General features: G+C 38.9%; 49 protein-coding genes and 2 pseudogenes (2 of these 51 only partly in view). 29 read left to right on the top strand and 22 right to left on the bottom strand.

Annotated elements, in window-relative coordinates:
- The 5 genes from ACZ5QH_RS11350 to ACZ5QH_RS11330 form a co-directional block, all read right to left on the bottom strand.
- Window positions 1-1,330, bottom strand: partial view of an aldehyde dehydrogenase gene (locus ACZ5QH_RS11350; RefSeq protein ID WP_303576054.1) — the 5' portion only. 152 nt of this gene lie to the left of the window's left edge; 1,330 of the gene's 1,482 nt are visible here — the first part of the coding sequence; the start codon lies at window positions 1,328-1,330; the stop codon falls past the left edge of the window.
- 302 nt (window positions 1,331-1,632) lie between these two features.
- Window positions 1,633-2,775: an acetylornithine deacetylase gene (gene argE, locus ACZ5QH_RS11345; RefSeq protein WP_303576055.1), complete on the bottom strand. Its 1,143-nt coding sequence runs from the start codon at window positions 2,773-2,775 to the stop codon at window positions 1,633-1,635.
- Window positions 2,768-3,754, bottom strand: coding sequence for a LysR family transcriptional regulator (locus tag ACZ5QH_RS11340; RefSeq protein WP_224963512.1), 987 nt, complete (start codon window positions 3,752-3,754; stop codon window positions 2,768-2,770). The genes argE and ACZ5QH_RS11340 overlap by 8 nt, the downstream gene beginning before the upstream one ends.
- 35 nt (window positions 3,755-3,789) lie before the next feature.
- The gene (locus ACZ5QH_RS11335; RefSeq protein ID WP_303576056.1) at window positions 3,790-4,461 is read right to left on the bottom strand and encodes a DUF1028 domain-containing protein; all 672 of its coding nucleotides are present in this window, start codon (window positions 4,459-4,461) and stop codon (window positions 3,790-3,792) included.
- A 24-nt stretch (window positions 4,462-4,485) separates the two neighbouring features.
- Window positions 4,486-4,899 carry a RidA family protein gene (locus ACZ5QH_RS11330; protein ID WP_004821640.1) on the bottom strand — a complete coding sequence of 138 codons (414 nt, stop codon included), beginning with the start codon at window positions 4,897-4,899 and terminating at the stop codon, window positions 4,486-4,488.
- Window positions 4,900-5,290: 391 nt separating this feature from the next.
- On the opposite strand from ACZ5QH_RS11330, the gene ACZ5QH_RS11325 reads away from it, so the two are divergent.
- Genes ACZ5QH_RS11325 through ACZ5QH_RS11315 form a run of 3 tightly spaced genes read left to right on the top strand, consistent with a single transcriptional unit; the run spans window position 5,291 to window position 9,464 of the window.
- Complete coding sequence (locus ACZ5QH_RS11325; RefSeq protein ID WP_303576057.1) at window positions 5,291-6,580, top strand: flavin-containing monooxygenase; 1,290 nt, start codon at window positions 5,291-5,293, stop codon at window positions 6,578-6,580.
- A gap of 51 nt (window positions 6,581-6,631) precedes the next feature.
- Window positions 6,632-8,035 (top strand): APC family permease, encoded by a 1,404-nt coding sequence (locus tag ACZ5QH_RS11320; RefSeq protein WP_303576058.1) that lies wholly within the window; start codon window positions 6,632-6,634, stop codon window positions 8,033-8,035.
- A 28-nt stretch (window positions 8,036-8,063) separates the two neighbouring features.
- The gene (locus ACZ5QH_RS11315) at window positions 8,064-9,464 is read left to right on the top strand and encodes an aminotransferase (protein ID WP_303576059.1); all 1,401 of its coding nucleotides are present in this window, start codon (window positions 8,064-8,066) and stop codon (window positions 9,462-9,464) included.
- A gap of 174 nt (window positions 9,465-9,638) precedes the next feature.
- On the opposite strand, the gene yddG is transcribed toward ACZ5QH_RS11315, so the two are convergent.
- A complete protein-coding gene (gene yddG / locus ACZ5QH_RS11310; protein ID WP_303576060.1) occupies window positions 9,639-10,565 on the bottom strand; it encodes an aromatic amino acid DMT transporter YddG in 927 nt (308 codons plus the stop codon).
- 276 nt (window positions 10,566-10,841) lie between these two features.
- Here yddG and ACZ5QH_RS11305 point away from each other — a divergent pair, with 276 nt between their 5' ends.
- From ACZ5QH_RS11305 to ACZ5QH_RS11280, 6 genes are all read left to right on the top strand, one after another.
- On the top strand, window positions 10,842-11,480 hold the full coding sequence (locus tag ACZ5QH_RS11305; RefSeq protein ID WP_034613146.1) for a vWA domain-containing protein: 639 nt from the start codon (window positions 10,842-10,844) through the stop codon (window positions 11,478-11,480).
- A 17-nt stretch (window positions 11,481-11,497) separates the two neighbouring features.
- Window positions 11,498-12,142: a TerD family protein gene (locus ACZ5QH_RS11300; RefSeq protein ID WP_151801410.1), complete on the top strand. Its 645-nt coding sequence runs from the start codon at window positions 11,498-11,500 to the stop codon at window positions 12,140-12,142.
- 14 nt (window positions 12,143-12,156) lie between these two features.
- The gene (locus tag ACZ5QH_RS11295) at window positions 12,157-12,792 is read left to right on the top strand and encodes a vWA domain-containing protein (RefSeq protein WP_303576061.1); all 636 of its coding nucleotides are present in this window, start codon (window positions 12,157-12,159) and stop codon (window positions 12,790-12,792) included.
- A 103-nt stretch (window positions 12,793-12,895) separates the two neighbouring features.
- Complete coding sequence (locus ACZ5QH_RS11290) at window positions 12,896-13,948, top strand: TerY-C metal binding domain-containing protein (RefSeq protein ID WP_034613144.1); 1,053 nt, start codon at window positions 12,896-12,898, stop codon at window positions 13,946-13,948.
- Window positions 13,949-14,106: 158 nt separating this feature from the next.
- On the top strand, window positions 14,107-15,984 hold the full coding sequence (locus ACZ5QH_RS11285) for a PP2C family serine/threonine-protein phosphatase (RefSeq protein WP_303576062.1): 1,878 nt from the start codon (window positions 14,107-14,109) through the stop codon (window positions 15,982-15,984).
- Between the two features lie 43 nt (window positions 15,985-16,027).
- Window positions 16,028-17,557, top strand: a complete 1,530-nt coding sequence (locus ACZ5QH_RS11280) for a helix-hairpin-helix domain-containing protein (RefSeq protein WP_151801412.1) — start codon at window positions 16,028-16,030, stop codon at window positions 17,555-17,557.
- 27 nt (window positions 17,558-17,584) lie between these two features.
- On the opposite strand, the gene ACZ5QH_RS11275 is transcribed toward ACZ5QH_RS11280, so the two are convergent.
- From ACZ5QH_RS11275 to ACZ5QH_RS11255, 5 genes are read right to left on the bottom strand one after another with little or no spacing between them, the layout of a single operon-like run.
- Window positions 17,585-18,511 carry an HpcH/HpaI aldolase/citrate lyase family protein gene (locus tag ACZ5QH_RS11275; RefSeq protein WP_303576063.1) on the bottom strand — a complete coding sequence of 309 codons (927 nt, stop codon included), beginning with the start codon at window positions 18,509-18,511 and terminating at the stop codon, window positions 17,585-17,587.
- Window positions 18,508-19,674, bottom strand: a complete 1,167-nt coding sequence (locus tag ACZ5QH_RS11270) for a cysteine protease StiP domain-containing protein (RefSeq protein ID WP_303576064.1) — start codon at window positions 19,672-19,674, stop codon at window positions 18,508-18,510. The genes ACZ5QH_RS11275 and ACZ5QH_RS11270 overlap by 4 nt, the downstream gene beginning before the upstream one ends.
- Window positions 19,667-20,446 (bottom strand): HAD family hydrolase, encoded by a 780-nt coding sequence (locus tag ACZ5QH_RS11265; RefSeq protein WP_303576065.1) that lies wholly within the window; start codon window positions 20,444-20,446, stop codon window positions 19,667-19,669. Before ACZ5QH_RS11265 ends, ACZ5QH_RS11270 begins: the two co-directional genes overlap by 8 nt.
- Window positions 20,436-21,557: a phosphoribosyltransferase domain-containing protein gene (locus ACZ5QH_RS11260; protein ID WP_303576066.1), complete on the bottom strand. Its 1,122-nt coding sequence runs from the start codon at window positions 21,555-21,557 to the stop codon at window positions 20,436-20,438. The genes ACZ5QH_RS11265 and ACZ5QH_RS11260 overlap by 11 nt, the downstream gene beginning before the upstream one ends.
- 5 nt (window positions 21,558-21,562) lie before the next feature.
- On the bottom strand, window positions 21,563-22,519 hold the full coding sequence (locus tag ACZ5QH_RS11255) for an ATP-grasp domain-containing protein (RefSeq protein ID WP_228128950.1): 957 nt from the start codon (window positions 22,517-22,519) through the stop codon (window positions 21,563-21,565).
- A 364-nt stretch (window positions 22,520-22,883) separates the two neighbouring features.
- Between ACZ5QH_RS11255 and ACZ5QH_RS11250 the strand changes: the two genes are divergently transcribed.
- From ACZ5QH_RS11250 to ACZ5QH_RS11200, 11 genes and pseudogenes are all read left to right on the top strand, one after another.
- Window positions 22,884-24,080 carry a TerD family protein gene (locus tag ACZ5QH_RS11250; RefSeq protein ID WP_303576067.1) on the top strand — a complete coding sequence of 399 codons (1,197 nt, stop codon included), beginning with the start codon at window positions 22,884-22,886 and terminating at the stop codon, window positions 24,078-24,080.
- Window positions 24,081-24,137: 57 nt separating this feature from the next.
- Window positions 24,138-24,713, top strand: coding sequence for a TerD family protein (locus tag ACZ5QH_RS11245; protein WP_004821599.1), 576 nt, complete (start codon window positions 24,138-24,140; stop codon window positions 24,711-24,713).
- A gap of 16 nt (window positions 24,714-24,729) precedes the next feature.
- Window positions 24,730-25,842 carry a DUF475 domain-containing protein gene (locus tag ACZ5QH_RS11240; RefSeq protein ID WP_004821597.1) on the top strand — a complete coding sequence of 371 codons (1,113 nt, stop codon included), beginning with the start codon at window positions 24,730-24,732 and terminating at the stop codon, window positions 25,840-25,842.
- Window positions 25,843-25,844: 2 nt separating this feature from the next.
- Window positions 25,845-26,423: a TerD family protein gene (locus ACZ5QH_RS11235; protein WP_004821595.1), complete on the top strand. Its 579-nt coding sequence runs from the start codon at window positions 25,845-25,847 to the stop codon at window positions 26,421-26,423.
- A gap of 116 nt (window positions 26,424-26,539) precedes the next feature.
- Window positions 26,540-27,847 carry a vWA domain-containing protein gene (locus ACZ5QH_RS11230; RefSeq protein WP_303576068.1) on the top strand — a complete coding sequence of 436 codons (1,308 nt, stop codon included), beginning with the start codon at window positions 26,540-26,542 and terminating at the stop codon, window positions 27,845-27,847.
- Between the two features lie 14 nt (window positions 27,848-27,861).
- Entirely contained in the window at window positions 27,862-28,578 is a 717-nt protein-coding gene (locus ACZ5QH_RS11225) for a TIGR00266 family protein (protein WP_004720370.1), read from the top strand.
- Window positions 28,579-28,595: 17 nt separating this feature from the next.
- Window positions 28,596-29,186, top strand: coding sequence for a TerD family protein (locus ACZ5QH_RS11220; RefSeq protein ID WP_004720371.1), 591 nt, complete (start codon window positions 28,596-28,598; stop codon window positions 29,184-29,186).
- 246 nt (window positions 29,187-29,432) lie between these two features.
- On the top strand, window positions 29,433-31,637 hold the full coding sequence (locus ACZ5QH_RS11215; RefSeq protein WP_303576069.1) for an OsmC domain/YcaO domain-containing protein: 2,205 nt from the start codon (window positions 29,433-29,435) through the stop codon (window positions 31,635-31,637).
- Between the two features lie 339 nt (window positions 31,638-31,976).
- Window positions 31,977-34,421 (top strand): annotated as a pseudogene (locus tag ACZ5QH_RS11210) (type VI secretion system Vgr family protein); the annotation flags it as partial.
- Window positions 34,422-34,462: 41 nt separating this feature from the next.
- A pseudogene (locus tag ACZ5QH_RS11205) lies at window positions 34,463-35,167 on the top strand (T6SS immunity protein Tli4 family protein); the annotation flags it as partial.
- Between the two features lie 8 nt (window positions 35,168-35,175).
- Window positions 35,176-37,080, top strand: a complete 1,905-nt coding sequence (locus tag ACZ5QH_RS11200) for a lipase family alpha/beta hydrolase (protein WP_303576071.1) — start codon at window positions 35,176-35,178, stop codon at window positions 37,078-37,080.
- A 183-nt stretch (window positions 37,081-37,263) separates the two neighbouring features.
- Here ACZ5QH_RS11200 and ACZ5QH_RS11195 read toward each other — a convergent pair whose 3' ends face one another.
- Entirely contained in the window at window positions 37,264-38,145 is an 882-nt protein-coding gene (locus tag ACZ5QH_RS11195) for a LysR family transcriptional regulator (RefSeq protein ID WP_234623508.1), read from the bottom strand.
- Window positions 38,146-38,310: 165 nt separating this feature from the next.
- Here ACZ5QH_RS11195 and ACZ5QH_RS11190 point away from each other — a divergent pair, with 165 nt between their 5' ends.
- The 6 genes from ACZ5QH_RS11190 to ACZ5QH_RS11165 all read left to right on the top strand — a co-directional run bounded on the left by ACZ5QH_RS11190 (window position 38,311) and on the right by ACZ5QH_RS11165 (window position 45,561).
- On the top strand, window positions 38,311-39,828 hold the full coding sequence (locus ACZ5QH_RS11190) for a CoA-acylating methylmalonate-semialdehyde dehydrogenase (RefSeq protein ID WP_303576072.1): 1,518 nt from the start codon (window positions 38,311-38,313) through the stop codon (window positions 39,826-39,828).
- 15 nt (window positions 39,829-39,843) lie between these two features.
- Window positions 39,844-40,734 (top strand): 3-hydroxyisobutyrate dehydrogenase, encoded by an 891-nt coding sequence (gene mmsB / locus ACZ5QH_RS11185; protein WP_004720378.1) that lies wholly within the window; start codon window positions 39,844-39,846, stop codon window positions 40,732-40,734.
- A gap of 103 nt (window positions 40,735-40,837) precedes the next feature.
- A complete protein-coding gene (locus tag ACZ5QH_RS11180) occupies window positions 40,838-42,490 on the top strand; it encodes an AMP-binding protein (RefSeq protein WP_303576073.1) in 1,653 nt (550 codons plus the stop codon).
- Window positions 42,491-42,563: 73 nt separating this feature from the next.
- Window positions 42,564-43,691 carry an acyl-CoA dehydrogenase family protein gene (locus ACZ5QH_RS11175; RefSeq protein WP_303576074.1) on the top strand — a complete coding sequence of 376 codons (1,128 nt, stop codon included), beginning with the start codon at window positions 42,564-42,566 and terminating at the stop codon, window positions 43,689-43,691.
- Between the two features lie 55 nt (window positions 43,692-43,746).
- Complete coding sequence (locus ACZ5QH_RS11170) at window positions 43,747-44,520, top strand: enoyl-CoA hydratase (RefSeq protein ID WP_303576075.1); 774 nt, start codon at window positions 43,747-43,749, stop codon at window positions 44,518-44,520.
- Between the two features lie 15 nt (window positions 44,521-44,535).
- Window positions 44,536-45,561 (top strand): enoyl-CoA hydratase/isomerase family protein, encoded by a 1,026-nt coding sequence (locus ACZ5QH_RS11165; RefSeq protein ID WP_303576076.1) that lies wholly within the window; start codon window positions 44,536-44,538, stop codon window positions 45,559-45,561.
- A 114-nt stretch (window positions 45,562-45,675) separates the two neighbouring features.
- Here the strand turns inward: ACZ5QH_RS11165 and ACZ5QH_RS11160 are convergent, their stop codons facing one another.
- From ACZ5QH_RS11160 to ACZ5QH_RS11150, 3 genes are read right to left on the bottom strand one after another with little or no spacing between them, the layout of a single operon-like run.
- Entirely contained in the window at window positions 45,676-46,587 is a 912-nt protein-coding gene (locus ACZ5QH_RS11160; RefSeq protein WP_303576077.1) for an alpha/beta hydrolase, read from the bottom strand.
- A gap of 1 nt (window position 46,588) precedes the next feature.
- Entirely contained in the window at window positions 46,589-47,470 is an 882-nt protein-coding gene (locus ACZ5QH_RS11155) for an alpha/beta fold hydrolase (RefSeq protein ID WP_303576078.1), read from the bottom strand.
- Window positions 47,471-47,490: 20 nt separating this feature from the next.
- On the bottom strand, window positions 47,491-48,543 hold the full coding sequence (locus ACZ5QH_RS11150) for a sugar phosphate isomerase/epimerase family protein (RefSeq protein ID WP_303576079.1): 1,053 nt from the start codon (window positions 48,541-48,543) through the stop codon (window positions 47,491-47,493).
- A 179-nt stretch (window positions 48,544-48,722) separates the two neighbouring features.
- On the opposite strand from ACZ5QH_RS11150, the gene ACZ5QH_RS11145 reads away from it, so the two are divergent.
- The 3 genes from ACZ5QH_RS11145 to ACZ5QH_RS11135 all read left to right on the top strand — a co-directional run bounded on the left by ACZ5QH_RS11145 (window position 48,723) and on the right by ACZ5QH_RS11135 (window position 50,652).
- Window positions 48,723-49,331: a TetR/AcrR family transcriptional regulator gene (locus ACZ5QH_RS11145; protein ID WP_004821566.1), complete on the top strand. Its 609-nt coding sequence runs from the start codon at window positions 48,723-48,725 to the stop codon at window positions 49,329-49,331.
- Between the two features lie 422 nt (window positions 49,332-49,753).
- The gene (locus ACZ5QH_RS11140; RefSeq protein WP_034612977.1) at window positions 49,754-50,248 is read left to right on the top strand and encodes a MarR family winged helix-turn-helix transcriptional regulator; all 495 of its coding nucleotides are present in this window, start codon (window positions 49,754-49,756) and stop codon (window positions 50,246-50,248) included.
- Between the two features lie 65 nt (window positions 50,249-50,313).
- The gene (locus ACZ5QH_RS11135; protein ID WP_034612980.1) at window positions 50,314-50,652 is read left to right on the top strand and encodes a DUF6616 family protein; all 339 of its coding nucleotides are present in this window, start codon (window positions 50,314-50,316) and stop codon (window positions 50,650-50,652) included.
- A gap of 135 nt (window positions 50,653-50,787) precedes the next feature.
- Here the strand turns inward: ACZ5QH_RS11135 and ACZ5QH_RS11130 are convergent, their stop codons facing one another.
- From ACZ5QH_RS11130 to ACZ5QH_RS11100, 7 genes are all read right to left on the bottom strand, one after another.
- Window positions 50,788-51,681, bottom strand: coding sequence for a SphA family protein (locus ACZ5QH_RS11130; protein ID WP_303576080.1), 894 nt, complete (start codon window positions 51,679-51,681; stop codon window positions 50,788-50,790).
- Window positions 51,682-51,834: 153 nt separating this feature from the next.
- Window positions 51,835-52,857, bottom strand: coding sequence for a 4-hydroxy-2-oxovalerate aldolase (dmpG, locus tag ACZ5QH_RS11125; protein ID WP_303576081.1), 1,023 nt, complete (start codon window positions 52,855-52,857; stop codon window positions 51,835-51,837).
- Window positions 52,854-53,792: an acetaldehyde dehydrogenase (acetylating) gene (locus tag ACZ5QH_RS11120; protein WP_171077759.1), complete on the bottom strand. Its 939-nt coding sequence runs from the start codon at window positions 53,790-53,792 to the stop codon at window positions 52,854-52,856. The genes dmpG and ACZ5QH_RS11120 overlap by 4 nt, the downstream gene beginning before the upstream one ends.
- A gap of 129 nt (window positions 53,793-53,921) precedes the next feature.
- Complete coding sequence (locus tag ACZ5QH_RS11115; RefSeq protein ID WP_034612991.1) at window positions 53,922-54,704, bottom strand: 2-keto-4-pentenoate hydratase; 783 nt, start codon at window positions 54,702-54,704, stop codon at window positions 53,922-53,924.
- 207 nt (window positions 54,705-54,911) lie between these two features.
- Window positions 54,912-56,684, bottom strand: a complete 1,773-nt coding sequence (locus ACZ5QH_RS11110; RefSeq protein ID WP_303576082.1) for an FAD-dependent oxidoreductase — start codon at window positions 56,682-56,684, stop codon at window positions 54,912-54,914.
- 32 nt (window positions 56,685-56,716) lie between these two features.
- On the bottom strand, window positions 56,717-57,553 hold the full coding sequence (locus ACZ5QH_RS11105) for an alpha/beta fold hydrolase (protein WP_004821550.1): 837 nt from the start codon (window positions 57,551-57,553) through the stop codon (window positions 56,717-56,719).
- Window positions 57,554-57,573: 20 nt separating this feature from the next.
- A protein-coding gene (locus ACZ5QH_RS11100; RefSeq protein WP_004821545.1) for a VOC family protein crosses the window boundary here: on the bottom strand, window positions 57,574-57,671 show its 3' portion. Its footprint extends 790 nt past the window's final position; only the last 98 of its 888 coding nucleotides appear in the window; its start codon lies off the right edge, out of view — the gene reads right to left on this strand; its stop codon occupies window positions 57,574-57,576.

Genomic DNA, 57,671 nt, shown 5'->3' with positions numbered 1-57,671 from the left:
GCTGTTTAGACAGAAGAATTGCTTTCTGAATATCTTGGGTCCAAATTGAGGCAGCTAATCCATAAATGGAGTGATTGGCAAGTTCAATTGCTTCTTCTTGGGTTTCAAAAGTTGTGATTGAAACCACAGGACCAAAAACTTCGTCATGGAAGATTTTAAAATCAGGATTGACACCCGTTAAAATGGTTGGTGCCACATAGGTGGCTGGATCTAAAGCAGCATCTAAATCAAACGGAATAATATGAGATTGCGCACCTTGAGCCTTGGCTTGATCAATAGCAGCTCTGACATTATCTGCATGTTGACGATCAATTAAACAGCCCATCGTGGTATTGGGATCTAGAGGATCTCCAATCTTAAGTGTTTTGGCTTTGGCTATAAATTTCTCTATAAATTGTTGTGAAATGCTTTTTTCTAATAAAATCCGTGAATTTGCCGAGCATACTTCACCTTGATTATAAAATGCACCAAAAATCGCCTTATCGACCGCTTTATCTAAATCAGCGTCAGCAAAAATGATATTGGCACTTTTCCCACCGGTTTCTGGCCAAACAGGTTTCATATTGGATTCAGCAGAATAAGCCAAAAACTTTTTTGCCGTTTCGGTCGATCCGGTAAAGACTAAACAATCGACATCTGGATGGCGTCCAAGTGCTTGACCTGTGATATGTCCTAAGCCAGTAACTACTTGTAATCCACCATCTGGAATGCCAGCTTGTTTTGCAAGTTCAGCGAGTTTTAATGCAGTAAAGGGTGATTGTTCTGCGGGTTTTAATACAACACAATTTCCTGTCGCTAAGGCAGGTGCAAGTTTCCAACTTGCCAAATCAAGCGGAAAGTTCCACGGGACCACAGCAGCGACAACGCCTATGGGTTCACGACTGACCATCGCCAGTTGGTCTACACTTGTAGGGGCAATTTCATCATAAATTTTATCAATACTTTCTGCATACCATTCAAAGCAAGATGCTGCACCTGGAATATCAACATGCAGTGAATCCTGAATCGGTTTACCCACATTGAGGGTTTCAAGTAAGGCAAGCTCTTCAGCATTTTCACGAATAAGTTCAGCAAGCTTTTTGAGTATTTGCTTACGTTCACGCGGCGCCAACCGAGACCAGACACCACTGTTAAAGGTCTTTCTCGCATGTTGAACAGCTTGATCAACGTCATTGGCATCACATGCTGACATATCGACTAAAAACTCAGCAGTGGCTGGATTTGATACTTTATAGGTCTGCGTGGTATTTATAAATTGTCCGGCGATAAAGGCACAACTTGGCAGTGTTATCTGCGCGTGTTGTTCTAGCCAATCCTGTTTTAGTTTCATTCATCTTCCTTAAAATTTTAGCGATAGAGTAGGTTTAACCGTATTATTTTTCGCCAATTTTGTGAATTTGTTTTATACAAGCCTTGGGTTTAGAAAAAACAAATTAAATAGACTTCTTTCACCAGTCCTTTTTAAAAGCATAAATCATCTTAAAAGCGCCCTCATCCTCGCCTTCTCCCAGCGGGAGAAGGAACTTTCACAATACCAATATGATTCACTGCACATGATCATTTTTTATTTATGAAAGATCTTCAAGGTATTGCTTATTTTTTAAACTAACTTTTTAAATTAATAGCCGCATCTTAACGCTTAATATGACTGAGCAGGCGTTCAAAAAATGCATCACATTGTTGCATCTGTGAGATTTCAATATATTCGTCTGGTTTATGCGCAACTTGAATAGAACCAGGTCCACAAACGAGTACTGCAGAATTTAATTGTTGATGAAATAATCCACCCTCTGTACCAAATGAAATCTTCTGTAATGCAGTTGCTGGATCAAGGAGGTTTTGTAAAAATTTGACCGCTTGAATAGTAGTTGAGGTATTTAGTCCGGGGTATTGGTTAATTTCCTGAAAACTGACAAATTTTGCATAAGGGCTTTGCTCGATATATTCAAAAATTTTCGCTTGAACTGACTCCGTATCTTGTTCTGCAACATTACGAATCTCATAATCTAAAACACATTCATTGGGAACGATATTTAAAGCTTTACCGCCTTGTATTTTCCCGACATGTACAGTGGTATAAGGCACATCGTAGTCCATATCGACAATTAGACCTTCTGCAATCTGTTTTTGTGTCGTAGTAATTGCCTCAACAACATTTTGAGCACAATAAATCGCATTGACATATAACGGGGCTAAAGCGGAGTGACCTTCTTGTCCACGACAAATTGCTTTAAATACTGCTTTACCTTTATGGCCTGTGGCAATATTCATACTGGTAGGTTCACCAATCACACAAAGCTCTGGTTGAATAATTAATTCAGAGAGTAGGCCAAGAATTCCGCGTACACCAATACAGCCAATTTCCTCATCATAGGAAAGACACAGGTGCAGTGGTTTAGCCAATTCTGGCATTTGTGCTGCTTTTAACATGGCCTGTATCGCGCAGGCGATAAAGCCTTTCATATCAGCTGTACCACGACCAAAAATTTTATCGTCTTTGATTACAGCATGGAAAGGTTCGGTGCTCCACGCTTGTCCTTCAACTGGAACCACATCGGTATGTCCAGAGAGCAATATACCAGCTTGGTCTTTAGGACCAATACTTGCCAATAAGTTGGCTTTGGTCTGTTCTGGATTAAAATTTAAAGTGATACTGATTCCCGCAGGTTCAAGTAAGTTTTTGACGAACATAATCAGTTCTAAATTACTTTTGTAGGACGTTGTATCAAATGCAACAAGTTTTTTAAGTAATTGAATACTCGACAGATTAGACATCTGAGGAATCCTTTTGTGTTTGGACTTTTATATAGGGATCGTAGAAATGCGGCGAGCTCATGCCCGAAATAAAGTGATCAGAGATAAAGCTTTTACAACGACTAATGAACGCTTCGACAACAATATTTTTGGGTACATTTTTCGGTGTTGCAATGCCGATATACATCGGGCGATGTTCATGCGCAATACGAATACGGACCAGACGTTTACCATCAAGGCTATAGGTGTTTTTCGGGCGAACATTCAAAATCGTGTAGCCAATATTATTGGCAACCATTGAACGAACGACATCGATATTTTTTGAAGAACGCACAACATTGGGCGTAAGATTTTGAGCTCTAAATAATGATAAGAAATATTCATTGCTAAAGGGCATGTCTAAAAGAATCATCGGGTACTGTGAAAGTTCTTCTAAGCTTACAACAGGCAATATTGCTAAAGGGTGCTCCTCACTGACCAATACATGAGGCGGCAATTTCGTTAAAGCTTCAAAATGAATAATATTTTCATCAATATTGAGATCGTAAGTTAAAGCAAGATCAATATCATTACGTATAAGCGCATTTAGAAGTGCTTGTTGATCATCTTCGTAAAGGTCTAAAGAAACTTGCTTATATAAGTTGGAAAATCCATTGATGATATCGGCATAGATCATCGGGGTAAAAGCAGGGAAGCAACCTACTTTTAACGGCCCACGTATGGAGCCTGAAAATTCTGCCGCAAGAGAATATAAACTTGAAGCTTGGTTTAAGATCTTCTTACATTCCAACATCACACTTTTACCAACAGTGTTGAGGATTAAGCCTTTGGCATGTTGGCGAATAAATAATTGGGTTTGTAATTCTGATTCAATATGTGCGATTGCGGCAGAAATAGACGGAGAGGATACATGTATCTTCTCCGAAGCGATAATGATGCTGCCACATTCAGCTGTTGCAACAAAGTATTCCATTTGTCTTAAAGAAATTCGATTTAACACTTTGGATACACCTCCATTGTATACCCTCGAAAAATTTATTCATTTCCTGGAACACCATAGCTGCGAGCATTGATCGGGTTTAAAGCTCTTAAAACATAATCATCAATTTGCGGTTCATATATCTGCCATAGTGCGATAAGGTCGGAAATGGGTTGATCTGACCAGTCCACGCGTAAGTCAACAATCGGCCATTCCAATTTGTCAACAACCAAAAGACCAGCAGAATGTACTGCTCCTGCTTCTCCACCAGCCTGTTTTCCAGCGTCTAATGCATAAAGTAAACGCTCAGCTAACGTGCCTTTACTTTGTTCGAAGTGTTTGAGCATAACATGAGTAACATTCTCATTTGCAAGTAAATTACCCGCACATACGGCATGTTTCCCTATATGTTGTGTATAAATCCCTAAGCTATTTGCTCCACTATAGGCAAAAGGCTCATTCACGGCGTCAAGTAAAGTTAATTGGCGGTATTCAATAAAATCGGTATTTTTAGTTAATTCTGTAATCGCATTTTTAGGCGATATATTATATTTGGTCATTTCAAGTAAAATGCTGGCCAATTGAGGATCAGTTATATTTTGACTTGCTGCAACACCAATCCCAGCTTTGGCACGTATACATCTTGATGCAACGGCTGGAGAGGAGGAACTAATTGCTGCACCGAACTGTCCTGTTTCACTACATCTCGCAATAATTGAAAATGTCATATTTCCCTCACATCTTGATGGTTTTTAGTCTGGAATAACGGCAATTGCATCAACTTCGACAAGCCATTCTGGACGTGCCAAAGCGGAGACAACGATACCCGTTGAGACAGGGTAAACCCCTTTGAGCCATTTACCGACAACACCATAGACATCTTCACGGAAGCGTGGATCAACGATATATATGGTAATTTTACAAATATCTGCCAATTCTCCCCCAGCTTCTTTGAGTAGCATGTCAATGTTGTACATCGCCTGTTCGGTTTGACCCTTGACATCACCTATCGCAACACTTTCTGATGTATCCAGATTTTGTCCAATTTGACCGCGAAGAAAAACAGTTTGTCCACGTGCAACCACAGCTTGGCAAAGATCATTGTCTAAATTCTGCTCTGGATAAGTTTTCTTGGTATTAAATGTACGAATACGGGTATGCTTCACAGCTCAATCCTCAGTTAATTATGATGTTTCTCTAGTATGCTTACTTCGTGAGCACTCACAATTTGTGTTTTCCTTTCTAGTAATTTACTTTTTCCGTAGTAATAAGAATAATTTAAAAAGAATTATAGCTTGGTATATATTTCCTATTAATTTCATATATTTAGCATATGGCTTCAGATTTTTTGATGCACTTGTTTTGGATATTCTATTTTCGCTTTGCTGCTGGGCTCCCTATATTTTTCTTAAATCATGTTTTGTGCAGCTTTGATATTTCATTTTTTGAACAAGAAATCTGCAGCAAACACATGTGATTAGCTGTAGTTGGTAAATGTCTATTCAGCAAAAGAGTTGTTGTTGCAAGGACGTTCCTCGATCTGACAAGGGAAAAAAGATGAGTTTAGATAAATTAGAAATAGATACCGTTGTGGTTGGTGCTGGTCAAGCTGGAGTCGCGATGAGTGAGCACCTGACAGAGCTTAAAATTCCACATGTAGTACTAGAAAAAAACCGTATTGCAGAAGCTTGGCGTACACGCCGTTGGGATTCTTTGGTAGCGAATGGACCTTGTTGGCACGATCGCTTTCCCAATATGGAATTTGATCTTGATCCAGATAGTTTTGTACATCATGACCAAGTTGCTGAATACTTTGAAAAATATGCCAAGCGCTTTAATGCACCGATTTATAGCAATGTTGAAGTTAAAAAGGTCCAAGCAAATGCGCAAGCTGCGGGTTTTGTTGTTGAAACCTCTAAAGGCACTTTAATAGCACAACGTGTCGTTGTAGCAACAGGGCCTTTTCAAAAAGCCATTATTCCTTCGATTGCGCCTCAGCAAACGGGTTTATACCAAATCCATTCAGACCAATATAAAAATCCACAACAAATCCCTGAGGGTGCTGTTTTAGTAGTGGGTGCTGGTTCTTCAGGTATTCAAATCGCAGATGAATTAAATCGTGCTGGTAAAAAAGTCTATTTGTCTGTGGGAGCGCATGAACGTCCACCACGTGTTTATCGTCAACGCGATAATGTTTGGTGGCTCGGGGTGTTGGGTGGATGGGATAGTGTTAAAAACGATACAGGACCGTTGAAAGGTTTGGCTGTGAGCGGTGCACATGGTGGGCATTCCATTGATTTTAGACGTCTCGCACAACAAGGCATCACTTTACTGGGGATGACGATGCAATTTGAAGCTGAGCGGGTTCGTTTTCAAAATGATTTGCAACAGTCATTAGCCGATGGTGATAAAGCGTATTTTGAGTTTTTAGATGCTGCGGATGCCTATGTTCAGCGTACAGGTATAGATTTACCTGAGGAACCAGAAGCTCGGATTATTTTAGATGATGCTGAATGCATTCAACAGCCTATTTTAGAGCTTAATTTAGCCCAAGCAGGGATCACTTCAACTATTTGGGCCTCTGGCTTTGGTTTTGATCATAGTTGGTTAGAAGTCAATGCTTTTGATGCAAATGGGCGGCCCAACCATAAGCTTGGTGTCTCAACAGAACCCGGTATTTATTTTATTGGTCTACCTTATTTATCTGGGCGTGGTTCAAGCTTTATTTGGGGCGTTTGGCATGATGCAAAACGCGTGGCAGGCCACATTGATATTCAACGTCAGTATTTAAAGTATCAAGATAAAACTCAAAGAAATTTAATCAATAAAGAAGAAAAAACTGCATGAAATAAGTTTTAAATTTCAAGGTTTAATGCCCACTCTAGGAGGGAGGAGCACATGACAGGAAAAAACTATAAGCAAGGAAGTCGTTTAATCGATCAGGCAAAACAGGTGAATGCAAAAAAGTTAACTTTGTTTAATTTGATCGCCATTGCAGTTGGTTTAGTACTATCACAAGGTGTGATGGTGATTATTTTGCAAGGATTTGGCTTAAGCGGAATAAGTTTCTTTATTCCGCTGATTATCGGATTCTTTTTAGCGCTGAGCTATGCGACCTCTTTTGCAGAGTTGGCATTATTAATCCCTAAAAGTGGCAGTATCAGTGATTATAGTCTAGTCGCAACAGGGCATTTACCCGCGATGCTTTCGGTATTTTGTGGTTATATTTTGGTGGCAATGTTTGCTGTTTCAGCAGAACTGATTTTAATCGATGATGTGATCAAAAAAATATTTAAGCTGGATGTTCCCTATTTTGGTATAGGTTTTCTGATTTTATTTATTTCAGTTGGTTTAAATCTGCTGAAAATTGATATCTTCTCCAAAGTTCAAAATGCCGTGGCTTTTGTCATGGTGGTTTTATTGCTTTTGCTCGGTATATTTGCAATCAGCGGTTGGGTTTACCCACATACACAAGTGGTTGATTATACAATTACTTTTGATACAAATACCGTGGCACTGGTTGCGTTGGCTTTTTGGGGATTTGTCGGGGTCGAGTTTGTTGTTCCGATGATCGAAGAATCCAAAAATCCCAGTAAAAATATTCCAAGATCGATGTATATCGGTTTAACTACGATTTTTATCACCATTTCTTTATATGGCGTTGGTGCACTGTATTTCTTACCCCAAGAACACTTGGTTAATTCTTTGACCCCACATATTGAATATGCTACGGCGGTATTTGGCCCGACAGGCTTACTCTTTATTGCGATTGGTGCTCTATTTGCTACCTTAAGTACCTTAAATGCGACTTTAGCTGCCTTACCACGTATGTTGCAGGGCATGGCGAGCAATAAACAAGTGTTATCAATTTTTGCCCGAGTCAATCAGAAAAATAATGTGCCTTGGGTGGGCGTTGTATTTGTTGCCGTCATCATCATGATACCGATGTTGTTTTCACAGAGTGAAACCGATGTGATTAAAGTTCTGTTAACAGCAGCATGTATCTCTTGGTTGATCGCTTATGTGATTGCACATATCAACGTGATTGTATTGCGTAAACGCTACCCACAGATGGCAAGACCTTATAAAGCACCATTTTATCCATTCCTGCAAATCATTGGCATTATCGGGATGGTACTTACGATTTTCTATGCTGTGCCTACCCCAGATTTGAGAGTCAAAATATTTACCTGGGTCGGAATCGTGATTGGTTTTACCACAATCATCAGTATTCTTTGGATCAAATTGGTGATGAAAAGACAACTCTTTCAACCAGAATCCATCGAAAGTTTGACCAAATAAAAGCAGAATTTTAACAAGGAGTTATCTTATGAAGCAGTTATCAACAACAGAAATTACAGAAGTTTGGAAAAAAGATAAAGATCACCATATTCATCCATGGACTGACTTTGCAACCTTTAAAGATGAAGGCGCCATGATTCTTGCACACGGTGAAGGGTGTTATGTTTTTGATGCTGAAGGTAATAAATATTTGGATGGTATTGGTGGTTTATGGTGCGTCAATGTCGGTTATGGGCGGCAAGAAATTGCCGATGCCATTTCAGAACAAATTATGCAAATTACTTATTATTCTGCATTTGGTCACCATACTTCGATCCCCGCTGCAAAATTATCTGCAAAACTGGCTGAATTAGCGCCTGGAAATTTGAATCATGTACTGTTTGGTTGTGGAGGTTCAGTTGCCAATGATACTGCGGTACGACTCATTCACTTTTATTTCAATCAACTTGGTCAACCAAGCAAGAAAAAATTAATCTCGCGCAAAGATGGCTACCATGGCAGTACCTATATCAGTATGTCATTAACTGGTGTTGAGTTCGACCATATTGGTTTTGATATTGATCGTGAATTGGTCCACCAGATTTCATGCCCAAATCCATACCGTAGAGCGGAAGGTCAAAGCTTAGAAGATTTTTGCAATGAAAAGGTACAAGAGTTAGAAAATAAAATTTTGGAACTGGGCCCAGAAAATGTCGCTGCATTTTTTGCAGAACCGATCATGGGTGCAGGCGGTGTTATTGTACCTCCACCGGGCTATCATAAAAAAGCCCTTGAAGTGTGTCATAAATATGGGGTTTTATATGTGTCCGATGAAGTTGTGACTGCGTTTGGACGCTTAGGGCACTTTTTTGCTTCAGAATCCGAGTTTGATATCGTTCCAGATATTATTACTTGTGCCAAAGGCTTATCTTCAGGTTACTTACCCTTAGGTGCAACCATTATATCTGATGATATCGCTAAAGTAATTGGCAAACCTCAGGCGGATGGAGCGTTATTTACCCATGGATTTACCTATTCAGGTCATCCAGTTTCTTGTGCAGCGGCATTAAAAAATATTGAAATTATCGAACGTGAAAATTTACTGCAACATGTCAATGATGTAGGCCAATATTTTGAAGATCAATTACACACATTGGTTGACTTAGACATTGTCGGTGAGGTTCGTGGTAAGAAGTTTATGATGTGTATTGAAAACTTAGCCAATAAGAAAACCAAGGAACTTTTCCCAAGTTCAGTCAATGTAGGTTCTCGAATTGCCGATTATTGCCAGAAAGATGGGTTAATTATTCGTCCAGTTGGCCATATGAATATTATGTCGCCACCCTTAATTTTAAATAAACAACATGTAGACTTTATCGTGACCACATTACGTAAAGCGATTCTGAGTACCACGGCGGATCTTAAACGTGAAGGTTATTTGTCTAGTTAAACTTGCAGATAACTCTAAGCAAACAAGTTAAGCGATTTATGGCCCCTAAACTGAATCAAAAGTAGCGGGGCCATTTACTGAGTTGATCATTCAATATGGATTAAATACAGCTTAAGCTGTTGAATGATTGCTTGGATGGTATTTATTTAAAAATGCTTGCAGATCGGCAAGCATTTAATTTAACACACTGAATAGCTTGTCTTTTAATTGTTGCCAATTTGTCGAAATCCAACACACTAAAGAGCCTGAAGTCACCAAGATCACGCCATACCAAAACTCTGATGGTAGATTGGTTTGTAAGATAAACATTGAAATCAAAGTTGAGATGACTGGACTAAAATAAGATAAAGTCACCAAAATCGTAATATTGCCTTTGATAATGCCAATATTCCAAGCGGCATAGCCCAAGGCCATCACCACTGAAACAATGCCTAATAATCCTATTGTTGTAAGTTCAACTTCTGGAATTGCATTTAGACTCAACCCATGTGACCACAAGTATTTAGTCCACAACACTATACTGATCGCCACAAAGAAAAATGAAATTGGATTATGCCCATCACTATATTTTTTGGTAATGACACAATATAAAGACCACAGCGTTGCACCAACAAATGCCAAAATATAACTGATTGGATTTTCGAGAATATTGGATAAAATATTAGACCATGTTAAAGCACCTTGTCCGGTTTGAATCAAAATAATTCCACTTAAGCTGATGGCTAAACCGACAATAACAAAGACATTAAATTTAATTTCTTTAAAGAGGATCAGCATCGCAACAGTTAAGCCCGGCCACAGGTAATTGACCAGGCTAACTTCTATGGCTTGTTGGGCGGTTTGTGCTAGTGCAATGGCATAAGAAAAACATAATTCATAAATAACAAACAATAAGGTAGAAAAAATCAGATATTTTTTTGAAATTAATTTTAAATTTGGGATTTTAAAAAATATTAATAAAATACACGTGCTTAGTGTATACATCAGTAGCACAGCCAACTCAGCGCCCAAACTAAAACTAATTTTTTTCAATAAACCGACAATGGAAGACCATTGTAAAATGGCACTTAAACCAATCAGGGTTGCGAGATTTTTTGACATATTGGGCTTTAAAATCTGAGGATTCAGATTAAGGTAAGTAATAAAACAATTATAGCTTAGAATTCTGCGATTATTTTTAAAATATCACTCAGCATAAAACAAATAATATGTCAGGATAAGCTCAATTCAAAAACGGAGGATTTAAGCAAAATTTGATATTTGAGGAAAAAATTAAGTATTAAAAATGATAAAAAAGCTTTGTTTTTAGTTCAATTTTTTATATAAACATATGCATAAAGATTAAAAATTAACGAGACATTCAACAGAGATAAACAAATGAGAAGATTACCCGTATATTTATTATTAGATACCTCAGGTTCGATGCATGGTGAACCGATTGAAGCCGTTAAAAATGGTGTTGAAATACTGGTTTCTTCACTCAGACAAGATCCTTATGCGCTTGAAACAGCCTATTTATCTATTATTACTTTTGATACTCAAGCCAAACAACTGATTCCCTTAACTGAAATTGCGATGTTTCAACCCCCTCAATTACAGGCAACGGGGACTACACAGTTGGGCGAAGCACTTGGATTACTGGCAGATAAAATTGATCAGGAAGTGCAAAAAACCACACCTGATACCCGTGGTGACTGGAAACCCTTAGTTTTTATTATGACAGATGGTGCACCAACGGATGATTGGACTAAAGGGTTTGCAAAACTAAAACAAGCCAAGACAGGGATGATTATTGCTTGTGCTGCGGGACATAATGCAGATAGCAGTATTCTCAAACAAATTACAGAAGTTGTGGTAGAACTTGCAACCGCAGATTCAAATACCATTAAAGCCTTCTTTAAATGGGTTTCTGCAAGTATTTCTACGGGAAGCCAAAAAGTAGATGCAGGTCAAAAAGAAGTCACAGGCTTAAATGATCTTCCACCACCACCACCTGAAGTAAATGTGGTTCTATAAAAATAAAGGAAAACAGCATGGCAATTACATTGGCGAAAGGTCAAGGACTCAGCCTTGAAAAATCTAAACATGATTTAGAACGAGTGACGATTGGACTCGGTTGGGATATCACTGAGCAAAAGAAAGGCTTTTTAGGCGGATTATTTTCAGGTGCAAAGAGCGAAGAACACGATCTAGATGTGGTGGCATTTTTATGTGATGCCAGTGGAAAAGTAAAAGATCTAGGCTGGAATGCCGCAGGTCAAGCCACACTCGAAAATAGTGATGTTATCTTTTTTAATAATTTAAAACATCGTTCAGGACAAATCTGGCTGACTGGAGATAACCGTACAGGTGCTGGTGATGGCGATGATGAGCAAATTATTGTCAAATTAAATAGCTTGGCAGCTGAATATCACAAGATTGTTTTTATTGTGCAAATTTACAATGGTGCAAAAAATAATCAGCATTTTGGTCAGGTGAAAAATGCCTTTATTCGTGCTGTCGATGGTACTGGCAAAGAAATGGTGCGTTTTGATTTATCAGGTATCGGTCAATATGATCAACAACGTTCATTATTATTTGCTGAACTGGTCAGAGAAAATAGTGGCTGGAAATTTAATGCGGTCGGTAATGCATCACCCGCGGATAATTTCGTGGAATGGTTAAAAAAATATAGTTAAAAAATGAGAATATAATGCGCCGTTTACCTGTATATATTTTATTAGATACATCTGGCTCTATGCGTGGAGAGCCAATTCACTCGGTGAATGTGGGCTTGCAGTCGATGCTTAGTGCATTAAGGCAAGATCCTTATGCGCTTGAAAGCGTGTATTTAAGTGTGATCACCTTTGATATTGAAGCAAAAGTTTATTTACCGCTTACCCCTTTGGATCAAGTTCAAATTCCCGATCTAGATGTGCCGAATGTGGGTGCAACATTTATGGGTGCAGCATTGGAATTACTGGCACAAGAAGTACAACAGAATGTGCAGAAAAGTAGCAATGATGTTAAAGGCGATTGGCGCCCGTTATTGTTTTTGATGACAGATGGTTCACCCTCAGATGTCTATGCTTATCAGCAAATCGTTCCCACAATTAAACAGCTTAATTTTGCCACGATTGTCGCTTGTGCTGCAGGACCAAAAGCGAAAACTGAATCCTTGTTGCAACTGACGGATCAAGTGGTTGTGTTAGACACCATGGACTCAAATAGTTTTGCTAGCTTCTTTAAGTGGGTTTCTGCAAGTGTGGTCGCTGGTAGCAGTAGTGCAGGAGTATCCAATTCAATTTCTTTACCACCACCACCCGCCGAAATTCAGCTGGTTTTATAACTGAATATGATGTGACGATACAAATGCTAAATCAAACAGATCAGCGCTTATCTGTTTGATTTAGCTATTTGAATAATATGATAAAAATAATGTAGGTGAAGTTATGCGCCGTTTACCGGTATTTTTTGTTCTTGATTGTTCTGAATCAATGGTCGGGCAGCCGCTTGAATCTGTTCAAGAGGGTGTGGAATTTATTTTAAGCAGTTTAAGAAAAGATCCTTATGCACTTGAAACTGTATATGTTTCAGTGATTGCATATGCAGGGATTGTCAGAACATTGGTCCCTTTAACTGAGTTATTTGCCTTTAATCATTTTAATTTGCCCTTGGGTGGTGGGACACATTTGGGTAAAGCTTTAGATCATTTGGGTCAGGAAATTGATCGTTATGTGATGAAAACCACCAGTGAAGTCAAAGGCGACTGGAAGCCAATGGTCTATATATTTACCGATGGTCGTCCAACCGATGAATATGATCAGGCAATTCAACGTTGGAATGCTAAATATGCGCATAAAGCGACTGTCGTCGCCATTGGTCTAGGTGCAGATGTTGATTTTTCTGTACTGAGTAAGATTACTGAAAATACCATTTCAATTGATCAGATCAATCAAGAATATGTCAAAGGTTTGTGTAAGTGGATCACAGCCTCTGTAGTGTCACAAAGTATCAGTATTGGTAGCCATCAACAAAAAGATGACCTGTTGCCGATTGATGAGCGTTATATGCGTTTGGCAAAAGATGCATTATCCCTGCAAAAAAATAAAGCTGATGATCATTGTGCGATATTTGTCGGTCGCTGCCAAAAGATGAATAAACCTTATATCATCAAATATATACGTAATTTACAGTACAAAGGCCCAGCTGATTTAAACATCAATATCTATAATTTTAAGTTAGATACCTGTAGTGCGATATCTGAGGAGTATTTTACTTGGTCAGATCATAATGCATCCAATAAGCAGATCAATACGGCTGAACTCGATGGTTTCCCTGAATGTCCACATTGTTTTTCTGAGACCGCTTTTGCGGTATGTGGATGCGGTAATTTGATGTGTTATGACGGCTATCGGGAATCTGTGGTTTGCCCGTGGTGTCGTCGACAAATCAGTTTTTCTTCTGGTGATGGAGATTTTGATTTAACCCGTGGGCAAGGTTAGGCTTTATCGGTTGATGTGTTGATACATTATTAAAGCATTGCTGCATTGAACAATATTAAAAATCTATATCGCTTAACGCTTAAGTGCATCGTGATTGGTGAGTGACCAAGTGACCAAGTGACCAAGCAAATAGAATAGAAAAATGAGTAGAGGGTAAAATGGACAGTGATGTATGCAAATTAAAGCAAATTTTGGAACAAAATCCTGCTGATTTCAGTGAGGATTTTTCACAATTTTTATTAAGTGATCCACAAAATCTCAAACAACTTTCAAAACTCATCAACGAATTGGAAAAAGTGAAGATAGCTGCACCGCGTTTGAGCAATATTCATGAAGCTGATTTATTGGATAATGCATCTGCTGCACAGTCTCAGCATGAAATTATAAGCTCGGATAGAACCCAAGCCACTGTACAAAAGAATGTTCAAGAGCAAGCCTGCCTTAATCAGCAAACTGGAACCAATCAACACACTAGAGTTGATGAACACGTCAAGCTTGATGAAAATATTCAACAAAATTGTGATGATCCTTTAGTCAATGTGGATCAACTCCATACATCATCTGAAAACACCAACTCAGTTGGAGCAATTTCCGAAACGCAAAATATCACTTTAGATCTTCATACAACATTACAACTGGCACCGATCCTACAAGTTGAACAGCAAGTTGTTGCAGATCAAGTCGAGCAAACATCAGCCTTAACAACTGAACCCAATTTAGAAAACAAGCTGACAATTGATTCTGAAAATATAAGCTCAACCCCTGAAATAATATCTTCTGAAACTGAGAAGAATAGATTAGAGATCGAATCTGTGTTTAGACGAAGTAAATATGAAGACATTAAATTTCAGGTTGAAAATGCCCGAGTAGGACAACACTATCAATCTCAAATTTCAGTGATTTCACAACATGATGTCAATCAATTAACATTCAAATCTGAAAGCTTTAAATTTCCAGATACAAGTTTTTATTTCGATGAAGCCACACAGCGTATTCATGGTGAACCACTACAAGCAGATTCAATCGAATTTTCTTTTCAGTTTATCGCTGATGGAGAAACACGCTCCGCCCAGTGTCGGTTGAATATCATTGCAGACCCACGTAGTTTATGGAAAGTCATTGAACCTGAGTCTGGGCAAAAATTTAGCAAGCCACATTTGGATCAAGCCTTGATTGATGCCGTGGACTATAAAATTATCGCTGCAAGTCGTCGTGGCCGTTCACATGAACATGCAGGCTTATTTAGAGATGACGATTTTTCGATTACCTTAATTGACAATACATCTTGGTCGGTCTTGACTGTGGCAGATGGTGCGGGCAGTGCGCAATACTCCAGAGAAGGGTCTCGAATTGCGGTAGAGATTGTTGAAAATGAGTTTAAAAACTATTTAAATCCACACACGGTTGAAAGCCTGATTGCTGACTTAGAAAAATGGCAAGTGGGCAGTCAGGATGCTGAAACTGTTGCAGTTGCCAAGAAGTTAAATGAGCAGTTTCATCATGTATATTATGAAATTTATAAATCAATTATTAACCAAATCAAATTACAAGCAGAACAGATTGGGGCAAATACTAAAGATTTTTCAACCACATTGCTGGTTGCGGTCGTATGTAAATTAGCTGACAAAACCTTTATCAGTGCATTTTCAGTGGGAGACGGTGCAATCGCAGTATATAGCGAGGACAATGTGCGTCTGATGAATGTTCCAGATGGTGGTGAATATGCAGGACAGACCAAGTTTCTAGATCTGAGTATTGCAACAGAATTTCCAAACCGTTTAAAAATAGGCTGCTTTAAAGATACCCATGCGATTATGTTGATGACAGATGGTATTTCAGATCCAAAATTTGAAACAGATTCTGACTTATCCAATTTTGACAAATGGCAAAGTTTATACCGTGAACTGGATCCGTTGCTACAGAATGAAGCAGCTGATATAGCATTGTTGGAATGGATGCATTTCTTTACAGCTGGGCATCATGATGATCGTACCATGGCCGTATTATGGAATAAGCATTCAACAATATCTGTATAAATAATATCTAAGTATTTGAAGAATATAGTGTAAGGTGGCAAGTATGTCAGCAAAAATTATTAAATGTACCACCGTTGATGGACGTGAAATTGAATTTGTAGATGAAATTATCGGTTCAGGTGCAATGAAAGATGTATATTTTTCACCTGATCGTAGCTATGTGGTGTGCTTTTTCAGTAAAGAAAAGAATAAGTTTTATGACTCTAAAGCCACCTTTGAGCAGCAAAAAGATCGTTTAAAAGAAATTGTAGGCAATAAATGGCAAAGTATCTTTAATGGGATTGGTGGGGACTATTGGAAAAATATTTTCTGTTGGCCCGACGGTTTAGTTGAATATAATAATTTGCTTGGGATTACCGCCCCAACCTATAGAAAACAATTTTTCTTTGAATATGGTTCAAAAAATAATGATTTTCTGCAAATCAAAGGCAAAGAAAAAGAAGGGAAATGGTTTGCAAGTGCAAATAACCAAAACAGATTTCTCGACGACAAAGAAAAAGGCACTTGGCTAAATTACCTTAAAATAGGAATTCTAATTTCCCGCGCAGTACGCCGTATGCATGCTGCTGGTTTGGCCCATTCAGATTTATCTTATAAAAATATTTTGGTCGATCCTGTTTCTGGCAGTGCTAGTGTTATTGACGTTGATGGTTTGGTGGTACCTGGAAAATACCCACCTGACGTTGTCGGTACTCCTGATTTTATTGCGCCAGAAGTGGTACGCACCAGTCATTTATCCAAAGACAATCCTGATCGTTATTTACCCAGTATTGCGACAGATAAACATGCTTTGGCGGTATTGATTTATATGTATTTGCTCTATCGACATCCGTTACGTGGTGGAAAAATTCATGATATGAATGATCCGCAAAAGGATGAAACGCTGGGAATGGGTGAAAAAGCGCTGTTTATTGAACACCCAACAGATCATAGTAATCAGGTGAAACCGACTCAACTTAAAGTCAGTCAGCAACCATGGGGGGATCCTGCAAAAGTACCTTTTACAGTGACTGGACCGTATTTGTCTGAGCTCTTTATCAAAAGCTTTGTCGAAGGTTTACATGATCCTGCCAAGCGCCCCTCAGCCAACGACTGGGAAACAGCTTTGGTTAAAACAGTGGATTTGATTCAGCCGTGTCATAATCACCGTTGTGGTCAAAAGTGGTATGTCTTTGATAATTCCACTAAACCTGAATGTCCATTTTGCCATACGCCGTTTAAAGGAAAATTACCCATTCTCAATTTATACTCAGCACGGCAGCAAGGTAATTTTAGACCTGATAATCATCGTTTAATGGTGTGGACAGGCCAATCTATTTACGCATGGCATACCAATAATATGATTGCACCGAATGAACGCTTGACCGCAGAACAGACCAAGCGAAAAGGCTATTTCGTCTTACATAATGATGTATGGTGGTTGGTTAATGAAGATATGCCTGATCTTACCGATGTTGCCAATAAAACGCAGATCCCAATTGGCGGTAAAATTGAATTAAAAGATGGTGTTCAAATTTTATTTTCTAAACAAGATGGTGGTCGTTTAGCTGTAGTACAAATGGTTGAAGCATAATTTGCTGCTTCAACCTCTAATCAAGGCTTATACCACCAATATTTTGTCATGTGTTGAACACGATGATTTGACCAAACCAAAAGTTTTATATCTGAGTAAAATCATTTCAGCCCAATTTTTATGGGTTGCAGGTTCGATCATTGAACCATGACATTTAAATACACTTTTAGCATCGTGGGCTAAGATTAACTGAGCCTCATGGAACTCTTCAGGTTGAACTTGTAAGGCATGATGAATATGACCAATTTGAGCAGGATGAATTGCCGTTTTGGTATAAATTCCATTATTCATGTCTTGTTCCAGCTCTTGCATCAATAGCTGTGTATTTTCAAAATGTTCACACACAGGTGAACTCAACTGAAAACCGTTGGGAATAAATAATCCCGCCAATTGTGAAATCAAAATGCCCACAGGCGTCTGATAAATCGTGGTGTTTTTGGGTCTACGCAAATTTAAACAGGACAAGAGGTCATTGCCACCAATTCTTAAACATAGTGTTTTATGAAAGTCATATTTAAGGGCTTGGTAAAGTTCAATATTGTGTGCCACATCAAAGATTTCTTTGGTTTCAAGCGTCGGCATATATTGCAAATTGGCAGGTAATACATTCATCCAATTTTTGAGATTAAATACATTAAACTTGGGCAAAATCATGCCATTAAATGTTTGATTTAGATCCCAGTCGACAATGTGCTTCGCCATTTCCATATTTCTAGGACGGATAAAAATGGTAGGGGCTTTTAAACTGGGTTCATCCAGTCTTCTTTGCAATAAATGTTTTAAATTAACCATTGCCGTTTGAACATCTGATTCGAGTACAGCATCTTCAAGGCATACCGCAATTGATTTAATCTGCGGAAATTTAATTCCTTGGGTAACTTCCCACAATTGTTCATGTGTTGCAGGAATATACATGGTCGCGCCAAGCTCAATGGCGTGTAAAAGTGGCTTCATTTGTTCTTCTCTACTTTTTTTATCAATGTTGCTGCGTGATAAGGACCTAATTTTGTTCCCAGAATATCGACTGGAATATTTCGCTCACGTGCAAAGTGCAATAATAATTGTACATGAGGATTAGATTCGTCTTTTAATAAGATTCGCTCAGGTATGCGTCTTAAAACTGCACGTGTTGCTTCAGCAATACTGGGTTTTATATGGTTAATATTTTGAATCGCATATTGTGCTGCAATCCAGTCAATCGTTTCTGCACATTGCTGCTGTTGTACTAAACGAATTTGATTGTTCCAGTTCACCTGTTTATCAGTTGGGTTTTGTTCAATCAACAGTCGTATTTTCTCAATAAAATTAACAGAAAGGTCATAAGGTTTTAACTGATCGTAGATCAAACAACTATGCCATTTTTGTGTCTGGTAGCAATTGTTTCGGGCATCTTGCTGTTCTATGCTTTCTTTTAAAATCGTCCGAGAAGTCAGTCCAGAGATCACTGAACCCAATATCCCAAATGGAATCAACCAATCATCTGTACTGGCACTTAACCAAGAATAACCACCCAAATCAGACAGGGTAACTAAACGCGGGATCTGCCAATTTTCATCAAAGAGCTCAGGAATGTCTTGTAGATTTTTTGTGAGTTCTTTGCATATTGCGCCTTTACCTGTCCAGCCATCTACAAAAACGATATTCTGAGCACCATGTTGTTCAATAATCGCTTGCAGTGCAGCAAAATCAACACCACGATCACGAATAATACTAATACCATAGTGATAGCAAGACTGATGCTTTTCAAGGTAATGCTTGAGTAGAACACCTAAAGGAACACCAGCACGAACCAAGCTCACCAAAACAATCTCTTGTTTGGGAAAACGTTGCATCAAACTGTTGCCAATTTTCTGAACTTCTTCGGCAAGGCGCTGTGCACCTTGTTCAAAGGCATGCTGATAATGTTGCATCTGTTCATCCGTTGGCGGATGTTCAGCACCGATCATTTGTGAATAGTGCATTTTTCCTGACTGGATCAGATATTCTTTTTCTTCAACAGCAGTGGGTTGAATATCATCAATCTGCATCAAAAAAGTGACATCTTCGGGACGATATGAACCGTGAAAGCCAAGTTTACTCAAGATTGGATTGAGTGGTGTAATCAATGCATTAGACATGACCTAAATATCCTTTAGTGTCAAAATCATGGCTTAATTGCGTATTGAGAAACTTATCCAACTGACTGCTTTTCGGCATTCCAAACCAATCACAACAGCTGAGGAATCCAGCATCTGATAGACTATCGCCCCAACCTAAAATAATACGTTCCCGTTGCGGATCATGTTTTTGAATATAAAACTCAACCGCGCTTTGTTTGCTGACATGATGTGGAATAATCGCCAGATTATTGCCATTGATATGGATATAGCATTGTTCTAGTAGCGTTTTAGGTAATTTTTCAACAAGCTGATCTAAAAATAACGCACCAGCTTGTTTTTGTTTTGCGACAGAATAAATACTCAGTTCATTTTCAACCAAGGTCCAAGTTCTGACTTCACCCAAATCTTTGGCATAGTCATGCAAAGCATCTGGCAAGTCAGTCAGTATGCCATTGAGTTGAATTTCATGTTGTTTTTGAAGATCAAACCAGTCTGTATCCACGGCTAAATTCTGATCTAGAATCGTGCCACCGTGGGAACAAATCGCACCATATTGAAAGGGGATTTGTACACGTTTAAAGCCTTCAACTGAACGAGCAGTCACAGGCACAACTTCAGCAGATTCAAGCAACCAATTCAAAAAAGACTGCTGTTTTGGGCTCATATATGAAAGCGGTTGTCCAGAAACATCTGTAGTCACCATTTGATGTTGTGGTGTCGGTTGTTGTTTTCGATAAGTTTGAAATAAAGTGTCATCCAAGTCGACAAAGACCAAAGGTTTAGGGTTCATAACTGATTACTTCCAAATTTTTAATTTGTTCAAACAAGCTTGGGTCTACACTATCTTGATGTGTTTCAATCACCAAAAGCACCCGATCAAATTCTTGATGTTTTACGTTATAAGCAAAGTTTTGAATATTGAGCCCATAGTTATCATGAAACTGGCAAATACTTTTTATTGCATGTCCTTGCATGATTGGTGAACGGGTTGTTGAACTAAAATATGTTTCAGCACCTTGTTGTTCCAACTGTTCTGCAATAAGAAAAGGGATCCAACTAAACTCACCTGAACCAAGTACAAGTATTTTTTCGCCTGGATGATTGATGTGAATATGTTCCCATGGCTTACATTCTAAATAACCTGGCTCACGCCCCCAATTATTTGGTGCAATAATTTTCTGTGCCTGTTGCTCAGTGGAGCTGACATTGGGCATATTAACCTGAATATTGTGTTGATTCGCTTGCCACTGCCAATTTCCTTGCAATAATGAAACCACTTCCACAGGGATATCAAGCTCATCCGTTGCAAGACTGTGCTCAGCCCAGTTCACCAACGTGACCAATATTACGCGTTCAACTTGCTGCAAACCGGAATTGGTTAAACTATTGATCAGATTTTTAAAGGTTTTTCCTGTTGAAATTTCATCATCAACTAAAATCAAGGTCTTTGAATCAACCACTTGCTGATGTTTAACTGGATCGTGGCTGCTTAGAATAAACTGATCTTGTGCATGACTATGTTCTTCTAGAAAAAGCCCCAATGTCGGTAAAGTCGATACAGGGTGTCGTGTTGTGGTTAAGAAAATCGCATTTTTGCCATGTTGTTTTTTTAATTCACGATAAACCCCAGCACCTAAACCGACGGCTGTTTCAGCCATACCAATGACACAAATTGGCCCAGCTAAATCTGTAGGCACTAAACTGGCTAAATCGCTATAGCTACGCTGCATGACAGAGGGTGCAACAGGAATATGTTTCCCCAATACTTTGGAAACAAATAAAAATGCTCTTTTAGGATTAATTCTTTCTGCAAAATCTAATAAATCATCTAAAGCCCAGTGGCTATGTTGTTGGTTAACTTGAACAGTGATTCGCCCACGACTTAAATCTATATGCTTCATCTATATTACAAATCCAATTTTATACTATGGGCAATCGGTAAAGCTTTAACAGGCGATTGTTGCGGTGCTCGAACTAAGTTCAAATTTAATTTTTCAGCAATCAGTTCGGCAATTAAATTGACTCCCGTATGTTGTGTATAAGCAAAACCACCAGCAGGGCGTGGATTAATCTCAAGAATATGCCATTGCAAGCTTTCATCTTGTTTAAATTGGATGTTAATTAGTCCATCACATTGAAAATAATCGACTAAATCTATACAAATTTGATGACAAGGATGTTGCAAAAAACATTCTTGAAAATAAACATGTTTGATTCTGGTTACTTGAGCAATGATCTTTCCTTGACTACAAGCAATATCAACTGAACATTCTTGCCCAGCCAAATAAGGCATAATCAGATATTCAACAGGCTCTTCCTGTTGATTATATGCCTCTATAAATTGCTGGGTATTACATTTGGTTGGTGAGCTAAAGTTTTTAAAGTACGACACATGATTCTGTAAGCGGACAAAACCTGCACCATAAACCCCATAAACAGGCTTAGCGCAGATCTCACTATGTTGTAGCTGCAATGTTTCAATAGATCTTTTCAGCGTTTCTGTGGAATTTGCTAATAACGCTGGAATGACAGATAAATTTTGCGCTTCGCAATGTAAGGTAAACTGGTATTTATTGTTCATCAACTCATGCTGTTCTGAGCTGAGTGTACCAGTAATCAACTGAATAGCATGTTGTTCAAATTGGGCTCTAAACGGCTCAATATGTTGGCTGTGCTTTCCACAGAAGAGCAGTTGAATATTGTGTTCAATACATTGTTCTAATAACCATTCAGCGCTCTTTGAAATAGCAGGTTGCTGAAGATAAACATCAGCACTTAAGGCAAGTTCGGGGCGATTACGGCTATGAGAACAAAATATAGTCAGTTGTTTTGATATATTAGAACTTTTCAGTAATTGAATCATATCATTTTGACAGGAATAACACTCGGCGATCCAAATTTTATATTGCTGTAGCACGGGTAATTTAATCTCAAATTTTTATAAAGAATAACGAAGTTTTTAAAGCGATTAATCTGATGCGCTGGAAAATATAACAATTCCCCGTAGTGATACAATATTTAATTTTAATATTTTGTAAAAGTAATCAAACCCCAAGAAAAAAACACTGAAACACTTGAGATTAGTCATTTTTATGGTAAAACATAACACATCTATTTTTATTTGTTTTTTATAAAGAAAGTTAATTTAAAAAACTTCATTTGAATAACATATGATTTTAAACTCATTTTATCAAAAAGCGATAATATATCTATAAAGTGGAGGGTTTATGCAGCTGGTTGCTGGTGGAAATATTCAAATACCTGCTCAGGATATTGAAATTTGTATTAAAACAGGTTTTTCTGCTGAGATTGAATTAGATGTTACTGCGTATTTACTGGCCCAAGGCACGCTTAAAGTGCGTGGTGATCAGGACATGATTTTTTATGGACAACGTCAAACATCCAATCAAAGTGTGGTTTTGCTAGAATCGTCATCGAAGAATCCAAATCTCACCAAATTAAAAATCAATACTGCACTTTTAGATGCACAAATTCAAAAAATTGCCATTTGTGTCACGATCAATGAACCAAACACTATTGGAAATATTGTTCCGATTGATATTGAGCTTTATGCAGCACAACAACGTATTGCGACTGCACATTTGGACACTCGCAATAGAACTGAAAAAGCCTTAATCCTTGCCGAGATTTATTTACATAACAACCAATGGAAGTTTCGCTTTGTTGGCCAAGGATTTAATGGTGGATTAAAGCCATTGGCAGAAAACTTTGGTGTTGTGATTGCCGATGAAGTGAAAAACACTACACCTACACCTACACCTACACCTACACCTACACCTACAAATTCAAATATTAATTTGTCTAAAATCAGACTAGATAAAAACAATTCAACCATCAATTTAAGCAAAAAAGGCAATGGTTTTGGGAAAATTTCAGTCAATTTAAACTGGAATAAAAGCCAGCCCAAATCCCAATCATTTTTTCAGAAACTATCGGGTTCAAGTGCAATAGATCTGGATCTTGGCGCGATGGTGCAACTTAAAAATGGTGAAATTGATTTAGTACAACCGTTGGGCAATCGTTTTGGTCGTTTTGAGATCAAACCTTTTATTCAGCTTGATGGCGATGACCGTACAGGTTCATCTGTACAAGGTGAAAATCTGCACATTAATGGTAATCAGTGGGATCAAATTGAGCGTATTGTGATTTATGCTTATATTTATCAAGGTGCTGCGCAATGGGCAGCAACGGATGGCGTGGTTACCATTAAGATCCCAGACCAACCCGAAATTGAAGTTCATTTGACGGATGGTAATCAATTGACAACATGTTCTATTGTAGAATTAAAGAATAACAATGGCACTATACAAGCCAACCGAGAAGTTCGTTATTTTAAAGATCAAAAATATTTAGATGAACATTATGGTTTCGGTTTCCGATGGACACATGGTTCTAAAAATTAATCGACTGCATATATTTAAACAATCAATGCACACTGCAATAAAGTAGAGGAAATATAAATGGCAATTTCATTAAACAAAGGTGGCAACTTATCTTTAAGCAAAACTGACCCAAGTTTAAACCAAGTTTTGGTCGGCTTAGGTTGGGATGCGCGTGCAACTGACGGAACAGATTTTGACTTAGATGCTTCGGCATTTTTATTAAGTGAAAGCGGTAAAGTCCGTGGTGAACATGATTTCATTTTCTATAACCAAACCCGTTCACCAGAAGGTTCTGTTGAACATACAGGCGATAACCGTACAGGTGCGGGTGATGGTGATGATGAAGCGGTTCGTATTAATCTGGCAAAAGTACCTGCAGATGTTCAAAAGATTGCGATTACAGTTACCATTCATGAAGGCGAAAGTCGCGGTCAAAATTTTGGTCAAGTTCAAAATGCGTTTATTCGTGTGGTAAATGATCAAAGCAATACTGAAATTGTTCGTTTCGATTTGAATGAAGATTATTCAACAGAAACTGCCATGATTTTTGGTGAATTATATCGCCACAATGGTGAGTGGAAGTTTAGAGCTGTAGGACAAGGTTATGCTGGCGGTTTAAGCGCAATGTGCCAACAGTTCGGTATAAGCATCTAATATAAGAGTTCAATGGATGAAACATTTTCGCTTTTCGATTCTTTTTACCATCATTTGTTTAGCAATTTCAGCGTATTGGGGTTTTACACATGGGCCCCAAGCCGGCCTAATGACCATGTTCAAGGCATTGGCAATTACTGCAATTCTTGCAGTAATGGAAGTTTCTTTATCATTTGATAATGCTGTGGTAAATGCTTCAGTACTTAAGCACTGGAATCATTTCTGGCGAACCTTATTTTTGACAGTCGGTATTGTTATCGCTGTATTTGGTATGCGTTTAATCTTTCCATTACTCATTGTTGGCGTCACTGCAGACATGGGGATGATAGAAGTCGCAAAACTCGCGTTGAACGATCCGAAAACCTACTCTGAAAAACTCATGGCACACCATGCTGAAATTGCAGCATTTGGTGGTATGTTCTTACTTTTGGTCTTCCTTAACTTCTTATTTGATGATGAAAAAGATGAGCATTGGTTCCATTGGTTGGAGTCAAAACTTGCTGATCTAGGCAATATTCAAGCGATTTCAGTATTTATTTCATTATGTGCATTATTGGTTATGGCTAATTTTGTACCTGAATCTTCTCGCCTTGTTGTAACTATGGCAGGGATCTGGGGAATTGTGGTTTATGTCGGTGTTCAGGTGATCGGACACTTGCTTGAAGGCGGTTCACATGATGATGAGCAAGAACAAGCGACTGAACAAACCAGTTCAAATAATGGTGCACCTGTAACAGGTACAATTATCAAAGGCGGTATCGGTGGCTTCTTGTATCTTGAAGTACTTGATGCGTCTTTTAGTTTCGATGGTGTAATCGGTGCTTTTGCAATTACCAGTGATGTGGTAATTATTATGCTGGGCTTGGCAATCGGTGCAATCTTCGTGCGTTCGATGACGGTTTACCTTGTAGAAAAAGGTACGCTTGATGCTTATGTTTATTTAGAACATGGCGCGCATTATGCGATTGGTGCACTTGCATTCATCATGCTTGCAAGTGGTACAGGCTTACATGTACCTGAAGTCGTAACAGGTCTGATTGGTGTCGCATTTATTGTTTGGGCAGTGATCTCATCAATTTCTTATAGTAAAAAACAATCTCTTGAAACAACAACTGACAAAGGAAACTAAAAATGGCTATTAATTTATCAAAAGGCGGTAACATCAACCTGTCTAAAACAGCGCCTACAATGAATAAAGTAGACTTAGGTTTAGGCTGGAATCCTCGTGTGACAGATGGTAAAGCATTTGACTTGGATGCTGTTGCTTTTCTGACTGGTGAAAATGGCAAAGTTCGTTTAGATGGCGACTTCATCTTCTTTAACCAAAAAACTTCTCCTTGTGGTTCTGTCAACCATAACGGTGATAACCGTACAGGTGACGGTGATGGTGATGACGAAACAATTTCAGTTGATTTATCTAAAGTTCCAGCAGATGTGGCTAAAATTGTATTTGCTGTAACCATTCATGAAGGCCAACAAAATGGTCAAAACTTCGGTATGGTCGACAAAGCCTATATCCGTGTAATCAATAAAGATAGCAATGCAGAAGAACTTGCTCGTTTTGACTTATCTGAAGACGGTAGTACAGAAGTTGCGATGATCTTTGGTGAATTATACCGTCATAGCGGTGAGTGGAAATTCAAAGCAGTTGGTCAAGGTTTTAACGGCGGCTTAGGCGCTTTAGCTGCAAGTTATGGTGTTGCAGTTTAATTTTCAAAATCAGTACTAAAAGATTTATCTTTTAGTACTTGAAAGTGATTCGGTTTAAATCGGTTCATTTATGAACACAGTAAAAATTATTTTCAAGTACTAAATAGAGAACAACAATGCAATTCATCACTGGCCAAAAACTGGCACTTCACCAATTGTTGCAGACAGAGACACAGTTTAAACTACGTGTACAGGTTCAAGCACCTTTTGAAATCGATATTTCTAGTTTTGGTATTGCGCCAAACGATAAACTTTTCCATGATGATTATATGACTTTCTATAATCAGCCACAGACTCCGAAAGGCGAAGTTCAATATCAGCTTCAAGGCAACATACATAATTTTACCTTTGATTTAAACAAGATAGACGCAACACGAACGTCACGTTTTGTTATTTGTGCAACCTTAGCCAATGAACAGTCTCAAATCCAAAATATGCAATCGATTCAGGTTGAGTTAGCTAATCAACAGGGTCAGGTTGTTGCCAGTTATCGTTTAAATGGTTCTAATTTTAGCCAAGAAAAAGCTGTGATGCTGACTGAGATTTACTTTAAAAGTGATACTTGGCGCATCGCTGCAATTGGTCAAGGTTTTAATGGTGGCTTAAAGGCTTTGGTAGAGCACTTTGGGGGAGAAGTTGAAGAAAGTACAGCAGCTGCTCCATCAACAGTAAACCCATCGACAAGCAATACACCATCAACAATCGATCTGAAAAAGAAAGTGGTACTGGATAAAATCCAAAATGCAGCCCCGCATTTGGTAGATATTACTAAAAAGTCTTTAATCAGTTTAGAAAAAAACAATTTACTCGATGTAAAAGCTCGTGTCGCTTTAGTGCTAGATTATTCAGGTTCAATGCACCAACAGTATATAAAAGGTGATGTGCAAAAAGTACTCGACCGAATTATGCCATTGGCAGTCAATTTTGATGATGATGGTAGTTTTGAGTGTTGGGCATTTGCAGAAAAATCCTTGCGTTTAAGCGATGTAACCTTGAACAACTTAGAAAATTTTGTCATTACAGATCAAGGCGGACACCCAAAGTGGAAAGCGGGTGCACGTTATAATAATGAACCAGCTGTACTTGAAACTGTGATTCAATATTTTACCCAAGAAAACCCATCTCACTTACCCGTTTATGTGGTATTTGTTTCAGATGGTGGGGTCAGTGAAAGTAAAAAGATTAAAAATATTCTTAAAAATGCATCCAGTTTTCCTATTTTTTGGCAGTTCGTGGGTATCGGTGGTCGTAACTACGGTGTGTTGGAACAACTCGATACGATGGATGGGCGAGTGGTAGATAATTGCAATTTTTTTGAAATGAGTAATATTCAAAGTATGCCTGAAGCACAACTGTATGATGCGCTGCTTCAGGAATTTCCACTGTGGTTAAAAGAAGCGAAAAATAAAAACATTATTCGATAAAGTGAGGACAATCGATGGCTAAATTTGAACTTGTAGGCAGCCCAGAACCATTTCTATTGGTCGATTTGGTACAGGGAGAAAAAATATTTTGTGAATCTGATGCAATGGTCATGATTGAACAAAATTTAGAATTGGCAGGGAATTTACGAGGCGGCTTATTTCAATCATTTATGCGTAGATTTACCACAGGTGAATCGCTGTTTCAGCAAGAAATCAAAGCATCATTTGGTCATGGACAGTGTCTACTTTCTCCAAACATAGATGGAGATATGCAAATTCTTAACATTGGCCCTCAGCAATACACTTTATCTGATGGGGCTTTTGTTGCCGCAACAGAACATGTCAATGTCAAAGCCAAGATTCAAGCAAATTTAGGTGGTGGATTCTTTGGTGATACGGGTGGTTTTGTGGTGATGGAATCATCTGGGCAAGGGCAACTGTGTATTTCTGGTTGTGGCACCTTAATGGAAGTTGATGTAAGCACTCAGAATGGAGAAACCACCATTGATAATGGTCATGTTGTGGCATGGGATTCGTCTTTAAGTTACAACATTGGGATGCCAAGTTCACAAAACCGCGGAATTGTTGGAAATCTTTTAAATAGTTTTACCAGTGGTGAAGGTATGGTGCTTAAGTTTAGGGGCAATGGCAAAGTCATTATTTGTTCCCGAAATCGCAAGAGTTACCTCACATGGTTATCTTCAGCTTTAAATTTAAATAGAAACAATTAAATCTATGAGGGAAACACATGAGTATTAGTTTAGTAAAAGGTCAAAAAATCTCTTTAGAAAAAGGTGATGGTTCATCTTTGACCAAAATTTATCTTGGTGCAGGCTGGGATGTGGCGAAGAGTGGCGGATTTTTAGGTGGTCTTTTTGGTGGCGGTGGTGGTGATTCAATCGACCTTGATGCGTCTGTCATTATTTTTGATGAAAACAATCAACCGCTTGATGCAGTATGGTTCGGTCAATTAAAAAGTAAGGATGGCAGTATTTGGCATTCAGGGGATAATCGTACAGGTGCTGGTGATGGCGATGATGAAGTGATCCATGTTGATCTAACCAAAATTCCACCACAAGTCAAAGCACTGGTTTTTACAATTAGTAGTTTCCGTGGTCAAACTTTTGAAAAAGTTGAAAATGCATTTTGTCGTTTAGTCGACTCAAATACCAATACTGAAATCGCAAAATATAACCTTTCTGCCAAAGGCAATTATACTGCCTTGATTATCGCTAAAGTCTATCGCCACAATGGTGCATGGAAAATGTCTGCGATTGGCGATACCTGTAATGGTAAGACCATTCATGACATGCTTCCTTCGATCATTCCAGTGCTTTAAGCGCGGCTGTAAAAATTTTTAATCAACAAAGCCATTTCTAGGAATGGCTTTTGTTTAAAGTATTTTCAAACTTTCCATTCTAAAGTTATCAATTGTGTAAAATAATTCTATAATAGCGTCCATTATTACTGACCTCAGTTGAGGTTGGTTCGTTTTAAGTCAATTTCTTCTCCGTGATTCGGCTTATTTTTCAATATTTAAATTTTATGTGTCCATGCCAACACATAAGAATATTTAGGTGCCCACATGGAAATCAAAGTCAATTACCTCGACAATCTTCGACAAGAAGCCAAGTTCGATGACTTTACAGTAATTGCTGATCAACCCATTCGCTATAAAGGTGATGGCTCTGCGCCGGGTCCTTTCGATTATTTTCTTGCATCATCTGCTTTGTGTGCTGCTTACTTTGTGAAAGTATATTGTGCAGCTCGTGACATCCCGACAGATAATATTCGTTTATCGCAAAACAATATTGTCGATCCTGAAAACCGCTATAAACAAATTTTTAAAATTCAGGTTGAACTGCCTGCGGATATTTCGGATAAAGATCGTCAAGGTATTTTGCGTTCGATCGACCGTTGTACCGTTAAAAAAGTCATCCAAACAGGTCCTGAATTTGTTATTGAAGAAGTTGAAAGTATTGATGCCGATGCACAAGCATTGCTCATGCCAAACTTAGCACAAGAAAGCTCAACTTATATTGAAGGTAAAGATCTGCCTTTAGAGGAAACTATTGCCAATATGTCAGAGATTCTGGCAGGTTTGGGAATGAAAATTGAAATTGCCTCATGGCGAAATATTGTTCCAAATGTATGGTCATTACATATTCGTGATGCGCAATCTCCAATGTGTTTTACCAATGGTAAAGGTTCAACCAAAGAAAGCGCCTTGGCTTCGGCATTAGGCGAGTTCATTGAGCGTTTAAATTGTAATTTCTTCTACAACGACCAGTTTTGGGGGCAAGACATTGCCAATGCTGAGTTTGTACATTATCCAGATGAAAAATGGTTTAAACCAGGACCAAATGGAGCGCTACCTAAAGAAATACTGGATGAATATACATTAGAGGTATATAACCCAGACAATGAATTGTTAGGTACGCATTTGTATGACACCAACTCTGGTAATACTGAGCGTGGGATTTGTTCATTACCATTTGTACGCCAATCAGATCAAGAAGTTGTATATTTCCCATCAAATTTGATTGAAAACTTATATCTAAGCAATGGTATGAGTGCAGGAAACACCTTAGCCGAAGCTCAAGTACAGTGTTTATCTGAAATTTTTGAACGTGCGGTTAAACATGAAATTTTAGAGGGAGAAATTGCACTTCCAGATGTACCTGAAGACGTTTTAGCAAAATACCCGCGTATTGTTGAGGGCATTAAAGGCCTAGAAGAACAGGGCTTTCCTGTCTTGGTTAAAGATGCATCGTTAGGCGGTGAATTTCCAGTGATGTGTGTCACACTGATGAACCCACGTACAGGTGGCGTATTTGCATCGTTTGGCGCGCATCCTAAGCTTGAAGTTGCTTTAGAGCGTAGCTTAACCGAGTTATTACAAGGTCGTAGTTTTGAAGGTTTAAATGATTTACCTAAACCAACCTTTAGCAGTAATGCGGTGACTGAACCAAATAATTTTGTTGAACATTTTATCGATTCAAGTGGTGTGGTGTCTTGGCGTTTCTTTAGTGCAAAATCAGACCATGACTTTGTTGAATGGGATTTTAGCAGTGCAGGTGAAAATGCCAATGCTGAAGAAGTAAAGACCATGCTAAACATTCTTGAAGAAATGGGCAAAGAAGTCTATATGGCAGTCTATGAGCACTTAGACGCGACAGCTTGCCGTATCATTGTGCCTGATTATTCTGAAATTTATTTGGTTGAAGACTTAATTTGGGACAATACCAACAAAGCATTGTTATTCCGTGAAGATATCTTAAATATCCATCGTTTAGATGATGAGCAACTAGAAGCTTTAGTTGAACGTCTTGAAGAGGTTGAGGTAGATGATTACACCGATATCGTGACTTTAATTGGGATTGAATTTGATGATAATACTGTATGGGGGCAACTGACCATCCTTGAGTTAAAACTGTTGATTTATCTTGCTTTACAACAGTTTGAAGAAGCCAAAGATTTAGTTGAACAATTCCTGCAATACAATACCAATACTGTAGAACGCGGCTTGTTCTATCAGTGTATGAATGTGATGCTTGAAGTTGAACTAGATGACGACATGGATTTAGATGACTATGAAGCGAATTTCCGTCGTATGTTTGGTGATGAACGAATGGATGCAGTTATTGGTTCTCTAGACGGCAGTATGCGTTTTTATGGTTTGACTGAAACCAGTATGCAGCTTGAAGGGCTTGATCGTCATTTAAGACTTATTGACAGCTATAAGAAGTTACATAAGGCACGTGCTAAAGCTGTTGGCTTAGCAAGTTAAACGCGTTTTATTGATAACTTAAGTGAAAAACCCAAGATTCGTCTTGGGTTTTTATTTTTCAAAATAATATCAATAATAGATCTCTTTCATAAATCAAAAAATGATCCTGTTGAGCAATCATATGGATATTGAAAGTTTCTTCTCCCTTTGGGAAGGCTAGGATTAGGAGGATTTTATGTTGATTTATAGTTTTAAAAAGGACTTATGAAAGAAGCCTAATTTAAATTTATATCTCTAGATGAATATTGAATTTGGAACACAACAATAATCCAGTAAATTTGAGCCATACTAAATTTTATGTTAAGTTTTACTTATCAATTGTAAGGCTATAATAATAAAATGTTGAATAATATTTCTATCTTCTTGGATAAGTTTGGCTTCGGAACTCAAAAACGTGCGATGAGTGTCCAATTTTCAAATTTGGAACTCAATTCCCAAATCATGTTACAACGTATTGATGGTTATCATGCTGTCAACGAGGGCTTATCCGCAGAACTGATCTGTTTATCCTTAAATCCATTTATAGAATTAAAACAATTTATTGGTTGTCAGGTGAGTGTGGACCAAGTTACAGATTCAGGCAGGTTGTTTAGAACGACAGGTATTATCACAGGTGCAAGTCAGGGACAATCCGATGGTGCATTGAGCCTTTATCGATTAACCATGCAAGATCCAACCAGTTTATGGCATAAAAGACGTAATAGCCGCGTGTTCATGGATAAGCGTGTTGTGGAAATTTGCGAAATTATCGTAAAAGAATGGCAATCCAAAAGTGCCTTGTTTGCAGCAAGTTTAATACTGGATAGCAGTGGCTTAACCAAAGACTATGATGTTCGTCCATTCTCCATGCAATCAAACGAATCTGATTATGAATACCTTACTCGGATTTTACGTGAAGAATCAATTAACTGGCTGATCGATGAGTCGAATTACTTGGTTTCTAGTAATAGTATTGAACCACAGAAACTAAGATTAATTGATGACAATGCCCAATTTAAGGCCCTTGAGCGTAGAACCATTCGTTATCATCGATCGAATGCAACGGAACAGTATGACAGTATCACCAGTTTTATCGCAAAGAGACAATTACAATCTACAGCAATCCACGTCCAGCGTTGGCAAGCAGACAGTTTAACTCAAGAAGACGCCAGTGGTTCCGTCCTAAGTTCACACAAACACAGCGCACAACGCGACAATGAGAGTCTAAGTCTAGAACAAGCTTGGAATATCTCTCCTGCATGGATCCGTGACCTTAAAGGTGAAGACCAAGCCACAGCATCAGGAAATAGCCAACTCGATAAACTGAATAAACAACTGAATCAATATCAAGCTTTGCAAGCCAAATACTTTACCGCGCATAGTAGTGTCCGTGATACACAGGTTGGCTATTGGTTTCAATTGACTGATCATCCAGAGTTGGACAGAAATCATCGTGGAAGTGATAAGGAACTGCTTATACTGAATAAGCACTTTTACCATCAGAACAACTTTCCCAAAGATATTCAAGATCAAGTTGAAAAACTACTCACCCTCAGCCATTGGCAAAGCAATAAAGACAGTAAACAAGAACGTCAAGCCAATGAGCTTACCTTAGTTCGTCGTAACATTGATATCGTTCCTGAATATGACCCTTTAAAACATCGACCAACGGCTCACGTACAACGTGCCAAAGTGGTCAGTGATGGTGATGAAATCTATGTGGATGAATGGGGTCGGATAAAAGTACGTTTCCTATTTACTCGAATTGAAGATCATGCTCATGATGGTGGTGCTGGTTCAAACGATACTGATACCGATTCTGCATGGGTCGATGTACTGACGCCATGGGCGGGTGAAGGTTATGGTGCAAGATTTCTACCTCGTGCTGGTGAGACGGTAGTGATTGATTTTTTTGATGGTAATATTGACAGACCCTTTGTTACAGGACGAATCCATGAAGGACATCGAAGTCCAACCCAATTTGATATCAAAGGCAAATTGCCAGAAACCAAAAAGCTGAGTGGTATTCGATCAAAAGAGATTTCGGGGGAAGGCTTTGGGCAACTCAGATTTGACGATAGCACTGGGCAACTGAGTACACAGCTACAATCTAGCCACGGTGCAACACAGCTAAATTTAGGCAATCTAAGTCATCCCAAAGAAACCGCAGAAAGTGATGGTCGTGGTGAAGGGTTTGAGTTAAGGACCGATGATTGGGGCGGAATACGTGCGCCTAAAGGAATATTAATTACAACAGAAATAGCAAGTAATGCTGCTGGAAACCAACTTGATCGCGACAATCTTCAAAATAATATCGAAAAATTCTTAGCAACTAATCAAGCCATTCAGGAAGCAGCGAAACAACACCAAACTTCTGCGCCAGCATTGGAGTTACAAGAAGCCATAAAAATAGCGCTTCCGAACTGGAATGAATCAGATTCGACCCCTTATATTGCAATCGATGCAAAGGATTCACTTATTTTCGATGCAGATAAAGGCATAATTGCCCAAGCCAAAGAAAACATTGATATAAGTTCAGAACGTAATGTTCAAATTTTTTCAGGTCGAGCTTTTCTGGCAAACGTTTTAGATAAAATTTCACTCTTTGCTCAAGCAGCGGGTATCAAAATCAAAGCTGGGCAAGGTGCAGTCGAAATTGAGTCACAAGCAAGCAGCATGAAAATCGCCTCACAAGAACTGATGCATATTTATGCGATTAATGACTTTATCAAAGTCGAAAGTGGTAAAGGAATACTGATCTCATCTGGCGGTGGTTTCATTAAAATTGAAGATGGCAATATAGATAATGGCGAAATGATTACTCAAAAGGCAACCGGAAAGTTTTTGAAGACCCCAAAGAACAGATATTTGATGGTCGAGTGACTAAGATTTTTAAAGGGAAATTAGCGGATAAGAAAATACTTCCTTATGATGTCTTTGGATTTGTACTTGATAAAAATACGTTATTTTTAATTGAAGGCGGACATAGTGACTCCCCAGAAAGAACCAAGAAAAGTAATGAAGCAATTCATAATTTAGTGAAAAACTTACGCTATCGTAATGAGCATGAGATTCCCAAAGAAATAGGACAATGTATTTATCAAGGTTTTATTAACGATGAAACCGAACAGTACCGTTATAGTATTCAAACACTAGCTTTTGACTTTAAAAACTATCCAACAGTGGTATTACGTTTTGAGGCAGAAACAAATGATGAATATGTCTTGCCAATGATTCCCCGGATAGAAAAAAAGTTTAAAGAGGTTGGGCAAAGCCAACGTCAAATTGATAAAGGCAATATCCGTAAAGGTGAAAAAAATACGGCTCATTTAACGGGTCAAGAATGGATTTCAGTTGAAAAAATGAAAGGCAAAAATGGCATTAGCGCCCTATGGGAACATACGGGCAGTGCCAATAAGAATCAGGATCCATTGATTAGTTTTGAGACTGATACTGGATATTCTTCCCCGCTTAGTGAAAGTAGTAGTTTACAACAATATGACGCCTTAAAACTTTATGAGTCAATTTTAAAAACCATACGTAAATTCTGAGAATAACAATGTCAAATCATATACATCGTCATGAGGCCTATGAAAGGCTTTATAAATCTGGAAGTGTTTCCTATGTTTCACATACCACACCGGATAGTGTTAATACCGAGTGTGAAATCCCAGCACCTGTAACACATGTCGTGCCGGTTATTTTTATTCCAGGCATTATGGGCTCAAATATTAAAGACGCAAAGAAAAATAAAGTTTGGTATCCTCGAATATCACTTTCCACCATTATTGAATACAGTAAACGAGATGCACGTGAACGACAAATTGTCTTGAATCCAGCAACAACTCAGGTGGGTTATGATGGCGATGTAAAAATAAGTAAAAAGCGAATTCCACATATCACCAAAGACGTGGCTTTGGCACGCGGTTGGGGCTCTGTGATTACCATTGGTTATGCAGATTTATTGATTTTTATGGAAAGTCAGCTTAATCAGCCCTTTAAAAAGTTAAGTGAGCAAAAAAAAGACCAGTTTAATGGTACAACTGAATGGGAAAAAATTGTCCATCCGGGCAATAAGGCAACTGAAAAAATACTTAAAAATTGGTCTGCTGAAAAAACAGTTGAATTATTAGGTTTAGAAAAGCATGAGCAATTGGCTGATTATGCTTTTCCAGTGTTTGCTTGTGGCTATAACTGGTTACAGACCAATATGAAGTCAGCGGATCATGTTGCGGACCGACTCAATAATGAAGTTATGGCACAAGTTAAAAAAGAATTTCCTAGCGCAAAATTTAAGAAATTTATTATTGTCAGTCACTCTATGGGTGGATTGGTGACTCGTGCTTTGATTCAAAATGAAAAAGTTAAAGATAAGATTGCCGGTGTGGTACATGGTGCGATGCCTGCCAGTGGTGCACCAGCGGTATATCAGCGTCTAACTGTAGGCTGGGATGGTTGGAAAGCGTCAACAGGACTCTTTAAAAGTGCTGCTGCTTGGGCAACTAAATTTATGTTTGGAAATACTTCTGAACGTCTCACCGCAACATTGGCGAATGCACCTGGGGGATTAGAACTATTACCTTTTTCAAATTATTCCAATGCTGTGGATTTTCCCAAAAATCCTAGAGCATGGTTAGTCATTAAAGCCAAAACGCCTAGCGGTGAAATTATCGCCACATTACCAAAAAGTACCGATCCATATACTGACATTTACCAAAGAAAAGATAGTTGGTGGGCGATGATCAATCCTGATTTTATTGATCCTGCTGGATTGGTTGCAAAAACTGTAGATAAGGAGGAATACGATAGTATTTTTGATGTTTATGTAAAGAATATAGAAACTGTTAAAGAATTACATGATTATATAAAAGACTCTTATCATCCCAATACGTATGCCAATTATGCTGCTGACAATAGTTTTAAAGCATTTGGTCAGGTGGTGTGGCGCTGTAAAGAAGAGTTAAATATTAGCAGTGAAAATGAATTGATTGAATTAATGAGCTTATATGGTAAGAAAAAATTAATCCAGTTCCCGGATATCAAAGATCGAAGTGATATCAAAGAAGATGATCCCAATAATCCTGCAGAAAATGATGCAGATTTAAGCATTAAAGGCTCGAAAACTCATAATTTACAAGACAACGCCTATAAAGAAGATGGTGTAAGAGAAATTTTGCTTGATGTAAAATCTAAAATTTCTAAAACCAATAAAGCCACATTTTATTTAGATCTTAAACCCACTTCAGAAGGAGATGGAACGGTATGTTATCAGTCTGGGCAAGATGTTCGTGCAGAGGGGCGTAGTCCAATTGAAACCTTTATTATCAATGGCTATGAACATGCAAAGAGCTATGACAATAAACATGTCCAATTGAATACAATATATTGCATTGCAAACATCGTCGATATTATTAAACAAACTTCAACATCAGAAAAATGCGAGAGTGAAACCAAGCGTTTATAATTTTATATGAGTTTAAGTAAATAATTTTAAGGACTTCTAAGGTTAACGATAGAAGTCTAATTTTATCTGGTCTTAATTGTTCTCAATATTCCTCACTTTATATTAAGGAAAAATTTGAAGACGATTTAGGCAATATTTTATAAAATCAAGAATTTGAAAAAATTTAAATTCTACCGAAAATTTTTAATCCATCAATAAATTTTGATATTTATCAGCTTGTGTTCTTAAAAAATCCCAGACCAATTTTATACGTGGTTCATGCTGTAAATCGACTAAAGTTAGCATCCAAAAAGTATGAATAAAACGAACTTCATCTTGTAATACCTGTTTAAGTTCTGGTTTATTTTCTGCCAGAAACTTCGGCAAAATTGCCAATCCTGCACCTGCACTCACAGCAACTTGTTGGGCCAAAATACTGCTACTTCTAAAATTTGCATTGAGCTGTAAGGGCAGACGTTCTAAACAATACAGTTCAGGACTGTAAATTAAATCGTCAATATAGTTTACAAACTGATGGTTTTTTAAATCTTCAAGTTTTTTAATCGCTTGGGTACTTTCTAAATAGCTTGTACTGCCATAAATTTTAAGACAATAATCGGTTAAACGGGTAATGATATAAGGTCCTGACTTAGGACGATCAATGGAAATCACAATATCAGCTTCACGATGCGACAGCTTAATCATTTTTGGAACCGGGATAAGATCAATCGTGAGTAAAGGGTATTGTTTAGACAGTTCTGCCAATAGCTGGGCTAAAAATGCTGTTCCAAAACCCTCAGGTGTGCCAATTCGCACATGTCCTTGTAAAGGTAAGTTGGGCTTTTCAATTTGCAAGAATGCTTGTTCCATTTGCTCGACACGGGGCACCAACGCCAAGCCTTCCATAGTCAGTTCATAGCCTGTGGCTTCGCGTCTAAACAACGGCGTTCCTAAAGCTAATTCTAGCGCCTGTATCCGTCTAGACACGGTACTGTGTTCGACCCCAATAATACGAGCTGCATTGGTTAACGTCTTGGCACGCGCTAAAACTAAAAAAAACTGTAGGTGATCCCAATCGACTTTCATTATGTATGACATCCTTGTGCATATTTGCACATTCATTGTGCGTTAATTTCTATTGGTCATCTATATTTTCTTTGTTAGTTTGATTTGAAACAGCACTGATGAAAATACTGCTTTTGGCTATTTTCTAAGAATGTAACAACAAAAAATATTGCCTATGGAGAGGTTATGAACACAATGTCAAATATTCATTCGACGACGGCTAAATTATTAATTAATGGAAAATTTACCGAATCAAATACTACTGAATGGCAAGACATTCTAAATCCAGCGACCCAAGAGGTACTTGGTCGTGTCCCAATGGCAACTTTAGACGAAGTTGATGCTGCAATTGCTGCTGCACAAGAAGCATTTAAAACTTGGCGTTTTACACCAATTCAAGCCCGTATGCGTATCATGCTGAAACTGCAAGATTTGATTCGTGACAATATGAAAGATATTGCCCGTGTTTTGACCGCAGAACAAGGTAAAACCTTGGCTGATGCAGAAGGTGATATCCAACGTGGCTTAGAGGTGGTTGAACATGCTTGCTCGATTGGCACCTTGCAAATGGGTGAATATACTGAAGGTGTAGCTCGTGGTGTAGATACTTATACCTTGCAACAACCATTGGGTGTATGTGCTGGAATTACCCCGTTTAATTTTCCTGCCATGATCCCATTGTGGATGTTTCCAATGGCGATTGTTTGCGGCAATACCTTTGTACTTAAACCGTCTGAGCAAGATCCATTATCGACCATGATGCTGGTAGAATTGGCATTACAAGCGGGTGTACCTGCTGGTGTACTCAATGTGGTACATGGTGGCAAACAAGTGGTAGATCGTCTATGTACGCATCCGGACATTAAAGCCATTTCATTTGTAGGTTCAACAGCGGTAGGCACGCATGTCTATAACTTAGCAGGTCAGCATGGTAAACGTGTGCAATCGATGATGGGTGCAAAAAACCATGTCGTGGTGATGCCAGATGCCAACAAAGAACAAACCTTAAATGCTTTAGTTGGTGCTGCATTTGGTGCGGCTGGACAACGGTGTATGGCATTGTCTGTTGCTGTCATGGTCGGTGAAACTAAAAACTGGGTGGATGAATTGGTTGAAAAAGCCAAAACACTGAAAGTCAATGCTGGGCAGGAACCGCAAACAGATATTGGCCCCGTGATCTCACCACGTGCTAAAGCTCGGGTTATAGATTTGATTAATAGCGGTATTGAACAAGGTGCACAACTCTTACTCGATGGTCGAGGCGTACATGTCCAAGGCTATGAAAATGGCAATTTTGTTGGTGCAACCATATTCAATCAAGTCAGCACCGATATGCGTATCTATACTGAAGAAATTTTTGGCCCTGTATTAGCCATTATTCATGTTGATACGCTTGAACAAGCCATTGAATTGGTCAATGCCAATCCGTTCGGGAATGGTGTGGGTTTATTTACTCAAAGTGGTGCCACAGCACGTACTTTCCAAAGCACCATTGATATCGGTCAAGTTGGGATTAATATTCCAATTCCTGTGCCAGTTCCATTCTTTAGCTTTACCGGGTCAAGAGGTTCAAAATTAGGGGACTTAGGGCCTTATGGTAAACAAGCAGTACAGTTCTATACTCAAACTAAAACCATTACCAGTCGTTGGTTTGAAGACACACAAGAAAAAGGTGAAGTGAATACCACCATCAGCTTGCGCTAATACAGGAGTTCAAGGATGAATATTGCATTTATTGGTTTAGGCAATATGGGCGGTAAAATGGCCCATAATTTACTCAAAGCAGGTTTGACGGTTTATGGCTTTGATTTAAGTGATGTTGCAATCGCACATTTCACCGAAGCAGGCGGAATTGCCTGTAATAGTCCACAGAAAGCAGCAGAAAATGCAGATGTGGTAATTACTATGCTGCCAGCCGCAAAGCATGTTAAAGAGGTGTATTTGGGTGAAAATGGGGTACTTGCTGTGCTTAAACAAGGCAGCTTATGTATCGACAGCAGTACCATTGATCCACAAACTATTAAAGACATTGCTGCAATTGGTGCAGAGCAAGGAATTCAAATTTGTGATGCACCTGTTTCAGGTGGCACGATCGGGGCTCAAGCAGGTACGCTAACTTTTATGGTAGGAACGGATGATAAAGCCTTTGAACAAGTCAAATCTGTGCTTGCACCAATGGGTAAGAACATCGTGCACTGTGGTGAAGTGGGTGCAGGACAAATTGCTAAAATTTGCAATAATCTCATTTTAGGTATTTCAATGGCCGCAGTGGCTGAAGGTATGGCGCTCGGGGCAAAACTCGGTATCGATGCACAAGCGTTGGCAGGCGTAATCAATAGTTCGAGTGGTCGTTGCTGGAGCTCGGAAGTGTGTAACCCATGGCCGGGTATTTCTGCAAATGCACCTGCTGGACGTGGTTATAGTGATGGCTTTGCCTCTCAACTGATGCTTAAAGATTTGGGTTTGGCTGTTGAAGCCGCAGGCCAAGTCAAACAACCTTTGCTTTTAGGTGGTTTGGTACAGCAGCTTTATCAGCAACTGTGTATGCAAGGTAATGCTCAACTCGATTTTTCCAGCATCATTCAGCAATATTTGCCTAAAGAAACTTAATCATCAATCGAAGCATCGTCAATTTCACCACCCATGGGTGGTGAAAAACCAATAGATTCACTCGTGTCATGAATAACAATAAATCCAGACCGGAGTATATAATATGTTGAATTATCAGGATGTTGCTAAAACATTTAATTTAGATGGTGCGGTTAAGGAAATGCTCTCAGGTTCAGTCGATCAACTGAATGCCTGTTATGAATGCTGTGACCGACATGCAGAAGCAGATCGCGAAAAAGTTGCCCTATATTGGCAAGCTAAAGATGGTCGTAAAGAGCAATATACCTTTGCTCAACTGAAAAAATGGTCGAGTCAGTTTGCCAATTTTTTAAAGTCACAAGGTATTCAAGCTGGTGATCGTATCTCTGGTTTATTACCAAGAACTCCCGAATTATTGGTGGTGATTCTCGCCGCTTGGCGAATTGGTGCAGTTTATCAACCGCTATTTACTGCATTTGGCCCAAAGGCGATTGAACATCGAGTTCAACTGGCAAAAAGCAAATTGGTCGTGACCGATATCGGCAATCGTAGCAAACTGGGTGAAGTTGCACAGTGTCCACAAATTATGACTGTCGCTAATCAACAGGGTCATGCTGTACAACAAGGCGATTTAGATTTTTGGAAAGAACTCAATCAACATGCTGAGCAATGTGATCTGGTCATGCAAAGCATTCAAGATCCATTTTTACTGATGTTTACCTCAGGCACCACGGGGCCTGCAAAACCTTTGGAAGTTCCACTCAAAGCCTTAATTGCTTTTGGCAACTATATGAAAGATGCGATCGGCTTACGCGCAGATGATGCATTTTGGAATATTGCTGATCCAGGTTGGGCGTATGGACTTTATTACGGTATCACAGGACCATTATTGTTAGGCCATGCCACTTTGTTTTATGAAGGTGGTTTTAGCATAGACAGTTTGTGTCAAATTATTGATGATTATAAAATTAATAATTTGGCAGGTGCACCTACAGCATATCGGATGATGATGGCCGCGGATCCCGCTCAAATGGCACAACTAAAGGGTAAATTCCGGGTTGTGAGCAGTGCAGGCGAACCTTTAAATCCAGAAGTTTTTCGTTGGTTTAAACAAGTGCTTGATGCGCCTATTTTTGATCATTATGGACAGACAGAGGTGGGTATGGTGGTGTGCAATCATCATGGTTTAAACCATGAGGTCCGTGCAGGCGCTGCTGGTTTTGCCAGCCCAGGTTATCGTGTTGCTGTGGTGGATGATCAAGGGAATGAGTTGCCTGCCGATACCGCTGGAATTTTAGCGGTAGATATCAGTCGATCACCGATGATGTGGTTTGGTGGCTATAAAGAAAGTCGTAAATCACCATTTATCAAAAATTATTATTTAACTGGTGATACTGCTGAATTACATGCAGATGGGAGTATGAGTTTTGTTGGACGTAGTGATGATGTGATTACCACCTCTGGATATCGTATTGGACCTTTTGATGTAGAAAGTGCATTACTTGAACATGAGGCAGTGATTGAAGCTGCTGTTGTTGGAGTCCCCGATCCAGAGCGAACAGAAATCGTTAAAGCTTTTGTGATTTTGGCAGAAAATAAAACACCATCTGAGGAATTGGCTGAACAACTTGGGCAATTTGTCAAAAAACGTCTGTCTGCCCATGCTTATCCAAGACAAGTTGAATTTGTCACTGAACTACCCAAGACCCCAAGTGGCAAGATTCAACGCTTTTTACTACGAAATCAAGAAATTGCTAAACAACAATTAAGTGTATAAAGCCAGTAAGGATCATCCTACACAAGCTAAACTTGCCGAATGTAGGATGTTAAATGATACTAAGGAATATGAAATGCAATTTACTGAAGAACAATTATTGATTCAGGACATGGCGAAAAGTTTCGCCCAAGAACAAATTAAACCAAATGCAGCGGAATGGGATAAACACAGCATTTTCCCCAAAGAGACCTTGTCACAAATGGGGCAATTGGGATTTATGGGGATGCTGATTTCAGAGCAATGGGGTGGTTCAGATACCGGCAACTTAGCCTATGTTCTTGCACTTGAAGAAATTGCGGCAGCAGATGGTGCAACCTCCACTATCATGAGTGTACATAATTCAGTTGGTTGTGTGCCAATTGCTAAATTTGGTAGTGAAGAGCAAAAACAAAAATATTTAATGCCTTTGGCACAAGGTGAAATGATCGGTGCTTTCGCATTGACCGAACCGCATACAGGCTCTGATGCAGCAGCACTGAAAACTCGAGCTGTCAAAGATGGTGAAGATTGGATTATTAACGGTGCAAAACAATTTATTACTTCAGGAAATAATGCTGGTGTAATTATTGTATTTGTAGTGACCGATCCAAGTGCTGGTAAAAAAGGTATCAGTGCCTTTATTGTGCCACGGGAAACTGCGGGCTATGAAGTGATTCGCACTGAAGAAAAACTGGGATTACATGCTTCAGATACCTGTCAAATTGCATTGACTGATGTGCGTGTACACAAAAGCTTAATGTTAGGTCAAGAAGGTGAAGGGCTTAAAATAGCACTGTCTAATCTGGAAGGCGGTCGTATTGGTATTGCTGCGCAAGCGGTGGGTTTGGCACGTGCTGCCTTAGAAGAAGCCAGCAAATATGCCAAAGAACGGATTACTTTTGGAAAACCGATTTTTGAACATCAGGCAATCGCTTTTCGTTTGGCAAGTATGGCAACAGAAATCGAAGCAGCTCGTCAATTGGTCCATCATGCTGCACGTCTAAAAGAAGCAGGCAAGCCCTGTCTCAATGAAGCCTCAATGGCAAAATTATTTTCCTCTGAAATGGCAGAGCGTGTCTGTTCAGCAGCTTTACAAGTTTTCGGCGGCTATGGTTATTTAAAAGATTTTCCAATTGAACGAATTTATCGTGATGCACGTATTTGCCAAATCTATGAAGGCACCAGTGACATCCAGCGTTTGGTGATTGCGCGAAGTTTATAAATAGAGTTAATCGCTGTATATCAGATGATGGGATAAAACAGATAAGGAAATGAATATGCAATTTGAAACGATTTTACTGGAAAAACATAAAGGTGTAGGTTTAATTACACTCAATCGCCCAAAGGCTTTAAACGCATTAAATTCAAAATTAATCCAAGAAGTAAATTTAGCTTTAGATGATTTAGAAAAAGATCAGGATATTGGTTGTATGGTGCTGACTGGTTCAGAAAAAGCCTTTGCAGCAGGTGCTGATATTAAAGAAATGGCGGGATTAAACTTTCCCAATATTTATTTTGATGATTTTTTTAACCTTGCCGATCGAATTGCGCAACGCCGTAAACCCTTAATCGCAGCTGTCAGTGGTTATGCCTTGGGTGGCGGTTGTGAGTTGGCACTGATGTGTGATTTTATTTACTGTGCAGACAATGCCAAGTTTGGCTTACCTGAAGTCACTTTAGGCGTGCTTCCAGGCATTGGGGGTACGCAGCGTTTAACCCTTGCCATAGGTAAAGCCAAAGCGATGGAAATGTGTTTAACCGCCCGACAAATGGGGGCAATTGAGGCAGAACTGAGTGGTTTAGTTGCCCGCGTGTTTAGCCCCGAAGAGCTTTTATCCCAGACTTTAAGTGCTGCTGAAAAAATTGCTGAAAAATCATTGGTGGCGACAATGATGATCAAAGAATCAATTAATCGTGCCTTTGAAGTGAGTTTGGCGGAAGGTTTGCGTTTTGAACGACGAACCTTTCATTCAATTTTTGCTACTTTGGATCAAAAAGAAGGCATGCAAGCCTTTGTTGATAAACGCCAAGCCAACTTTAAAAATCAATAACAGGATGAAGATGGAATGAATACTGAAAATCATTTAATCATCGAACAGCACGCAGCTCTGGGTGTGATTAGCTTAGATCGAGTGTCCAGCCTGAATGCGCTGACTCTGGATATGATCAATGGTATCCGTATACAAATTGAAACTTGGCAAAATGATGCTGGCATTCAAGCGATACTGATCAAATCCAATAGCCCAAAAGCATTTTGTGCAGGCGGTGATATTCGTTATCTTTATGATTGTTATCAAAATGGTACAGATGGCCATAAAGACTATTTTATCGCTGAATATGACATGTTGAATAGCATTCGCGCGTCTAAAAAACCGATTGTGGTATTGTTAGATGGCTATGTCTTAGGTGGTGGTTTTGGTCTGGCACAGGCCTGTCATATTATTGTTAGCAGTGAAAAATCACGTTTTGCCATGCCTGAAACGGCGATTGGTTTCTTTCCTGATGTTGCAGCAACGCATTTCTTGTCACGTTTAGATGATATTGGGGTCTATTTGGCAACCACAGGCGACCAAATCAGTAGCAGTGATGCCTTATATTTAGATTTGATTGATTATCATGTTCCTAGCCAACAGTTTAATGCCTTACTTGATGCGTTGAGCCAATCAAGCAATTTAAGCAAAGACAATATTGAACAAATAATTTCGAAATTTATTACCCGTCCTGTAGAAAGTGAACTCAGTGCATCGGTTGAAAACATTCGTAAGCATTTTGGCTTTGAAAATTTGCAAGATATTGAAAAAAGTCTTGAAAATGAAAAAGACCAACAGCATCAAGCCTGGGCAAGCAAAGTCTTAAGCACTTTGCAACAACGTTCTTGGGTGGCGAAAAAGACCAGTTTACGACTGCAATACTTGGGACGGGGATTGTCATTACAACAATGTATGCAGCTGGAACGAAATTTACAGGATATCTGGTTTGAACATGGTGATATTCTTGAAGGTGTTCGTGCTTTAATAGTCGACAAAGATAAACAGCCAAAATGGCAGCAACAGAATGCAACACTAGATAAAATATTGGCTGAATTAGGTTAGTCTTTTTAATGCGTATGCGTATATCAGTTCTGTTTTTATAAACATTCAGATACTTTTAAAGGCAACAAAAAAGGAAATCATGCGATTTCCTTTTTTCACGATGATCAAAAGCACCTATAAATCAATCTTATCGTATATAGCGTTGGCTTTCTCTGTGATTGCAGTCATATGGATTGCTCCATGAATCATTCCTGCTAGAAAATGAAATTTCACCGAGACACCAGCATCTCTCAATCTTTCAGCATATTGTTCACCATCATGGCGTAGTGGATCATATTCACAGACAAAAATTGTTGCCTCAGGTAAACCTTGTAATGACTGTGCCAGTAGGGGGCTCACCAACTGATTGGTTTTGTCAGAATCACTATTTAAATATTGATCCCAACAATACGTCATTGTTGCAGTGGTTAAGCCATAACCATCTGTATAAGTTTCATAGGATTTACCCTGCATCGTGGCATCTAAGGCTGGATAAAACAGCAGTTGTTGACTAATCTGGATTTCTGGATGCGCTTTAGCGAGTAAGCATGCAGCCGCTGCAAGGTTAGCACCCGCACTATCACCACCCACAGCAATACGATTTTGATCAAGACCTAAACTTAAAGCCTGTTCTTGAATATAACGAAGTGCTGTAAAAAAATCTGTCAACGGTACTGGAAATTTAAATTCAGGCGCTAGGCGATAATCCACTGAAAAGATAACATGCTGTGTTGATTCTGCCAGTAAACGGCATGAACGATCCCATGCATCTAAACTCCCCAAACACCATCCACCGCCGTGGGCAAATACTAAAGCTGGGTTGCTTTGTAGCTGCACCAAAGCATAGGGCGTATATACCCGAACTTGGATTTGAGCTTGATCAGAAATTGTGACCCAAAAACTGGATTGATAGCTGGGATCTTGCTCAATACCTTGCTGTTGTATGATGTCCTGATTTACCTGCGCTCTTAATTCACAAAGTGTGTTTGCAGTTGTTGCAGCAGGTCTAGTGTTAAGCCAGTCTGCAATTTGATGATCTAAAGGCATCTTATTGCTCCAGTTGTAGAAATTCTAAAATCAGGGAACAAAACGCTGCTGGTTGTTCCTCCATAATAAAATGACCACAATCTTTGACAATTGCACTGGTTAAATGTGGTGCAACTTTTTTCATAGTTTCATAAGGTGCATCATTGGTTGCTTGTTCTGCGCCAATCGCCAATACAGGCATTTCTAGATTTTTAGTTGCGCGGATTTTATTTTGACGAATGGTTTCGGGGATTGAGCGATAGTAATTAAAGCCTGCCGTTAAACGTCCCGATACCTTATAAGCCTCAATATAAGTTGCAGCGGCGACTTTATCTCTATGCCATGACCACTTATCAAAAATATAATTAAGATAAGTTTCTTCACGTCCACTGACCAAAGCTTCAGGTAAGTCCATCACTTGATTAAACATGAAATGCCATAGAAAAATATTTTCATCAGCTGAAACAAAAATAGGCGGTGGCGTTGCCAATCCAGGAATAACAGCTTCAGTCACAGCCAGAGAAGTGACAGATTGGGGGAAATCAGCTGCAAGTGCATAAGCAACCCACATCCCGATATCGTGACCAATCACTGAATAAGTATCATGTCCAAGTTTTGACATTAAGCTGGATAAAATCGTCGCAATTCGCCCCGTATCATAACTTCCATTCAGCGGCACAGAATATCCCGTTCCCGGTGGATCCACAGCAATTGCCTGATAACCGTTGGCCGCCAAGACGCTCATTACATTTCGCCATGCGTACCATGTTTGTGGCCAACCGGGGATAAGTAATACAACAGGACCACGACCTGTAGAGACATAATGAAGTTTTTTACTGTCTATATGGATGTAATGATGCTGAAATTGATCGACTAAATTTTCATGTGTTGTAATGCTTGTCATAGTAAATTCCAATCGCTGCCTTAGATACCCAAAAGTTGATTTATTTGCAATTGATTGACAGGCGCTGCGGCAAAATCATCAAAGGTTTTATCAGTAACATGAATAATATGTTGTTGAATAAACTCAGCACCTTCACTTGCACCATCCTCTTTATTTTTTAAGCAACATTCCCATTCCAAAGTTGCCCAGCCTTGATAGTCGTTATGTGCCAATTTTGAGAATATTGCTTTGAAATCAACCTGACCATCTCCAGTAGAACGGAATCGACCTGCACGATCTCCCCAATTTTGATAGCCCCCATACATCCCTTGGCGACCTGTCGGGTTAAACTCCGCATCTTTAACATGAAACATTCGAATAAAATCTTTATAGATATCGATGTATTCCAAATAGTTCAGTTGTTGCAGGATAAAATGACTCGGGTCAAAAAGAATCTGACAACGTGGATGGTGTTGTGTCCGTTCTAAGAACATTTCAAAGGAAATGCCATCATGTAAGTCTTCGCCAGGATGAATTTCGTAGCACAGATTAACATTATGTTCATCACAAGCATTGAGGATTGGCATCCAACGACGTGCAAGTTCATCAAAAGCAGTTTCAATAAGTCCAGAGGGGCGTTGAGGAAAAGGAAAGATATAAGGCCATGCCAGTGAACCTGAAAAAGTTCCCATATCTTGTAAACCTAAACGGGCAGATGCTTGCACAGAAGCCAACATTTGTTGTTCAGCCCATTGAGTTCTAGCTACTGAATTTCCATGTAAATGTGAAGGTGCAAAACCATCACATAAAGCATCATAAGCTGGATGCACAGCCATAAGTTGACCAAAAATATGCGTTGTCAACTCACTAATTTCTAAACCATTATTTTGTAAAACCCCTTGTATTTCATCGCAATAATCTTGGCTTGTGGCTGCTAAATTAACATCAAATAAACGCTTATCCCATGCTGGCAGTTGTACAGCCTTAAAGCCTTTATCGGAAACCCATGCGGCAATGCCCTCTAAATTATTAAATGGGAAAATATCATCACTGAATTGTGCGAGATGAATACTTGGACCTTTGATGGTTTGCATAGCTAAACTCAATTGGTTGTCGATCGACAAACAATAGGCTTTCTTTTGAATAAAAACAACAAGTTTTTAAAAAAGAATCTAAAAAAGGGCAGCCTCTCCAATAAATCCTATTGATTTATTTGCGAAATTTATTTTTTCGAATGATAATAAAAAACACTAAATCGAATTGAAGCGTCGTTATGGCTGGTAGACCAAGAGAATTTGATAGGGAAAAAGCACTGATTCAAGCGCGTGATTTTTTCTGGCAACATGGCTATGAAGGGACTTCGATGTCAGATTTAGTCGAGGTCTTAGGTATTGCTTCAGCGCGTATTTATAAAGCGTTTGGCTCTAAAGAAGCGTTGTTTCGAGAAGCTGTTATACACTACGAAGAAAATGAAGGCGGCTTTGCGATCCACGCTTTACAACAAGCAAATATTAAGGATGCGATCAGTCAATTATTTCAAGATGCAATCAAACTCTATACCCAGAATAACCATTCATATGGCTGTATGGTTGTGTCATCTGCAAGCGTATTAAGTCAGGAAAATCAAAGCCTTTTAGACTGGATGAAGCAACAACGTATTGAACGTGGTCAAAGTCTGGTTAAGCGTTTTAAACAGGCGAAAGCAGATGGACAATTATTAGAACATGCTGACCCTGAAATATTAGGGCAATATTACGGACTAGTGCTACATGGATTATCCGTTCAAGCTAGAGATGGTTATTCAGAGCAAATGCTTTTGCAAATCATCGATTTTTCCCTTAAGAATTTAGATCAATATCTGGTTTCATCTTCAAAAGCTTAGACCTAGATCAGCAGTAACAATGTATAAGTGATGAATATTGACTTGGAATATACATCGTATGATTGCGACATATTTTGTTGAGTTTTAAGCCTTGCTTTACGGCGAATAAATGGGCGTTTCATCACTTAAAACGGGCAATATTGAATAGGTTTTAATTGATGAACAAATTAAACTTTAATATTATATTTCAATAAATTATAAAACTCCATGAGCTAGGTTTCATCCTATTCAAAATAGCACTAAGAAATATTTTATCGATTTAACACGAGATAAAGTAAACATAAAAATTAATCTGAAAAAATCTGTTTCAGTCCCTTTAAAATCGATCAATTTAAGCACTGTTTTTTGGTGAAGAATCTATCTTGACACAGCTAAAATATTCAATATATAGTTAGTCACCATACTATATGGCTAAATACTAAATGAATCTAGAACAGAAATACACCGCGCTTTTGCATGAAGCGCAACGCCGTAAAATGGCAGATATTGAAAATTTGCGCCTCTGTTTTCAAACGCTTTCACTTGCTTCAAGTATTGATCGAGACTGTGCCGCACAGCTTGCGCCTTATGGCTTATCTGAAGGGAGATTTGTGCTTTTATTTCTCCTTGATGCAGCTAATGATGCTGTAGCGCCTAAAACTTTAGCTGAACAAGCGGGAATTACCCGTGCCACAGTCACTGGACTACTGGATGGTTTAGAACGTGAACAATTGGTAGAACGTCACGCAGATCCAGAAGATCGTCGCGCGTTATGTATTCGGCTGACGGCAAAGGGTAAACAAGTCGCAAAAACTGTGTTTGATCAGCATAGTCGCTGGATTGCCAGCCTGTTTGTTGGTTTAACCCAAGCTGAGCGTGAGCAATTAACAGACTTACTTGAGAAAGTGGCGAAAAATCTTGTTGATAAGCGCTTATAAAATATCTGTATAAAAATCTTTTTAAATTATCGATATAAAACGTTGAATTAAATCAAGGAAAAATCATGAATCACTATCTCATTGAACTCTATACACCAAATGCAGTTTGGCAAACTTTACCTACACAAGAGCGCCAACAATATTTGGCGGATGTTGGCGCGGCTATGGGAGGCTTGTCTAGTCTGGGTGTTGAGCTTTTAACACTCACCGAAATTGATACTGTAGTTGATCAAAGTAGTCATCATCGCTTTATGGGGATTTGGCGCTTTCCAAATCAACAGGCACGGGATGCATTGTTAACAGGTATTCAAGCAAGTGGTTGGTATGATTACTTCGATCATGTGAATGCAGCAGGGACGGAAGGTGATTTCCAGCAACATCTTGATGCTTTAGCAAAGTTTTAGATTGTTGACTATTTCACAATTTACTATTTCTGTCTGTTTAAACACAGCAACATTGATTTATAAAAATTTTATCAACTAGCTTAATTAGACTAGGATGGGTTTTCGTATTTTAAAACCCATCAGAACCAGATAAAATTATTTTAGACTATTTTTAGGGATCACAAGTCTTAACCAAGCCGCATCGCCTTTAGGTCTATTTTCAACAGCAGTTTCAGTAATATATCGAGCCTCTACAGACCAACCTTTTCGCCCTTTATACAAAATCCCGGGACCAATACCGAAAACTTGACCTTTAAAACCAATATCATCTCCATTAAATTTATCACCCGTCACTTGTTTTAAAGCATAACCTTGTATACCAACAGCAAAATTGGGTAAAACGCGATAACTTAAATTATAATCTCCTGCAAAAAATTGACCCGATTTATAATTGGTATCATTATTCTCAGTATTATAATTATAGGTTATCTTAGCACTGGCATCCCAATGAGGATCAAGGTAGCTATATCCTATCATCGGTCGAATGGTAAAGTAGTTATTACCAGAGTTTGCCATTTTATTTTTGTCATAAGATCCAATAGGTACCGTCACTTCAAGTCCTGTTGTATAGTTATGTGAACCATGATGCCAACCAATTGCTGTGGCTAAATTGGTATCTCCAAAACCAAACTTTGAATCTGTATATCCTGCCGCACTGGCACGAATATCAACCAAGGGTTGTACGATATGAAATGCAAGATTACCACCAAATACTGTTTTATCCGTCACCCAAACTAGCCGTGGTACGTACACATTTACATTTAATCCAAAGTCTGGAATAGATGAATCTCCATTTTGGTCTACAAATTTTGAAGCATGGTAATTTTGATAATAACCAAGCATATACGTCCCTGGCGGAGGCAGAGCGCCCGCAAAAAAAGTATCTGCACCTAAAGGATAAGTGCTGGCACCATTTTCAGTTGCAAAAGCATTGCTAAATTGCAAGAATGCAGTTATACCAAACACAATTCGAAGACTATGACTGTCCATGTTTTATTTCCTTTTGTTGGTTTTAGAATTTAATCAATCCTTGGTACGTTGTTCATCGTGCTGTAGTTTTGTGTTTTATAATTAAAAAACTATAGCGCTAATACATTTTTGTTTTGGTCACTGATGTTCAAATATGAATCCTCTATAATCGGATCATTCAGCCAATTGCTTTTGCTTTAAGATATCCAAAGCAACATCAATGATCATATCCTCCTGACCACCAACCATACGGCGCCTCCCTAATTCGATTAAAATGTCGATTGTTTTAACAGCATATTTTTTCTGAGCTTCTTCTGCATGACGGAGGAAACTTGAGTAGACACCTGCATAGCCTAATGCCAATGTTTCTCGATCCACACGAACTGGTCGATCCTGTAAAGGTCGGACTAAGTCATCTGCTGCATCCATCAATGCGTATAAATTTGTGCCATGATTCCAACCTAGTTTTTCTGCAGCCGCAATAAACACCTCTAATGGCGCATTTCCTGCACCAGCCCCCATGCCTGCTAAACTTGCATCAATTCGTTGACAGCCTTCTTCAACAGCGACAATTGAATTGGCAACTCCTAAACTTAAATTGTGGTGCGCGTGGATTCCCAATTCAGTTTCATGTTTCAGTACTGCTTTCAGGGCTTTGAAACGTGAACGAATATCAACCATATTCATTGCACCACCTGAATCCACAACATAAATGCAGGTTGCGCCATAACTTTCCATGAGTTTTGCCTGTTGTGCTAAATCCTCAGGAGTTTGTAGGTGACTCATCATTAAAAAGCCAACAGCATCCATTCCTAAATGACGTGCATATTCAATATGCTGCCTAGATATGTCTGCTTCTGTACAATGTGTAGCTACGCGTACAATACTTGCACCCGCATCATAAGCGGCTTTTAAGTCGTGAATCGTACCGATACCAGGCAATAAAAGTGTGGCAATTTTGGCATGTTTAACAACATCAGCAACGACTTCAATCCACTCAAGGTCAGTGTGTGCACTAAAGCCGTAGTTAAATGATGAACCTTGTAAACCATCACCGTGAGCAACTTCAATAGAATCCACCTTTGCAAGATCTAAAGCACTTGCGATGGAACGCACATCATCTAAAGAATATTGATGGCGGATTGCATGCATGCCATCACGTAAAGTTACATCAGAAATATAAAGTTTTTTATTCATCGCAAATGCTCCATGGACTGAACCATGCGTTCAGCAGTTGTAAGCGCTGCAGATGTCATGATGTCCAAATTTCCTGCATAAGCAGGGAGATAATGTGCTGCTCCTTGAACTTCAAGAAAAATTGAAGTTTTTAGACCACTGAATTTACCCACACTGGGAATATTTAATGGTCTATCTTCAGGAATTACATCAAATTGAACTTTTTGTTTTAAACGGTAGCCCGCCACATAAGACTGTACAACCTGAACCATTTCTTCAATACTTTGTTCAATTTTGGCTTGATCTACTAGCTCAGATAAAATATAGACAGTGTCACGCATGATTAGTGGTGGTTCTGCAGGATTCATAATGATGATTGCTTTACCTTTGGTCGCACCACCAATCATTTCAATTGCTTTGGCTGTTGTTTCAGTAAATTCATCAATATTGGCACGTGTACCTGGACCTGCCGATTTAGAAGCGATTGAAGCCACAATTTCTGCATAATGTACTTTGGTAAGTCGTGAGACTGCTGCAACCATTGGAATAGTTGCTTGACCGCCACAAGTCACCATGTTGACATTCCGTGCATTTAAATTTTCATTCAAATTGACCACAGGAATACAATATGGACCAACAGCCGCAGGCGTTAGATCAATTAAGCAAATACGGGAATTTTTAGCCCTTAGAAATGCATCATTTTCAATATGTGCTGTCGCAGATGTAGCATCAAATACAAAATCAATTTCTGGAAAAATGGCAAGCTTACTCAACCCCAGTATGCCTTCATAGGTTGTTTCCACCCCCATATCAGCTGCGCGAGCCAAACCATCTGAATTTGGATCAACTCCCACCATTACGGCCATTTCTAGATATTTTGATTGGCGCAAAATTTTGATCATTAAATCAGTTCCAATATTTCCAGAGCCAATAATGGCAACCTTGCTTTTTTTAATACTCATTACATTGACTCCAATATGCATCGCTAATGAAAGATCTTAATTTCATGTTATTGAATAATAAATAGTTTTTAATAAAAATATCGATTATCATATATCTAAAATAAAAACTCTGATTCATTAAAATTAGCTAAAAAAACAACTTACTCCACCCAGTCGCGTTAACTGCATACGAATATGATCACCCGCTTCAACTTTCACCATTGGACCAATTGCCCCAGATAACACGATGTCACCAGCCAGAAGAGGGCGTCCATATTCAGCCATTTTTCGTGCTAACCAAAGGCAGGACTCCAAGGGGTGACCTAGACAAGCTGCACCAACACCAATTGAAGCCTGTTTGCCATTTTTCTCTAAAATCATTCCTTCCAATGCAAGATTCATTTCAGAAAAGCGAACCGGGGTATTTCCTAACACATACAGCCCCGATGAAGCATTATCTGCAACGGTATCAATCAAAGTGATCTTCCAGTCTTCAATTGCTGAGTCCACAATTTCTAAAGCAGGGACTAAGTAATCAACGGCTTGAATTAATTCAGATAGTGTCGTATCTATTGCGAACAGATCATGTTTGAGTATGAAAGCAATCTCACCTTCAATTTTGGGTTGAATCAGCGTTTTACTGTCAATGATCGCACCATCATAATGTTCCATGTCTGCAAACAACATTCCAAAATCAGGCTGATCAACACCCAATTGTTGTTGGACTGCTATGGAGGTTAAACCTACTTTTCGGCCGATTAAGCGACGACCTTGTTCTAAGGCAATTCGCGTATTTATTTCCTGAACAGCATAAGCATCATCCAATGTCGTAATCCCAAACTGTTCTGAAATTCGTTGACATGGTTGAAGCTTGAGACGTGATTGGGTCAATGCTGCAGCTGCATTCTGAATCGCTTGCGTTGTCATTTTTATCACCTTAATCATGAAAGTCATGACTTGGTTAAAACCGAATTATGACTTTCAATGCTGGAACTTTTACAAAATATAACTATGGTAGGCTCGTTGGAAAAAGTCTTTTTACCAGAGTCTTGCCTCGGTTTTTGATTAACTCACTAGGTTGATAACATTCAATTAAGCAGGCAGAGATGCTGAGTTTTCTGTTTCTTTAGAAATCTAAGATTGGCCTAAAATTTCTTTTAATGATTGAGTAAGCTTATTGACATACTGGTTTGATGCATTATGGGCACGCCATGCGATCATCATGTCTGGGCGAACCAATAATGCACCACTCTCATCAATCCCAGAGATCCGAGCATAATCACCAAAACTGTCGTCATATTCACCCAAACCGATCTGGCAGACTTTAATTTCAATACCTAACTCTTGTTCTGCTTTTTTCACAGCTTCGAGCCAAGCTTGACCTGACAAACCGGTCAATAGGGTAAAGGTTCCTTTACCACATAAGTCGAGTGTAGATATTTTATGTTGGTTTTTTTGCAACCATACATGTGGAATATGTGAGCCAGGACGAGTACTTGCTTGATAAAAATACTTTGGATCTTTAATAAAGACTTCCTCCGCAGAGCCATCAGAAAGGATGGCTTTTGAAACATAGCGTTGGTTTAACTCAACACCATGTGCTGAACCAAAGCCATCTAAGGTTGCCTGCATTGCATTTTTAAGTTCTGCACGGCGTTTGGCGCCTTCAATAGTCGGTTCTCTTAACCATTCAAATGCAAGTTTAGTTTCAGCAGAATTATCTTCATTTGGTTTTAGCCCAGTTGCTTTAAGTAGAGGGATCAAAGTCATTGTGCTGTCAAATGCATGATTTACAATTTGTTTTGCTATAGGTGTACGTTCAGTATCAAAAGATTCAAGTAATGTATGATTTGCTTGACCTTTAATGACCATTGCAAGTTTCCAAGCCAAATTGTAAGCATCTTGAATACTGGTATTCATGCCCAAGCCACCGAATGGTGTATGTTTATGTATCGCATCACCGATACAGAACACACGACCTTTGCTACTATTCAGTGCAAATTGGCGATTATTTTCCCAAGTTGATACAGCTGTAATTTTTATAGGGATCGTATCTGTACCTAAAATACGATTTACATAGGTTACAGCGTCCTCATAGCTTAATTTTGGTGTGCCTTTAGCTTTATAGTAACCACCGACACAAACCCATTTTGTCCATGGACGCACCATGCGCAATACACCAAAACCAGGACCACCTTCAGGACCATTCAAACCATGACCTGTTTGAAGCATCCAGTACATATCACTTTTACGATGATTACAGTAGTTGCTTAAATCTGCTTCAAATTCAATATTGATAGAACCTGAATCACCCAGTGATAGATCACCTTCAAACTCAATACCAATATCCTGTGCAACTTTTGAATGGGCACCATCTGCACCGATTAGGTATTTGGCACGCACTGTAAATTCAGTTTCAGTTAATTTATCTAATAATTGTATAGTGACACCGAGATCATCCTGTATATGAGATAAATACTCTGTCTTAAAGCGGACATCAGCACCTCTTAATGCAGTCTCACTGATCAATAAAGGTTCAAAATATAATTGTGGTAAATCACAATATCTACTTGGACTTGCAGCCATATGCTCACCTTGAGCAAGAGGAGAACTTGCCCAAGCAGGAATCCGTCCATATTCTTGACCCACTAGACTTGAAGCGAATACATGTTCACCCATATAAGACCAAGGAGTTGAAAGTTTTTTTGCAGCTTCTTCAATCTCTAGATCTCTCAAGATCTCCATGGTTCTTTGATTGACAATGTGTGCACGTGGTGTTGGCGAAGTGGAAGAATACTTATTAATGATAATATTTCGAATGCCTGCATGGGCTAATAATAAAGATGCGATAGCCCCTGATGGTCCTGCACCAACAATGAATACATCAGTTTCGATTATTTTAGCCATAATAACGCTCCATATTTTTTGAAAATCCATTTTTAGTTGTGATTCCATTTGTCCAGTAAAATGAAATCTAAAGTGATGCGGGTAAATAATTCAGGGTGTTCCATCATTGCCCAGTGACCACAATGCGGTAAGAAATAACCTGTAGATTCTTCAAGTAACTCTAAAAAACGGAAAGCTTCTCGCATTGGAATAGCCGCGTCATCTTTACCATTTACCACTAAAGTTCGGGTTTTAATAGCCGCAATTTCAGACTCTTCATAGTGCAAGCCGCTTTGATCACGAACCCATCCCATTGTTGATTGATAGGCCTTTTTAGTCGCAGGTTGATTGGATAATGCATGGCGATAAAAAATCAAATCTTCAGGTATTTTAAAGTTTGCATTGCCTAATGCTTTGATAATTTTACGCATACCCTCAACTGTGAAATCATAGTGAATAACATTTTGAAGGGCAGGGTTCACTTTATGGTTCAGACCAGCACTCCCCATCAACACCATACTTTTTACAAGATCAGGGCGTTTCATTGCTACGCCTAGAGCAGTAGCGCCACCCATAGAATTACCTATGATATGAACAGGACCTTTAGCTAAAGCTTCAATGAATGCAATGGCTTGTTCATTACGAGCTTGTTGGGTATAAGAAAATTCAGCTGGATCTGGACAATCTGACTTACCAAACCCCACCATATCCATAGCAATTACATTTGCAGATGTTGCAAATAGATCGAATGAAGCACGCCAGTTACCGTATGAATCAGCACCCGCACCACCACCATGGATTAAAATAATAGTTTCATCACCTGTTCCAGACTCATAATAAGCTGTTGTGAAGACACCAGTTTTAAGATATTTTTCAGAATTGATTTTCATTGTGACCTTCCTTTAATCATCTAATGAGCAAGCTTTTTGTGGCCCCAACTACTTAATTCGTTGTAACGTTTAATGTCCCATGTTTCGTCATCGACAATAATTGCACCATATCCAATTT

The sequence above is a fragment of the Acinetobacter sp. Ac8 genome, from assembly GCF_055392545.1.
The sequence above is the reverse complement of the archived record's forward strand: the minus strand, read 5'-3'. Positions and strand labels throughout refer to the sequence as shown.

What these genes read in the sequence shown, in the direction of transcription:
- argE (WP_303576055.1), bottom strand. Translation starts at nt 2,775, where the DNA reads ATGTCTAATCTGTCGAGTATTCAATTACTTAAAAAACTTGTTGCATTT.
- ACZ5QH_RS11335 (WP_303576056.1), bottom strand. Translation starts at nt 4,461, where the DNA reads ATGACATTTTCAATTATTGCGAGATGTAGTGAAACAGGACAGTTCGGT.
- ACZ5QH_RS11325 (WP_303576057.1), top strand. Translation starts at nt 5,291, where the DNA reads ATGAGTTTAGATAAATTAGAAATAGATACCGTTGTGGTTGGTGCTGGT.
- ACZ5QH_RS11320 (WP_303576058.1), top strand. Translation starts at nt 6,632, where the DNA reads ATGACAGGAAAAAACTATAAGCAAGGAAGTCGTTTAATCGATCAGGCA.
- ACZ5QH_RS11315 (WP_303576059.1), top strand. Translation starts at nt 8,064, where the DNA reads ATGAAGCAGTTATCAACAACAGAAATTACAGAAGTTTGGAAAAAAGAT.
- yddG (WP_303576060.1), bottom strand. Translation starts at nt 10,565, where the DNA reads ATGTCAAAAAATCTCGCAACCCTGATTGGTTTAAGTGCCATTTTACAA.
- ACZ5QH_RS11305 (WP_034613146.1), top strand. Translation starts at nt 10,842, where the DNA reads ATGAGAAGATTACCCGTATATTTATTATTAGATACCTCAGGTTCGATG.
- ACZ5QH_RS11300 (WP_151801410.1), top strand. Translation starts at nt 11,498, where the DNA reads ATGGCAATTACATTGGCGAAAGGTCAAGGACTCAGCCTTGAAAAATCT.
- ACZ5QH_RS11295 (WP_303576061.1), top strand. Translation starts at nt 12,157, where the DNA reads ATGCGCCGTTTACCTGTATATATTTTATTAGATACATCTGGCTCTATG.
- ACZ5QH_RS11290 (WP_034613144.1), top strand. Translation starts at nt 12,896, where the DNA reads ATGCGCCGTTTACCGGTATTTTTTGTTCTTGATTGTTCTGAATCAATG.
- ACZ5QH_RS11285 (WP_303576062.1), top strand. Translation starts at nt 14,107, where the DNA reads ATGGACAGTGATGTATGCAAATTAAAGCAAATTTTGGAACAAAATCCT.
- ACZ5QH_RS11280 (WP_151801412.1), top strand. Translation starts at nt 16,028, where the DNA reads ATGTCAGCAAAAATTATTAAATGTACCACCGTTGATGGACGTGAAATT.
- ACZ5QH_RS11275 (WP_303576063.1), bottom strand. Translation starts at nt 18,511, where the DNA reads ATGAAGCCACTTTTACACGCCATTGAGCTTGGCGCGACCATGTATATT.
- ACZ5QH_RS11270 (WP_303576064.1), bottom strand. Translation starts at nt 19,674, where the DNA reads ATGTCTAATGCATTGATTACACCACTCAATCCAATCTTGAGTAAACTT.
- ACZ5QH_RS11265 (WP_303576065.1), bottom strand. Translation starts at nt 20,446, where the DNA reads ATGAACCCTAAACCTTTGGTCTTTGTCGACTTGGATGACACTTTATTT.
- ACZ5QH_RS11260 (WP_303576066.1), bottom strand. Translation starts at nt 21,557, where the DNA reads ATGAAGCATATAGATTTAAGTCGTGGGCGAATCACTGTTCAAGTTAAC.
- ACZ5QH_RS11255 (WP_228128950.1), bottom strand. Translation starts at nt 22,519, where the DNA reads ATGATTCAATTACTGAAAAGTTCTAATATATCAAAACAACTGACTATA.
- ACZ5QH_RS11250 (WP_303576067.1), top strand. Translation starts at nt 22,884, where the DNA reads ATGCAGCTGGTTGCTGGTGGAAATATTCAAATACCTGCTCAGGATATT.
- ACZ5QH_RS11245 (WP_004821599.1), top strand. Translation starts at nt 24,138, where the DNA reads ATGGCAATTTCATTAAACAAAGGTGGCAACTTATCTTTAAGCAAAACT.
- ACZ5QH_RS11240 (WP_004821597.1), top strand. Translation starts at nt 24,730, where the DNA reads ATGAAACATTTTCGCTTTTCGATTCTTTTTACCATCATTTGTTTAGCA.
- ACZ5QH_RS11235 (WP_004821595.1), top strand. Translation starts at nt 25,845, where the DNA reads ATGGCTATTAATTTATCAAAAGGCGGTAACATCAACCTGTCTAAAACA.
- ACZ5QH_RS11230 (WP_303576068.1), top strand. Translation starts at nt 26,540, where the DNA reads ATGCAATTCATCACTGGCCAAAAACTGGCACTTCACCAATTGTTGCAG.
- ACZ5QH_RS11225 (WP_004720370.1), top strand. Translation starts at nt 27,862, where the DNA reads ATGGCTAAATTTGAACTTGTAGGCAGCCCAGAACCATTTCTATTGGTC.
- ACZ5QH_RS11220 (WP_004720371.1), top strand. Translation starts at nt 28,596, where the DNA reads ATGAGTATTAGTTTAGTAAAAGGTCAAAAAATCTCTTTAGAAAAAGGT.
- ACZ5QH_RS11215 (WP_303576069.1), top strand. Translation starts at nt 29,433, where the DNA reads ATGGAAATCAAAGTCAATTACCTCGACAATCTTCGACAAGAAGCCAAG.
- ACZ5QH_RS11200 (WP_303576071.1), top strand. Translation starts at nt 35,176, where the DNA reads ATGTCAAATCATATACATCGTCATGAGGCCTATGAAAGGCTTTATAAA.
- ACZ5QH_RS11195 (WP_234623508.1), bottom strand. Translation starts at nt 38,145, where the DNA reads ATGAAAGTCGATTGGGATCACCTACAGTTTTTTTTAGTTTTAGCGCGT.
- ACZ5QH_RS11190 (WP_303576072.1), top strand. Translation starts at nt 38,311, where the DNA reads ATGAACACAATGTCAAATATTCATTCGACGACGGCTAAATTATTAATT.
- mmsB (WP_004720378.1), top strand. Translation starts at nt 39,844, where the DNA reads ATGAATATTGCATTTATTGGTTTAGGCAATATGGGCGGTAAAATGGCC.
- ACZ5QH_RS11180 (WP_303576073.1), top strand. Translation starts at nt 40,838, where the DNA reads ATGTTGAATTATCAGGATGTTGCTAAAACATTTAATTTAGATGGTGCG.
- ACZ5QH_RS11175 (WP_303576074.1), top strand. Translation starts at nt 42,564, where the DNA reads ATGCAATTTACTGAAGAACAATTATTGATTCAGGACATGGCGAAAAGT.
- ACZ5QH_RS11170 (WP_303576075.1), top strand. Translation starts at nt 43,747, where the DNA reads ATGCAATTTGAAACGATTTTACTGGAAAAACATAAAGGTGTAGGTTTA.
- ACZ5QH_RS11165 (WP_303576076.1), top strand. Translation starts at nt 44,536, where the DNA reads ATGAATACTGAAAATCATTTAATCATCGAACAGCACGCAGCTCTGGGT.
- ACZ5QH_RS11160 (WP_303576077.1), bottom strand. Translation starts at nt 46,587, where the DNA reads ATGCCTTTAGATCATCAAATTGCAGACTGGCTTAACACTAGACCTGCT.
- ACZ5QH_RS11155 (WP_303576078.1), bottom strand. Translation starts at nt 47,470, where the DNA reads ATGACAAGCATTACAACACATGAAAATTTAGTCGATCAATTTCAGCAT.
- ACZ5QH_RS11150 (WP_303576079.1), bottom strand. Translation starts at nt 48,543, where the DNA reads ATGCAAACCATCAAAGGTCCAAGTATTCATCTCGCACAATTCAGTGAT.
- ACZ5QH_RS11145 (WP_004821566.1), top strand. Translation starts at nt 48,723, where the DNA reads ATGGCTGGTAGACCAAGAGAATTTGATAGGGAAAAAGCACTGATTCAA.
- ACZ5QH_RS11140 (WP_034612977.1), top strand. Translation starts at nt 49,754, where the DNA reads ATGAATCTAGAACAGAAATACACCGCGCTTTTGCATGAAGCGCAACGC.
- ACZ5QH_RS11135 (WP_034612980.1), top strand. Translation starts at nt 50,314, where the DNA reads ATGAATCACTATCTCATTGAACTCTATACACCAAATGCAGTTTGGCAA.
- ACZ5QH_RS11130 (WP_303576080.1), bottom strand. Translation starts at nt 51,681, where the DNA reads ATGGACAGTCATAGTCTTCGAATTGTGTTTGGTATAACTGCATTCTTG.
- dmpG (WP_303576081.1), bottom strand. Translation starts at nt 52,857, where the DNA reads ATGAATAAAAAACTTTATATTTCTGATGTAACTTTACGTGATGGCATG.
- ACZ5QH_RS11115 (WP_034612991.1), bottom strand. Translation starts at nt 54,704, where the DNA reads ATGACAACGCAAGCGATTCAGAATGCAGCTGCAGCATTGACCCAATCA.
- ACZ5QH_RS11110 (WP_303576082.1), bottom strand. Translation starts at nt 56,684, where the DNA reads ATGGCTAAAATAATCGAAACTGATGTATTCATTGTTGGTGCAGGACCA.
- ACZ5QH_RS11105 (WP_004821550.1), bottom strand. Translation starts at nt 57,553, where the DNA reads ATGAAAATCAATTCTGAAAAATATCTTAAAACTGGTGTCTTCACAACA.